This window comes from Burkholderia sp. AW33-5 (genome assembly GCF_053427615.1).
In genome coordinates this window covers 226,503-283,286 of record NZ_JBSAXA010000001.1, presented here as the reverse complement: position 1 = coordinate 283,286, position 56,784 = coordinate 226,503, and the positions used below count along the sequence as shown (strand labels likewise).

Annotated in this window: 53 protein-coding genes and 1 riboswitch (2 of these 54 running past the window's edge); of the genes, 16 read left to right on the top strand and 37 right to left on the bottom strand. The window is 67.0% G+C overall.

The genetic code is table 11. The features are described 5' to 3' along the window. Positions 1-298 carry the 3' portion of an NADP-dependent glyceraldehyde-3-phosphate dehydrogenase gene (locus tag ACV22V_RS01355; RefSeq protein WP_448012772.1) on the top strand. The gene continues 1,331 nt to the left of window position 1, outside the view, so only the last 298 of its 1,629 coding nucleotides appear in the window; the start codon falls outside the window, past its left edge; the stop codon is at positions 296-298. A 91-nt stretch (positions 299-389) separates the two neighbouring features. On the opposite strand, the gene ACV22V_RS01350 is transcribed toward ACV22V_RS01355, so the two are convergent. Further along, positions 390-1,022 (bottom strand): LysE family translocator, encoded by a 633-nt coding sequence (locus ACV22V_RS01350; protein WP_448012771.1) that lies wholly within the window; start codon positions 1,020-1,022, stop codon positions 390-392. Positions 1,023-1,642: 620 nt separating this feature from the next. On the opposite strand from ACV22V_RS01350, the gene ACV22V_RS01345 reads away from it, so the two are divergent. Next, positions 1,643-1,966 (top strand): hypothetical protein, encoded by a 324-nt coding sequence (locus tag ACV22V_RS01345; protein ID WP_059466123.1) that lies wholly within the window; start codon positions 1,643-1,645, stop codon positions 1,964-1,966. Between the two features lie 36 nt (positions 1,967-2,002). Here ACV22V_RS01345 and ACV22V_RS01340 read toward each other — a convergent pair whose 3' ends face one another. After that, positions 2,003-3,238: an NADH:flavin oxidoreductase/NADH oxidase family protein gene (locus ACV22V_RS01340; RefSeq protein WP_448012770.1), complete on the bottom strand. Its 1,236-nt coding sequence runs from the start codon at positions 3,236-3,238 to the stop codon at positions 2,003-2,005. A gap of 79 nt (positions 3,239-3,317) precedes the next feature. Between ACV22V_RS01340 and ACV22V_RS01335 the strand changes: the two genes are divergently transcribed. Continuing rightward, positions 3,318-3,785 (top strand): MerR family transcriptional regulator, encoded by a 468-nt coding sequence (locus tag ACV22V_RS01335; protein WP_448012769.1) that lies wholly within the window; start codon positions 3,318-3,320, stop codon positions 3,783-3,785. Positions 3,786-3,950: 165 nt separating this feature from the next. Further along, entirely contained in the window at positions 3,951-4,271 is a 321-nt protein-coding gene (locus tag ACV22V_RS01330) for a DUF1330 domain-containing protein (protein ID WP_059532307.1), read from the top strand. 28 nt (positions 4,272-4,299) lie between these two features. On the opposite strand, the gene ACV22V_RS01325 is transcribed toward ACV22V_RS01330, so the two are convergent. Further along, a complete protein-coding gene (locus ACV22V_RS01325; protein ID WP_448012768.1) occupies positions 4,300-5,136 on the bottom strand; it encodes an NAD-dependent epimerase/dehydratase family protein in 837 nt (278 codons plus the stop codon). Positions 5,137-5,239: 103 nt separating this feature from the next. Between ACV22V_RS01325 and ACV22V_RS01320 the strand changes: the two genes are divergently transcribed. After that, the gene (locus ACV22V_RS01320; RefSeq protein ID WP_059690394.1) at positions 5,240-6,343 is read left to right on the top strand and encodes a LacI family DNA-binding transcriptional regulator; all 1,104 of its coding nucleotides are present in this window, start codon (positions 5,240-5,242) and stop codon (positions 6,341-6,343) included. A gap of 112 nt (positions 6,344-6,455) precedes the next feature. Here the strand turns inward: ACV22V_RS01320 and ACV22V_RS01315 are convergent, their stop codons facing one another. After that, the gene (locus ACV22V_RS01315; protein ID WP_059532316.1) at positions 6,456-7,748 is read right to left on the bottom strand and encodes an MFS transporter; all 1,293 of its coding nucleotides are present in this window, start codon (positions 7,746-7,748) and stop codon (positions 6,456-6,458) included. A gap of 342 nt (positions 7,749-8,090) precedes the next feature. On the opposite strand from ACV22V_RS01315, the gene ACV22V_RS01310 reads away from it, so the two are divergent. Beyond that, positions 8,091-9,569, top strand: coding sequence for a DNA-3-methyladenine glycosylase 2 family protein (locus ACV22V_RS01310; RefSeq protein ID WP_448012767.1), 1,479 nt, complete (start codon positions 8,091-8,093; stop codon positions 9,567-9,569). Beyond that, a complete protein-coding gene (locus ACV22V_RS01305; RefSeq protein WP_448012766.1) occupies positions 9,566-10,099 on the top strand; it encodes a methylated-DNA--[protein]-cysteine S-methyltransferase in 534 nt (177 codons plus the stop codon). The genes ACV22V_RS01310 and ACV22V_RS01305 overlap by 4 nt, the downstream gene beginning before the upstream one ends. Before the next feature lie 36 nt (positions 10,100-10,135). Here ACV22V_RS01305 and ACV22V_RS01300 read toward each other — a convergent pair whose 3' ends face one another. Then, positions 10,136-10,633 carry an Lrp/AsnC family transcriptional regulator gene (locus ACV22V_RS01300; protein ID WP_059532325.1) on the bottom strand — a complete coding sequence of 166 codons (498 nt, stop codon included), beginning with the start codon at positions 10,631-10,633 and terminating at the stop codon, positions 10,136-10,138. A gap of 157 nt (positions 10,634-10,790) precedes the next feature. Here ACV22V_RS01300 and glmS point away from each other — a divergent pair, with 157 nt between their 5' ends. Then, the gene (gene glmS, locus ACV22V_RS01295; RefSeq protein WP_448012765.1) at positions 10,791-12,620 is read left to right on the top strand and encodes a glutamine--fructose-6-phosphate transaminase (isomerizing); all 1,830 of its coding nucleotides are present in this window, start codon (positions 10,791-10,793) and stop codon (positions 12,618-12,620) included. Positions 12,621-12,674: 54 nt separating this feature from the next. On the opposite strand, the gene ACV22V_RS01290 is transcribed toward glmS, so the two are convergent. Next, positions 12,675-13,487, bottom strand: coding sequence for a hypothetical protein (locus tag ACV22V_RS01290; protein WP_448013006.1), 813 nt, complete (start codon positions 13,485-13,487; stop codon positions 12,675-12,677). A 121-nt stretch (positions 13,488-13,608) separates the two neighbouring features. Next, positions 13,609-14,424 (bottom strand): AraC family transcriptional regulator, encoded by an 816-nt coding sequence (locus ACV22V_RS01285; RefSeq protein WP_448013005.1) that lies wholly within the window; start codon positions 14,422-14,424, stop codon positions 13,609-13,611. A gap of 120 nt (positions 14,425-14,544) precedes the next feature. Here ACV22V_RS01285 and ACV22V_RS01280 point away from each other — a divergent pair, with 120 nt between their 5' ends. Continuing rightward, positions 14,545-15,204, top strand: coding sequence for a glutathione S-transferase family protein (locus ACV22V_RS01280; RefSeq protein ID WP_448012764.1), 660 nt, complete (start codon positions 14,545-14,547; stop codon positions 15,202-15,204). A gap of 45 nt (positions 15,205-15,249) precedes the next feature. Here the strand turns inward: ACV22V_RS01280 and ACV22V_RS01275 are convergent, their stop codons facing one another. The 11 genes from ACV22V_RS01275 to ACV22V_RS01225 all read right to left on the bottom strand — a co-directional run bounded on the left by ACV22V_RS01275 (position 15,250) and on the right by ACV22V_RS01225 (position 25,095). Then, entirely contained in the window at positions 15,250-16,338 is a 1,089-nt protein-coding gene (locus ACV22V_RS01275) for a porin (RefSeq protein WP_448012763.1), read from the bottom strand. A 201-nt stretch (positions 16,339-16,539) separates the two neighbouring features. Continuing rightward, positions 16,540-16,878: a Rieske (2Fe-2S) protein gene (locus ACV22V_RS01270; protein WP_448012762.1), complete on the bottom strand. Its 339-nt coding sequence runs from the start codon at positions 16,876-16,878 to the stop codon at positions 16,540-16,542. A gap of 3 nt (positions 16,879-16,881) precedes the next feature. Beyond that, positions 16,882-17,193, bottom strand: coding sequence for a YciI family protein (locus tag ACV22V_RS01265; protein WP_059532344.1), 312 nt, complete (start codon positions 17,191-17,193; stop codon positions 16,882-16,884). A gap of 5 nt (positions 17,194-17,198) precedes the next feature. Further along, positions 17,199-18,074 (bottom strand): intradiol ring-cleavage dioxygenase, encoded by an 876-nt coding sequence (locus ACV22V_RS01260; protein ID WP_059702958.1) that lies wholly within the window; start codon positions 18,072-18,074, stop codon positions 17,199-17,201. A 28-nt stretch (positions 18,075-18,102) separates the two neighbouring features. After that, positions 18,103-19,170, bottom strand: coding sequence for a maleylacetate reductase (locus ACV22V_RS01255; protein ID WP_448012761.1), 1,068 nt, complete (start codon positions 19,168-19,170; stop codon positions 18,103-18,105). Between the two features lie 7 nt (positions 19,171-19,177). Next, a complete protein-coding gene (locus tag ACV22V_RS01250) occupies positions 19,178-20,644 on the bottom strand; it encodes an aldehyde dehydrogenase family protein (protein WP_448012760.1) in 1,467 nt (488 codons plus the stop codon). Between the two features lie 32 nt (positions 20,645-20,676). Beyond that, a complete protein-coding gene (locus ACV22V_RS01245) occupies positions 20,677-21,696 on the bottom strand; it encodes a hydroxyquinol 1,2-dioxygenase (RefSeq protein WP_448012759.1) in 1,020 nt (339 codons plus the stop codon). Positions 21,697-21,737: 41 nt separating this feature from the next. Further along, positions 21,738-22,232 (bottom strand): hypothetical protein, encoded by a 495-nt coding sequence (locus tag ACV22V_RS01240; RefSeq protein ID WP_059532355.1) that lies wholly within the window; start codon positions 22,230-22,232, stop codon positions 21,738-21,740. Positions 22,233-22,346: 114 nt separating this feature from the next. Further along, positions 22,347-23,276 (bottom strand): LysR family transcriptional regulator, encoded by a 930-nt coding sequence (locus tag ACV22V_RS01235; RefSeq protein WP_059532357.1) that lies wholly within the window; start codon positions 23,274-23,276, stop codon positions 22,347-22,349. A gap of 139 nt (positions 23,277-23,415) precedes the next feature. Beyond that, complete coding sequence (locus tag ACV22V_RS01230) at positions 23,416-24,666, bottom strand: MFS transporter (RefSeq protein WP_448012758.1); 1,251 nt, start codon at positions 24,664-24,666, stop codon at positions 23,416-23,418. A gap of 135 nt (positions 24,667-24,801) precedes the next feature. Next, positions 24,802-25,095 (bottom strand): hypothetical protein, encoded by a 294-nt coding sequence (locus ACV22V_RS01225; RefSeq protein WP_448012757.1) that lies wholly within the window; start codon positions 25,093-25,095, stop codon positions 24,802-24,804. A gap of 76 nt (positions 25,096-25,171) precedes the next feature. Between ACV22V_RS01225 and ACV22V_RS01220 the strand changes: the two genes are divergently transcribed. Continuing rightward, the gene (locus tag ACV22V_RS01220; RefSeq protein WP_448012756.1) at positions 25,172-26,656 is read left to right on the top strand and encodes an aminotransferase class V-fold PLP-dependent enzyme; all 1,485 of its coding nucleotides are present in this window, start codon (positions 25,172-25,174) and stop codon (positions 26,654-26,656) included. Positions 26,657-26,739: 83 nt separating this feature from the next. Here the strand turns inward: ACV22V_RS01220 and ACV22V_RS01215 are convergent, their stop codons facing one another. After that, a complete protein-coding gene (locus ACV22V_RS01215; RefSeq protein WP_448012755.1) occupies positions 26,740-27,855 on the bottom strand; it encodes a DJ-1/PfpI family protein in 1,116 nt (371 codons plus the stop codon). An 88-nt stretch (positions 27,856-27,943) separates the two neighbouring features. Here ACV22V_RS01215 and ACV22V_RS01210 point away from each other — a divergent pair, with 88 nt between their 5' ends. After that, positions 27,944-28,954, top strand: a complete 1,011-nt coding sequence (locus ACV22V_RS01210; protein WP_448012754.1) for a GlxA family transcriptional regulator — start codon at positions 27,944-27,946, stop codon at positions 28,952-28,954. A gap of 296 nt (positions 28,955-29,250) precedes the next feature. Further along, on the top strand, positions 29,251-30,783 hold the full coding sequence (locus tag ACV22V_RS01205; RefSeq protein WP_059532452.1) for an amino acid permease: 1,533 nt from the start codon (positions 29,251-29,253) through the stop codon (positions 30,781-30,783). A gap of 122 nt (positions 30,784-30,905) precedes the next feature. Here the strand turns inward: ACV22V_RS01205 and glyA are convergent, their stop codons facing one another. From glyA to ACV22V_RS01190, 3 genes are all read right to left on the bottom strand, one after another. After that, positions 30,906-32,153, bottom strand: a complete 1,248-nt coding sequence (glyA, locus tag ACV22V_RS01200) for a serine hydroxymethyltransferase (RefSeq protein WP_448012753.1) — start codon at positions 32,151-32,153, stop codon at positions 30,906-30,908. A 321-nt stretch (positions 32,154-32,474) separates the two neighbouring features. Then, positions 32,475-33,254 (bottom strand): SDR family NAD(P)-dependent oxidoreductase, encoded by a 780-nt coding sequence (locus ACV22V_RS01195; protein ID WP_448012752.1) that lies wholly within the window; start codon positions 33,252-33,254, stop codon positions 32,475-32,477. A gap of 33 nt (positions 33,255-33,287) precedes the next feature. Continuing rightward, positions 33,288-34,535, bottom strand: a complete 1,248-nt coding sequence (locus tag ACV22V_RS01190) for a D-arabinono-1,4-lactone oxidase (protein WP_448012751.1) — start codon at positions 34,533-34,535, stop codon at positions 33,288-33,290. A gap of 261 nt (positions 34,536-34,796) precedes the next feature. Here ACV22V_RS01190 and ACV22V_RS01185 point away from each other — a divergent pair, with 261 nt between their 5' ends. Continuing rightward, a complete protein-coding gene (locus tag ACV22V_RS01185) occupies positions 34,797-35,822 on the top strand; it encodes a helix-turn-helix domain-containing protein (RefSeq protein WP_448012750.1) in 1,026 nt (341 codons plus the stop codon). A 146-nt stretch (positions 35,823-35,968) separates the two neighbouring features. Here the strand turns inward: ACV22V_RS01185 and ACV22V_RS01180 are convergent, their stop codons facing one another. The 10 genes from ACV22V_RS01180 to ACV22V_RS01135 all read right to left on the bottom strand — a co-directional run bounded on the left by ACV22V_RS01180 (position 35,969) and on the right by ACV22V_RS01135 (position 46,330). Further along, positions 35,969-36,397, bottom strand: a complete 429-nt coding sequence (locus ACV22V_RS01180) for a hypothetical protein (protein ID WP_059533782.1) — start codon at positions 36,395-36,397, stop codon at positions 35,969-35,971. Positions 36,398-36,441: 44 nt separating this feature from the next. Continuing rightward, a complete protein-coding gene (locus ACV22V_RS01175) occupies positions 36,442-38,292 on the bottom strand; it encodes a S10 family serine carboxypeptidase-like protein (protein WP_223960178.1) in 1,851 nt (616 codons plus the stop codon). Between the two features lie 748 nt (positions 38,293-39,040). Further along, entirely contained in the window at positions 39,041-40,852 is a 1,812-nt protein-coding gene (locus ACV22V_RS01170) for an ExeM/NucH family extracellular endonuclease (protein ID WP_059698857.1), read from the bottom strand. A gap of 189 nt (positions 40,853-41,041) precedes the next feature. Then, complete coding sequence (locus ACV22V_RS01165) at positions 41,042-41,983, bottom strand: copper resistance D family protein (protein WP_448012749.1); 942 nt, start codon at positions 41,981-41,983, stop codon at positions 41,042-41,044. After that, positions 41,980-42,360 (bottom strand): copper homeostasis periplasmic binding protein CopC, encoded by a 381-nt coding sequence (gene copC / locus ACV22V_RS01160; protein ID WP_448012748.1) that lies wholly within the window; start codon positions 42,358-42,360, stop codon positions 41,980-41,982. Before copC ends, ACV22V_RS01165 begins: the two co-directional genes overlap by 4 nt. A gap of 14 nt (positions 42,361-42,374) precedes the next feature. Further along, entirely contained in the window at positions 42,375-42,722 is a 348-nt protein-coding gene (locus ACV22V_RS01155; RefSeq protein ID WP_059692489.1) for a copper-binding protein, read from the bottom strand. A 73-nt stretch (positions 42,723-42,795) separates the two neighbouring features. Beyond that, positions 42,796-44,091: a multicopper oxidase family protein gene (locus ACV22V_RS01150; RefSeq protein WP_059698850.1), complete on the bottom strand. Its 1,296-nt coding sequence runs from the start codon at positions 44,089-44,091 to the stop codon at positions 42,796-42,798. 1 nt (position 44,092) lies between these two features. Then, entirely contained in the window at positions 44,093-45,571 is a 1,479-nt protein-coding gene (locus ACV22V_RS01145; RefSeq protein WP_448012747.1) for a TolC family protein, read from the bottom strand. Further along, on the bottom strand, positions 45,568-45,861 hold the full coding sequence (locus ACV22V_RS01140; RefSeq protein ID WP_448012746.1) for a hypothetical protein: 294 nt from the start codon (positions 45,859-45,861) through the stop codon (positions 45,568-45,570). Before ACV22V_RS01140 ends, ACV22V_RS01145 begins: the two co-directional genes overlap by 4 nt. 88 nt (positions 45,862-45,949) lie before the next feature. Further along, positions 45,950-46,330, bottom strand: a complete 381-nt coding sequence (locus ACV22V_RS01135) for a hypothetical protein (RefSeq protein ID WP_448012745.1) — start codon at positions 46,328-46,330, stop codon at positions 45,950-45,952. Positions 46,331-46,596: 266 nt separating this feature from the next. On the opposite strand from ACV22V_RS01135, the gene ACV22V_RS01130 reads away from it, so the two are divergent. From ACV22V_RS01130 to ACV22V_RS01120, 3 genes are all read left to right on the top strand, one after another. Continuing rightward, on the top strand, positions 46,597-47,268 hold the full coding sequence (locus ACV22V_RS01130) for a heavy metal response regulator transcription factor (protein WP_059533764.1): 672 nt from the start codon (positions 46,597-46,599) through the stop codon (positions 47,266-47,268). After that, on the top strand, positions 47,265-48,680 hold the full coding sequence (locus ACV22V_RS01125) for a heavy metal sensor histidine kinase (protein WP_448012744.1): 1,416 nt from the start codon (positions 47,265-47,267) through the stop codon (positions 48,678-48,680). Before ACV22V_RS01130 ends, ACV22V_RS01125 begins: the two co-directional genes overlap by 4 nt. Positions 48,681-48,794: 114 nt before the next feature. Continuing rightward, positions 48,795-48,970, top strand: a riboswitch (yybP-ykoY riboswitch). A 91-nt stretch (positions 48,971-49,061) separates the two neighbouring features. Next, positions 49,062-50,072: a sodium:calcium antiporter gene (locus ACV22V_RS01120; protein WP_059533760.1), complete on the top strand. Its 1,011-nt coding sequence runs from the start codon at positions 49,062-49,064 to the stop codon at positions 50,070-50,072. A gap of 67 nt (positions 50,073-50,139) precedes the next feature. Here the strand turns inward: ACV22V_RS01120 and ACV22V_RS01115 are convergent, their stop codons facing one another. The 5 genes from ACV22V_RS01115 to ACV22V_RS01095 form a co-directional block, all read right to left on the bottom strand. Then, positions 50,140-50,508, bottom strand: coding sequence for a copper-binding protein (locus tag ACV22V_RS01115; protein ID WP_448012743.1), 369 nt, complete (start codon positions 50,506-50,508; stop codon positions 50,140-50,142). After that, on the bottom strand, positions 50,505-53,711 hold the full coding sequence (locus ACV22V_RS01110; protein WP_448012742.1) for an efflux RND transporter permease subunit: 3,207 nt from the start codon (positions 53,709-53,711) through the stop codon (positions 50,505-50,507). Before ACV22V_RS01110 ends, ACV22V_RS01115 begins: the two co-directional genes overlap by 4 nt. Next, the gene (locus ACV22V_RS01105; protein ID WP_448012741.1) at positions 53,708-55,228 is read right to left on the bottom strand and encodes an efflux RND transporter periplasmic adaptor subunit; all 1,521 of its coding nucleotides are present in this window, start codon (positions 55,226-55,228) and stop codon (positions 53,708-53,710) included. The genes ACV22V_RS01110 and ACV22V_RS01105 overlap by 4 nt, the downstream gene beginning before the upstream one ends. 11 nt (positions 55,229-55,239) lie before the next feature. Continuing rightward, positions 55,240-56,532: a TolC family protein gene (locus tag ACV22V_RS01100; RefSeq protein ID WP_448012740.1), complete on the bottom strand. Its 1,293-nt coding sequence runs from the start codon at positions 56,530-56,532 to the stop codon at positions 55,240-55,242. A 91-nt stretch (positions 56,533-56,623) separates the two neighbouring features. Then, positions 56,624-56,784 carry the 3' portion of a hypothetical protein gene (locus tag ACV22V_RS01095; protein WP_448012739.1) on the bottom strand. It continues 220 nt past the right edge of the window, so only the last 161 of its 381 coding nucleotides appear in the window; its start codon lies beyond the right edge, outside the window; the stop codon is at positions 56,624-56,626.

Genomic DNA, 56,784 nt, shown 5'->3' with positions numbered 1-56,784 from the left:
CCAGCAGGTCAGCATCTTCGGTTCCGATCCGGCGCAGATCGGCGCGCTCGTCGATCCGCTCGTGAACCAGGTGTGCCGCGTGAACATCAACTGCCAATGCCAGCGCGGGCCGGACGTGTTCCCGTTCGCGGGGCGCAAGGATTCTGCGGAAGGCACGCTGTCGGTGACCGACGCGCTGCGCGCGTTCTCGATCCGCTCGATGGTCGCGGCGAAGCAGACCGACGGCAGCAAGCAGCTGCTCGATTCGATCGTGTCGGATCACTACTCGAAGTTCGTCAACACGGGCTTCATTTTCTGAAGCGCCGAAGCCGATCCACCGCGTGTTCGCGCGGCGGATCGTTCGTCTGGTTGCACGCGTGCGGGCTGTCCGCTCACACGTTTCACACGATTCAAACGTTCGACGCCAGCAACCGGATCCCCGCCACGCCGAACACCACGGCGAGACACGCTTCCATCGCGCGGCGGCCGCGCACGTACAGCCGGCGTGCGCCGTCCGTCGAGAACACCAGCGCATAGCCGCCGAACACCAGGCATCCGATCGCGATGCAGCCCGGCACGACCGCGCCATGCGACGCGCCCGCGCCGTTCGACGACAACGCGACGATCGACACCCACACCAGGATCGCTTTCGGATTCGTCAGATGCAGCATCGCGCCGCGCACGTAGAAGCGCGACAGCTTCCGGTCTGCCGTCGCCTTCGGCGTGGCGGCCGCCTTGGCCGACCACGCGGTGCGGCCCGACTTGAACGCGAGCCACAGCAGGTACACGCCGCCGAACAGCTTGATCGCGACCAGCAGCTGCGACCATGCGAGCAGCGCGGCCGACACGCCCAGCGCGGCCACCGTCGCCCAGAACATCGAGCCCGAGATGACGCCGAGCGCGAACGCGAGCGCCGCCTTGCGGCCGTGGTTCGCGGCGACCGACATGATCGCGAGATTGCTCGGGCCGGGGCTGGCCGTACCGACGAAATAGGCCGTGTAGGCCAGCAGCAGATTGGTCGAGAATAAGGCGTGGACGCTCATGTCGAACCTCGCGGAGATGATGCGGTGATTGTTCGCAAACACGGCGCGGCTGCCCATGGACAGTTCTCCGGTTATTCGCTGGGCCAGTTGGGCGGCGCGCGTGACACAGGTTGCGCACGCATCCGGCATGCGGCGAACGAGACGTCTCGGATATGAAACATCCGGCGCATGCGTCGCGAGCGTTCGTCGTGCAGCGGGTGACGCCGCGGCTCGCCGCGCGAGACCGTCCCGACCTCGGGCCGACGCCCGGAGCGGCACCGGCACACGCGCGACACGACGTTCCCCCGATTCGTCGACGAAACACACGGCCCGTTTCAGCCCGGCGTTACGTTACATCGATGAAGCATTTCATTCGTCCGGCCCCTGCCGCACTGCCCCTCGCGATCGCGCACGGCGTATGGACGACCTTCTCGATTTTTCGTGAAAGCCAGTATCGGCGGGACGCGATGACCGCTGCCGCACCCCGCGTCAACATTGCTCAACACTTCGATCGCGGGGCTGGTACGGAACCTGCATTCCCATCGGATGACAATCGCGCCGCCGCTCGGCGCGGACATGAACCCGGATCGGGGCCTCCATCGGACACGCCCGAACGATCCACGCAAGTGATGAGGCTCTTCATGGATGCGCTGCCCAACTCATCCGATACGTCGTTCCAGATCTTTCTCGCGAAACTGCTCGAACAGCCGCAGCCCGAATGGACGGAAAAACAGCAGATGGAACTCGAGATGGCACGCACGCTGTCGACCCAGATGGTCAACTACGCGGAAGGCATGCGCGGCGGCAACGCGGATCTCGCGCGCTGCCTCGTGCTGTTGCGCTACGCGAAGGTCCTCGACTTCATGCTGACGTCGCTCGCCGCGCACCGCGACATTCATCCGCAGACGCTGCGCACGCTGTTCCGGCTCGCGAACCTGAAGGTCGACGATGCGTATCCGGTGTGAGCGGGCGTCGGGCAGCCCGACGCCGCGCCTTCGCGGCTAGCGCGCCGCCCGCCCCGCCATCCACTTGCGGTAACGCCGCGTCTGGCACTGCGCGGCGAGTTGCTGCGACACCAGCGCGCGCAGCGGCGACACGCCCGGGTGCGTGCGCCGCCCGACACTCAACCGCGCGAGCTGAAACTTCACGACGGCCATGTTCGCCAGCGCACCCAGCGCCTTGTTCTTCCAGCGGATCGGCTGCAGCGCCGGCGCGCTGTCCTTGCCGGCCTGCCAGTCGCGCGGCAGGTTCGGCTCGATCGACAGCGCGGTCGCGATGCCGACCATCGCCACGCCGCTGGCGACCACCTGCTCGGCCACCGCGCGGCGCCGGATCCCGCCCGTGACCATCAGCGGCATGGCCGCGACGGCCGTGATGTCCCGCGCGAATTCGAGGAAATACGCTTCGCGGGCCAGCGTGCGCCCGTCGCGCGCCTCGCCCTGCATCGCCGGCACTTCGTAGCTGCCGCCCGACAACTCGACGAGATCGACGCCGAGCGGATTCAGCAATTCGACGACGCGCTTCGCATCGTCCGCGCTGAAGCCGCCGCGCTGGAAGTCGGCCGAATTCAGCTTGACCGACACGACGAACGCCGGCGACACCGTCGCGCGCACCTCGCGCACGATGTCGAGCAGCAGCCGCGCGCGGTGCTCGATGCTGCCGCCCCACGCGTCCTGCCGGCGGTTCGTCAGCGGCGACAGGAACTGGCTCAGCAGATAACCGTGCGCCGCGTGGATCTGCACGCCGGTGAAGCCGCTCTGCTCGGCGAGCTGCGCGGTGCGCACGAAGCGCCGCCGCACGTCGACGATGTCGGCTTCCGTCATCTCCTTCGGCACCGGGAACTGCTTCGACAGCGCGCCGAGCGCGAGCGGCACGGCCGACGGCGCGAGCGTCGTCTGGCCGAGCGCCGCCTGCATCTGGCGCCCCGGGTGGTTGATCTGCATCCACGCGTGCGCGCCGCCGGAGCGCGCGACCTGCGCCCAGCGCCGGAAGCGGTCGAGATGCGCATCGCTGTCGAGCACGACGCCGTTCGGCCCCGTCATCGCGCGGCCGTCCACCATCACGTTGCCGGTCAGGATCAGGCCCGCCCGGCCGTCCGCCCACGCCTGGTACAGGCGCAGCAACGCGTCGGACGGCGCGTGGTCCGCATCGGCCATGTTCTCTTCCATCGCGGCCTTGGCGAGCCGGTTCGGGATCACCGCGCCATTGGGCAGCGTGAGGGGCGCAAACAGGTTCATGGTGGACATCCTCGATTGACGATGCCCAACCATAACTTTAAAGTCAGCTTCAAGGTCAAGCCCCCTCCGGAGCACAACGATGAAGATCGGCGAGTTGGCGCGAACCAGCGGCATCGCGGCGTCGCGCATCCGCTTCTACGAAGCGAGCGGCCTGCTCGAGCCGGCGCGCCGGCAGGCGAACGGTTATCGGGAATACGGGCCGGAAGCGCTGACGCGGCTCGCGATCATCGACCGCGCGCAGCGCGCGGGCTTCGCGCTCGACGAGATCCGCGCGGTGCTGCCGCCCGATCTCGGCGCGTGGCCGCGCGACGAACTGCTGCAGGCGTTGCGGCACAAGGTCGACGAAATCGCGCTGCTCGAACAGCGGCTCGCGCAGAACCGGCGCAACCTGCAGGCGCTGATCGACGAGATCGCGAACAAGCCCGCCGGCGAGGATTGCGCGGGCGCCGCGCAACGCATGCTCGACAAGCTGTGCAAGGAAGCGGCGGAGTCGGAATCGGAGCCGGCCGCTGTGCCGCGCCCGCGGCCGATCCGCAAGCGCGCGTGAGTCGGTCGCGCGCGCGATGTCCGTGACGTGCGGCGCGCGGTATGTGCTGCCCGCGCGCGGGCGGCATCGGGCACGGCCACATGAAGATGCTTACGTCGCAGGTAATCGACGCGCGCCGCCCGCGCTCCGATCATGGCTTCACCGATCGACGCCACGGAGCCTGCCATGACCGCCTACGCCATCGCCCACCTGCACGACGTTGAAATGTGCGACGACATCGTCGAATACCTCGAACGCATCGACGGCACGCTCGCGCCGTTCGACGGTCATTTCGTGATTCACGGCGCGCGGCCCGACGTGCGCGAAGGCGTGTGGCGCGGCGACCTGATCGCGATTGCGTTTCCCGATCTCGATACGGCGCGCACGTGGTACGAATCGGACGCGTACCGGCGGATCCAGCCGCTGCGCGCGCGGCACGCGAGCGGCCCGTTGATCCTGATCGACGGCGTGGACGAACGGCACAAGGCGACGGACATCCTGCGCTGACCGGCGACGCCGGCAACGCCCGCGATGCCTACTTCGCGTTGCGCTCCATCGGCTCGCCGACGACGAAACCGCCGCCCTGGTAGCGCTGCGCGGGATCGTCGTACTCGGCGGTCGGCGCCGTCACCGGGAACAGCCCGGCGAACTGCTCGGAGCTGTCCTGCGGCCGATAGCCGAGGAAGCCGGCCTTCGTGTTGTCCCACCATTTCACCGGGTTGTCCGACACGCCGTAGACGATCGCGTGCCCGACGCGGTTCGTCAGCAGCGAGCAGCGCACGAGCTCGATGAGGTCGCGATAGCTGAGGAACGTCACCAGCATGCGCGGATTCTTCGGCGCCTCGAACGACGAGCCGATCCGCAGGCACACCGTCTCGATCCCGAAGCGGTCGAAGTAGTAGCGCGACAGCGACTCGCCGAAGCACTTCGTCACGCCATACAGGCTGTCCGGACGCTGCGGCGAATCGGCGTCGAGCACTTCCGTGACCGGATGAAAACCGATCGCATGGTTCGAACTCGCGAACACGATGCGCTTCACGCCGTGCTTGCGCGCGGCTTCGTACAGGTTGTACGTGCCGGTGATGTTCGCATCGACGAGATCGTCGAACGGCGCGTCGACCGAAATGCCACCGAGGTGGACGATCGCGTCGACGCCGTCGACGAGCGCCATCACCGCCGGCCGGTCCGCCAGATCGACGACCCGGATTTCTTCATGCGGGGCCGCGTCGTCGAGCGCGGCGATGTCGCTCACGCGCACGACGTCGGCCCAGTTCGCCAGCGCGCCGCGCACCTGACGGCCAAGGTTGCCGGCCGCGCCGGTCAGCAGCAGGCGCCCGAACGGCTTGCGTGCGCCGGTGGATGTGGCGTTCATCGAATCTCCTTGAATCTGTTCTGAAGTGTCCTGGACGTCGCCCGAAACCGGGCTGAACCGGAAAACGTTTTCCAACTATACGCGGGACAAAAGCCGACCGTCAATGGTCGAATCCGCTCGCAGTCATCCGCACTTTCCCGATATCGGTCGGCGGCCGGACGCCGGCTTTTTCTGCCACAATCCGGTGCAATCGAACGAAAACGTTACCCTTCCGATGAAAAAAGTTTCCCCGACGATCCGCGACGTGGCGGCGGAAGCCGGTGTGTCGGTCGCGACGGTATCCAAGTACGTGAACGGCACGCAGCGCTTTTCGCCGACCGTCGAAGCGCGGCTCAAGGAAGCGATCGAGCGGCTCGGCTACCGTTCGAACCCGCTCGCGCGCTCGATGATCACCGGGCGCACGCGCACCATCGGCCTCGTGATCCTCGACATCAGCAACCCGCACTTCACGAACGTCGTCAAGGGCGCGAACCGCGTCGCGCTTCAGCACGACTACACGCTGCTGCTCGTCGATACCGAAGAGAACCAGGCGCGCGAACGCTCGCTGATCGAGGCGCTCGCGCAACGCGTCGACGGGCTGATCGTCAGCACGCGGATGCCCGACGACCAGGCCGGCTGGATGCTCGACCTGCACAAGCCGCTCGTGCTGCTGCGTCGCAGCCCCGGCCTGCCGATTCCGAGCGTCGGCATCGACAACCGGCTCGCCACCTACATGCTCGCGCGTCACCTGCTCAATCTCGGCCATACGCGCATCGCGTACCTCGGTTTCGGCACCGCGCGCGTGAACGACGAACGGATCCAGGGCGCGCGCGACTGTCTCGCCGAAGCGGGGCTCACGCTCGACGTGCACGACGCGCATGCGCCGACCGCCGAAGCCGGCGAGCGCGCATGCTCGCGCGTGATGCTCGGGCCGCACCGCCCGCAGGCCGTGATCTGCTACAACGACCTGATCGCGCTCGGCTTCATGAAGGAAGCCGCGTCGCTCGGGTTCCGGCTGCCGCAGGACGTGTCCGTCGCCGGCGTCGACAACGTGCCGTACGGCGCATACGCGGCGCCCGCGCTGACCACCATCGACATCCAGAGCGAGAACATGGGCGAACTCGCGATGCAGAAGCTGATCGACGCGCTCGCCGGGCGCACCGACGCGAGCTATTCGACGTTCGAGCCGCGGCTGATCATGCGTGCGTCGACGGCCGCGGCCGGTTGAAGCGCGCGGTCGCGTCCTCCGCCTGCCGCCTCTTCGTCGTCACGTCGCCTCCGTCCATCGCAAATGAAAACGCGCCGCCTCCGGGGCGGCGCGTTCGTTTTCCGGCATGCGATCAAGCGTCGAGCTTCGCGGGCTTCATCTTCGGTGTGAGCATGTGCATGACCGCCAGCGCGAGCAGATAGGCCAGCGCCCCGATCGCGAACAGCACCCAGTAGTGGCCCGTGCGTTGCAGCACCTGGCCGATCACTTCCGAGAACAGCACGCCGCCGATCGAACCGGCCATCCCGCCGATGCCGACCACCGACGCGACCGCGCGGCGCGGGAACAGGTCGGACGCCGTCGTGAACAGGTTCGCCGACCAGCCCTGGTGCGCGGCGGCCGCGAGGCCGACGATCAGCACCGCGATCCACAGGCTCTGCACCTGCGACACGAACGCGATCGGCAGCACGCAGCACGCGCAGATCAGCATCGCCGTCTTGCGCGCGCCGTTCACACTCCAGCCCGCGCGCAACAGCATCGACGACAGCCAGCCGCCGCCGATGCTGCCGACCGTCGTCAGCGCATAGATGCACACGAGCGGCAGGCCGATATGCTGCATGTCCATCCCGCGCGACTCGTTGAGCCACTTCGGCAGCCAGAACAGGTAGAACCACCACACCGGGTCGGTCAGGAACTTGCCGATCAGGAACGCCCACGTCTCGCGCTTGCGGATCAGTTCGCCCCAGCGCGGCGCACCGGCATCCGCGTTCGCCGCGTCGAGCGCTTCGGCTTCGTCGCGCGGCTCGTCGTATTCGGCGGCCAGCGCGCGCGTGTCGGCCGTGCGATACATCACCAGCCAGACCGCGAGCCACACGATGCCGATCGCGCCGACGATCACGAACGCCGCGCGCCATCCGTAGGCCACCGCGATCGCCGGGATGATCGCCGGCGCGAACACCGCGCCGATGTTCGCGCCCGAGTTGAAGATGCCGGTGGCGAGCGCGCGCTCGCGACGCGGAAACCATTCGGCCGTCGTCTTGATCGCGGCCGGGAAGTTGCCGCCCTCGCCGATCCCGAGCAGCGCGCGCACGGCCGCGAAGCCCATCACGGAGCCGACCGCCGCGTGCAGCATCGCCGCGATGCTCCACACCAGCATCGCGACCGCATACGAGATGCGCGTGCCGAGCCAGTCGACGATGCGCCCGAAGCCGAGCAGGCCGATCGCGTAGAACGCGGAAAACGCCATCACGATGCGGCCGTACTGCACCTGGCTCCAGCCGATGTCGTGCTGGAGCATCGGCGCGAGCAGGCCGAGGATCTGTCGATCCATGTAGTTGATGACGGTCGCGAAGAACAGCAGCGCACAGACGGTCCAGCGGTAGCGGCTGGCGGCCGCGCGCACCGCGCCGACGACGGCAGATTGCATGAGTGTCTCCGATGCGCGGCCGCGCCCGTCGCGCCGCTGGATGGTGTCTGTCCGTGACCGGCGACGGGCGCCGGGGTGGACGGCGGCCCGCCTTTTGCGTGGCCCGGCCGCTCGTCCGTCGAGTTCTGGAAAACGTTTTTCAAAGAATAGGGCTTGGCCCGGTGCCGTGTCAGTCGGGGATTTCGATGAGTCATCTCAAATCCGGCCGCACAAAAAGAGATGACTGTTCCGCAAAGTGGCATTAACCGTTTTTTCGGGACTTTCCTGCGTTCGAAACGGGGGCATGACGCGAGCCGGCGCGTCGAGACACATGTCCGATTCCAGCCAGAATCGTCGGCGCGGATGGTTTACAGTCGTCTCATGCACCTCGATCCGGACACCTGCTACGACGCCCTGCTTTCGCGGAACCGCCGCTTCGACGGCTGGTTCTTCGTCGGTGTGTCGACGACGGGCGTGTATTGCCGCCCCGTTTGCCCGGTGAAGCCGCCGAAGGCGCGGAACTGCAGCTATTACCCGACCGCCGCCGCCGCGGAGAAAGCCGGCTTTCGGCCGTGCATGCGGTGCCGGCCCGAGCTCGCGCCGGGCCACGGGCTGCTCGACCTGTCCGGCAATCTCGCCGACGCGGGCGCGTCGCTGATCGAGGACGGTTTCCTGAACGAACACTCCGTCGACGCGCTCGCGCGGCGCGTCGGCGTGACCGAGCGCCATCTGCGCCGAATCTTCGCCGCGCAGTTCGGCGTGTCGCCGGTCGAATTCGCGCAGACGCACCGTCTGCTTATGGCCAAGCGCCTCCTGACCGATACCGCGCTGCCCGTGGCCGTGGTTGCGTCGACTGCCGGGTTCGGCAGCGTGCGACGCTTCAACGATCTGTTCCGCCAGCGCTACGGTCTCAATCCGCTGCGCCTGCGCAAGGGCGCCGGCGCATCCGCCAATGGCGACATGACCTTCCCGCTACCGTATCGGCCGCCGTTCGCATGGCCCGAGTTGATGCGCTTTCTCGCGCAGCGGCAGATCGACGGCGTCGAGTGCATCGATGCGCACGGCTATGCGCGTGTCGTCGCGCTGCCGAACGGGCACGGCAACGCTCAGGTGACGGGCTGGCTGTCCGTCACGCACGTGCCGCAGCGGTTCGCGCTCGCGGTGACCGTGTCGCCCGCGCTCACGCCCGTCGTCCCGGCCGTGCTCGCGCGCGTGCGGCGGCTGTTCGATCTCGACAGCCGCCCGGACGTGATCGACGCGCATCTGGGCGAACTCGCGGACGGCTCGCCCGGCCTGCGCGTGCCCGGCGCGTTCGACGGGCTCGAGATCGCGATGCGTGCGATCGCGGGCGAGCGATTGGCGCAGACACAGGCAGGCGCGGTGCTGGCGCGCGTGGCCGAACGCTTCGGCACGCCGGTGGACCACGCGCCGCCGGGGCTCACGCATGCGCTGCCTTCCGCCGCGACGCTGGCGACGGCGCCGCCGGCGGCGCTCGAAGCCATCGGCGTGACACGTGACGCGGCGCGGGCGATCGTGTCGCTGGCGCGTGCAGTCGCCGACGGCACGCTCGCGCTCGAACCGATGGCGCCGCTCGACGCGACGCTCGATGCGTTGCGCGCGCTGCCCGGCTTCGACGAACGCGCGGTGCAGTATGTCGCGATGCGTGCGATGGCGTGGCCGAACGCGTTCCCCGCGGACGACGCATGGCTTGCACCGCGCGCCGCCGCCGCCGAGCGTCCGCGCAGCATCGCATCATCCGCGCCGCATGCGTCGCGCTGGGCGCCGTGGCGCGCATATGCCGCACTGCATGTGTGGCGCCTTCATGGAGACGCTTCGCGATGACTCCCGCTCATCTGATTCCGAGCCCGCTGGGCGACATCGCCATCCGTATCGAGGACGATGCCCTGACGGGCCTCTTCTTCGTCGGCCAGAAATACTATCCGTCGCTGGCGGTCGCACCGGATGCGGATGCACGCAACGCGTCGCCGCTCGCGCGCAAGGTTGCCGACGAAGTCGCGGAATATTTCACCGGCACGCGCGAAACCTTCTCGGTGCCGATTCATCTGCGCGGCACCGCGTTTCAGCGCAGCGTGTGGAAGGAATTGCTCGCGATTCCGTTCGGCGAACTCGTGTCGTACGGCGACATCACCGAACGCGTCGGGCTGCCGATGAGTGCCGCGCGCGCCGTCGGCGGCGCGGTCGGCCGCAATCCCGTGTCGATCATGGTGCCGTGCCATCGCGTGATCGGCGCTTCCGGCAGCCTGACCGGGTATGCAGGCGGCATCGAACGGAAACGCGCGTTGCTGGCGCTCGAAGGCGCCGGGCTCGTGCGCGGCGAGCGCCATCCGATGCAGCAGACGTTCGCGTTCTGACATCGCGCATGCACCGTTCGACGCGTGTCGTGCGGTCTAGTCGTCGCCGCGCTTGCGCATCGCATGCGTGACCCGCGCGTTCGCCTCGAACTTCGCGCGATGCGTCGAGAAGAACGTCCGCACGTTGCGGACGTTCGATGCGCCGGTGAACAGCCGCCGCGCGAACGCGTCGTATTCGGCGACGTCCGCCAGATCGGCCACCACCACGAAATCCGGCCCCGGCGACACGCGATAGCACTGCGTGACCGCCGGCTCCGCGCACACGTAAGCCTCGAACGCGTCGTAGTCTTCCGCCGTCTGCCGGTCGAGGCTGATCTCGATCAAGGCCGTGACGGCCGTGCCGATCGCGACCGGGTCGAGCACCGCGACCTGGCGACGAATCACGCCCGCTTCCGTCAGCCGCCGCACGCGGCGCATGCACGTCGGCGGCGACGACAGCGCGCGCTCGGCGAGTTGCAGGTTCGACACCGATGCGTCGTCCTGCAGGATCGCGAGAATGCGCAGGTCGAGATCGTCGAGCGTGATGCCGGCCATCGGCGGCTCCTTCCGGTCAAGGTTGTGAAATTTAATTTCAACACGATATCAGATCCATTTCCCGTTTCAATTTTTGTCGTATTTTGAAATTTAATTCCATTCAACCGCTTCTACCATCGCTGTCACGGGTCCAGACAGGACATTTACGGAGCGCGATATGTGTGGAATTGTCGGGGCGGTTGCCCAGCGGGACATCCTGCCGAACCTCGTCGACGGGCTGAAGCGGCTCGAATACCGCGGTTACGACTCGTGCGGTGTCGTGGTCTATCGCGACCGTGCGCTGGCGCGGGCGCGCAGCGTCGACCGCGTCGCCAACCTGCAGCGCGAGATCGCCGCGCACGCGCTGTCCGGCTACACCGGCATCGCGCATACGCGCTGGGCAACGCATGGCGCGCCCGTCACGCTCAACGCGCACCCGCACTTCTCGCCGAGCGACGACAACGCGCGCATCGCGCTGTCGCACAACGGGATCATCGAGAACTGCGATCAACTGCGCGCGCAATTGCAGGCGCACGGTTACGTGTTCGCGAGCCAGACCGACAGCGAAGCGATCGCGCATCTGATCGACCATCTGTATGACGGCGACCTGTTCGACGCGGTGCGCCGCGCGGTCGCGCGGCTGCGCGGCAGCTATGCGATCGCGGTGATGTGCCGCGACGAACCGCACCGGATCGTCGGCGCGCGCGACGGGATGCCGCTCGTCGTCGGTGTCGGCGATGGCGAGAATTTCCTGGCATCGGATGCGATCGCGTTGTCGGGCATCACCGATCGCATCGCTTACCTCGAGAATGGTGACGTCGCCGATATTCAGCTGCACCGCTACTGGATCGTCGATGCGGCCGGACAGCGCGTCGAGCGCGCGGTGCAGCGCGTGGCCGCGCACAGCGGCGCGGCGGACCTCGGCGCGTATCGCTACTACATGCAGAAGGAAATCTTCGAGCAGCCGCAGGCGGTGGCCGATACGTTGCTCGATGTCGGATCGATCATGCCCGAGCTGTTCGGCGACGGCGCGTGGCGCGTGTTCAACGACGTCGATTCGGTGTTGCTGCTCGCGTGCGGCGGCAGCTATCACGCGGCGCTGACCGCGAAATACTGGATCGAGAGCATCGCGAAGCTGCCGGCGAGCGTCGAGATCGCGAGCGAGTTTCGCTATCGCGACAGCGTCCCGCATCCGCGCACGCTGGTCGTCGCGGTCTCGCAGAGCGGCGAGACGGCCGACGTGCTCGGCGCCGTGCATGTCGCGAAGCAGCGCGGGATGATGCATACGCTCGCGATCTGCAACGTCGCGACGAGTGCGCTGATGCGCGAATGCGCGCTGCAGTTCGTCACGCGTGCGGGAATCGAGATCGGCGTGGCTTCGACGAAGGCTTTCACGACGCAGCTCGTGGCGCTGTTCCTGCTGACTTTGTCACTGGCGCAGGTGCACGGGCGGTTGAGCGATGACGACGAGAAGGCGCATCTGCGTGCGCTGCGGCATCTGCCCGATGCGATGTCGAAGGTGCTCGCGCTGGAACCGCAGATCATGGGCTGGTCGGAGCTGCTCGCGCGACGCGACAACATGCTGTTTCTCGGACGCGGGATGCATTATCCGATCGCGCTCGAAGGCGCGCTGAAGATGAAGGAGATTTCGTATATCCACGCGGAGGCTTATCCTGCCGGGGAGTTGAAGCATGGGCCGCTGGCGTTGGTCAGTAATGAAATGCCGGTGATTGCGGTGGCGCCGAATGACGTGTTGCTCGAAAAGCTCCGGTCGAACATGCACGAGGTCAGTGCGCGGAACGGCAGGCTTTTCGTGTTCGCGGATGTCGATTGCGGGTTGGTGCCGAGTGAAGGGATCGAGGTGATTCGGCTCAACGAGTACTACGGGCCGCTTTCGCCGATTCTGCATACGGTGCCGATGCAGTTGCTGGCTTATCACGCGGCGTTGGCAAGGGGGACGGATATCGATAAGCCGAGGAATCTTGCTAAATCGGTGACGGTGGAGTGAGGGTCCGGTCACCCCCGCATCCGATCGGCATCACCGCCCCGCCCAAGAAAATCGCTACTTCGACAAACTCAGCTTCTTCGACAGCACGACACCGCTCGACGGGCTCACCAGCGAGATGGATTGGAGATCCATGTGCAACCTGGAGATCCGCGTCGTAATGTCCGTCGGCTCCTCGATGCTCGGATCGGCATGCTCGGTTTGTTCGGTCAGGTAAGGCCGAACCAGGCGCCCCGATAAAACGAGCGCGAAGTCGCCATGCGCCTGGGCGTACACGGCAGGCGAAATTCGCATGCGGCTGCGAACCGTGCTCTTCTTCCCTTGCCCGGACTCGAGCTCGATGATGTCGACCTGCTGGATATATCCTTTTGCCTTCGCTTCGGGTGCGATCACGAGCCCTCGCCCTCGTGGCCCCGTCGTGACCTTTCTGAGCAGGATGCGCGTCCGGTCGTCGCGCTCCGCGTCGAACAGGTCGACGTCCAGCGTCAACAGGTGCCGCTGCGACTGATACCTCAGCCCATACCGCACCGGCACCACGAATGTCACGTCACGATCGAGATTGATGGGCGCCAGGTCGGGATTCGGGCCGTGCCGGTCGGTCGCGTTGGAGACGAGGCCGCGAACCCGTGCAGTCAAGGAAGGTGCGGCGGCGCTGAAATGCTGCTTCTTCAGCGCATCCCGGATGGCAACGGGATCGTCGCCGACAATCGGCCGTACGCGCGACGAGTCTTGATCGACGGCGGGCGCGTTGCGCGTCGAGCCGTCGACGGACGCCGCCTGTGCATGCGCCGCCACTGGCGCCAGCATCACCGCCAAGGCGACGGCCCACGCGAATTTCGAGCGACCCAACTTGGATTTCCTGTGCGGCACGACGAACTCCTGATTTTCTGGCAGATCGGTCAACGACGAGCACTATAGGGCGGAATGACCGGCAACGCATCCACGGTGTGAAATGACCCATGGTGCGGTCGCCGATCGGGAGCCGGCACCCTCATCCCCGACCATCCTCCCGCCGATATTCCGCCGGCGCCTTCCCCACCAGCTTCCGAAAATCGCGCGTGAAATGCGCCTGGTCGAAATACCCCAACGAATGAGCCAGTTCCGCGAGATCGACCGGCTCGCCGCTGGCGAGCTTGTCCGCGGCCTCATGCAGGCGATAACGGCAGATCACCCACTTCGGCGTCACGCCCACATGGTTGGAGAAGAGCTGCTGCAGCGTGCGCTCGCTCAACCCTGCGCGCTCGGCCAGATCGCGCACCTGCGTCAGCCCGAGGTCCTGCTGCAGCATCTGCAAGATGCCATGAATGCGCTCGACCTGCGGATCGGCCGGCGGCAGCACCCGCAACAGCAACGCCTCCGCGGCCGCCACCATCCCGGCATCATCCTCGGCACCGAGCACGGCGTCCTCGGCTTCCGCATCGCCGCAATCGAGCAGCGTCGACACCGGCAGCACCTTGTCGGTCGACAAATGCACCGGCTTGCCGAAGAACGCCCGGAACGCCCCGGGCCGAAACCGCAAGCCGATCACTCTTCCGGCGCCGGCCAGCGTCGTCTCGAACGCCCCCGACACCACACCGAAGATGCCCGTCCGCCGCCGGTCGAAGACCAGATTCACGCACGGATACGGCAGCGTGCGCTGCACATACGGCGGCTGGTCGCGCAGATCCCATTCGACGATCCAGTGATGATCCAGCACCCCGGCCAGTTCGGCACAGGGGTAATAGCGATTCAGGCGGAAGCGCTGATTGAAGGCTTTCGGACCGACGACGCCTTTGGGCGTCTCGGTCACGTTACGCAAGTCGGCCATGGTGACGAACCGTTGAGGTGACTGCATGATGATGCACCGCCGCAGCGGATTTTTCCAAGACGAAGCCGCGCGGCCGTCCTACATTTCCATATTTGTCCCGAACGCATACCGGAGCCCGCGATGCCGCAAGACCGTCACCTGACCCTGTACCACTCCCCGCGCAGCCGATCGGCCGGCGCGCGGATGCTGCTCGAGGAACTGAGCGCCGACTACGAACTGCACGCGTTCGACCTCTCCGCGGGCAAACATCACGAAGCCGAATATCTCCGACTCAACCCGATGGGCAAGGTGCCCGCGCTGCGTCACGGCGACGTGATCGTGACCGAGCAGCCCGCCGTCTACATGTACGCGGCGGAACTGTATCCGGAAGCCGGCCTGTCGCCGGCGCCCGGCGATTCACTGCGCGGCCCGTACCTGCGCTGGATGACGTTCTATGGCTCGTGCTTCGAGCCGGCCATCGTCGACCGCTCGATGAATCGTCCGCCCGCGGCCTATTCGACGTCGCCGTACGGCGACTTCGATACCGTCATCAACGCGATCGATGCACAACTGGCAAAGGGGCCCTGGCTGCTGGGCGAGCGCTTCACGGCCGCGGATGTGCTGTGGGGCTCCGCGCTGAACTGGACCACGATGTTCAAGCTCGTGCCCGAGACGCCGCGCATTCGCGCCTATATCGATCGCGTGCTGGCGCGCCCGGCCATCCAGCGCGCGCAGGCGGCAGATGCGGCACTCGCGGCGGAGCAGGACAAGGCCAGGGAGGCAGCGTCCGCCGCGAGGTAGTTCGGTGCGGGGCGGACCTTGACGCACGTTCCGCCCGGCGCCCCGTCAAAACATCGTATGCACCCCGACGCGCGCGACGGCCTGACTCGCCGAGCTGGACGCCCCGTTCGGATCGAGCACGCCGTTGATCTGCGCGTTCGCGCCGCTGTTCGCGCGTTGATAATCCGCGGACACGTAAACCATCGTCCGTTTCGACAACAGGTACTGAAACGCGACGCTGACCTGATGCGCATGGTTGTCGTTCACGGCTTCGTTGCCCTTCATGTACATGTACTTCGCGCCGAGAAAGACGTCCGGTCTGATGCGCCACACGCCGCCTGCTTCGGCCATCCACACGCCTGCGTCGTTGAACGAATTGCGCACGGTCGTCAGCAGCGCCTTTGCACTGATCGCGCCGAAATCGTAGTGCATCCCGACGCCCCAGTTGCGCACACTGGTCGATGGCGTACCCGGCGCCGGACCATACTTCTCGTTCGTATAGGCCGCACCGATACCGAACGCCCCGACTTCGTAGTTCAGCCCGGCGCTCACGGTATTGTCCGCGCCGACGGAACCGGCCACGCCGCCGAACGCATACATCACGCCTCCGGAAAACCCGGCAATCGTCGGCGAGCTGTATTTGACCGCATTCGCGACCGGCTTGCTGCCTGCCGTGCGGTCCCAGTCGAATGCGCCGGTCGGATTGCCCGGCAGCGCGAGACGCTGGAACGGGCCATTCCTGAACCCGTACAGCCCCGTGAGATCCATCGAGATCGCGTTCCCCTTCGCAAACAGGGAATCCACCATGAAGTCGTACTGATTTCCCAGCCTGATGCCGCCGAACCGGTCGCTCTCGATGCCCACGTATGCGTTGCGCCCGAAGATTCCGGTCCCGATGATGCTGCCGTTCGCCATCGAGAACTGGTTCACGAGCGCGAACGTCGCGTGATATCCGCCACCGAGATCTTCCGTGCCGCGCAAGCCGAACAGGTTCGGCGTGAAGATGCCGTCGTCGAACTTGACGTTCTTTCCACCACCCTCGTTGCTGACATACGAGATGCCGCTGTCGATCAAACCGAACAGCGTCACGCTGCTCTGCGCGTACGCACCCTGCGCGATGACAAGCATCGCGACTGCTCCAAACCTCAGTTTCATTGTGTCTCCGTCTTTTTTCTGTCAATGCGAACCGGTCGCCCGCTGTCTCGCGGGTCTCGCCCGATGCTTCGTGAAACAACGACTCCCCCGTCCCGGCTTCGCATTCATCCGGGTCGGAAAAACTCGTATTTGATTAGCTTTACTGATTTAACAGAACGAATGAAATCCCGCTCATTCCCGATTTCATCCCGCGCAATGCGATTACCGCGCGTCCCGACAAATCACCCAAGCCGCCGAATCGACCTCGACAGCCACGGCTTCCAGCCCGGCACCCGAACACGGGCCGTCGATGCACACGCCATCGTCGAACCTGAACAGCGCGCTGTGATGCGCACACATCAGCACCTGGGACCGGTAGCAGGAAACGTTGCCCGGCACGAAATCGAGCGGAACCGAGAAATGCGGGCAACGATTCACATACGCCCACACCTGCTCCCCACGCCGCACGACGATGACGGGACGCCCGATGCGCGCTTCGTCGACGACCCGCGCCCCACCGTCCGGCACATCGGAGAAGCGGCAGAGTTGCGCGGCACCCATGACTCACGCTCTCCGCTCGGGATTGCCGAGGCTCCAGTCCCACGGTCGAACCTCCACCCGCGAGAACAGCCCCTCCTTCACGTACGGATCGTTGCCGACGAACTGCATCACCGCATCGATGTCGTCCGCCTCGACGACGAGCAGCGTGCCGTTCATCGCATCGCCCTGCGGATCGAGCGTCGGTCCGCCGAGCCGCACATACACACCGTGCTGCGCGGCGGAGCGCAGGTAGGTCCGATGCGTGGACCGCACGCGGTCGCGCACGTCGCGCATCCCGGGCTGGTCCGTCGCAAACACTGCAAAGAATCGCGCCATGTCGGTCAACTCCGGTCGAGCACGAAGTCGTACGTCGCTTCGCGATATGCGCCCGTCAAACCAACGCGGCGCGCGAGTTCATCGCCCGCCGCACGCGGACGATAGGCAACCATCAGCGACGGCTTCACGCCGAAGACGGCATCCGACTTCAGATACGCATCCTCCTCGTCGAACAGATGCGTGACGAGCTTGCGATAGCCCGGCGCGTCGATCATGAAGTGCAGATGCGCGGGCCGCCACGGATGACGGCCGGTCGCGTCGAGCATCTTCCCGACCGGCCCGTCGGTCGGAATCGGGTAGCTGACCGGCAGGATCGTCGTGATCGCATAACGGCCTTCGGCGTCGGTCCGGTAGCGGCCGCGCAGATTGCCGTGCGGCTGCGCCTTGTCCTGCCCGGAATACATGCCGTTTTCCGCGGTCTGCCACACGTCGAGCACGGCGTCGCGCACCGGCGCGCCATCGGTGGCGAGCACGCGGCCATGCACGACGACGGGCGTGCCGGGCGTGAAGGCCATGTTCTCGCCATACGCGCGCTCGGGCATGCCTTCGATGTAGAACGGGCCGAATACGGTCGTTTCCGTCGCGCCGGTGGCGAAGCGATGGTTGATCGCGTCGACCAGCATCGACACGCCCAGCGTGTCCGACAGCAGGATGAATTCCTGGCGCACGACGTCGTCGCACATCTGCCCGGTTTCGGTCAGGAAGCGAATCGCGGCCATCCACTCGGCCTCGGTCAGCTCCGTCTCGCGAACGAACGCATGCAGATGCCGCACGAGGCTCTGCATCAGCACGCGCAAGCGCGGGTTCGGCGTATCGTCGAAGCTGGCGACGACCTGCTCGGTCAGCCGCGTGTCGCCGTCGTCATGAAGATCGTTCGTCACGTTCGTCTCCTGTGATGCGGCCGGCCGCTCAATGCGGCTCGCGCCCTTCCCACGCATGCTGAAGCAATTCGCGAATCGGCGCACGTTCGATCGGCCGCGGATTCGCATACGGATTCCGGCAGGCGAGGTCGGCGGCTTCGTCGAGGCCCGCTTCCGGCATCCCGATATCGGCAAGCGCCGGCGACAGGCCCAGTTGCCGATTCAGCCGGAACAACAGCGGGCCGGCGTCGGCCGCCTCGGCGCCGCCCAGCGCACGCGCGACACGGCGCAGCGCGTCGGGCGCCGCGGCATGGTTGTAGTGCGCGGTATGCGGCAACATCGCGGCGTGCGTCTGCGCATGCGGCAGGTTGAAGGTGCCGCCGAGCGTATGACACAGCTTGTGGTGCAACGCCATGCCGACCGCGCCGAGGCACGTGCCGGCGAGCCACGCGCCATACAACGCGCGGCTACGCATCTCACGATCGTCCGGATCACGAACGATCGCCGGCAGCGCCTCGCCGAGCGCACGAATCGACTCCTCGGCCATCAGGCTGATCACCGGGTTCGCATCTTCCGCGTAGAGCGCTTCGACCGCGTGCGCCATCGCATTGACGCCCGACGCCGCCGAAATCCCCGGCGGCAGCGACAGCGTCAGGGACGGGTCGTAGAGCACGGTTCGCGGCAGCACGCGCGCGTCGCGCCCGGTGCGCTTCAGCCGGCCTTCCGTGAGCCCGAAGATCGGCGTCATTTCCGAGCCCGCGTAAGTCGTCGGCACGGCGAGGATCGGCAGCGACGACTCGAGCGCGATCGCCTTGCCGAGCCCGATCGTCGAGCCGCCGCCGATCGCGATGCAGCAGTCCGCGCCCAGCTCGGCCGCCATCTCGCGCGCGGCACGCGCGACTTCGACCGGCACGTGCATCACGGCCTGCGCGCATACGCCGGCCGCTCGCGCACCGAGCACGCGCCTGCCCCGTTCGGCGAGGGGCTGCTGTTCCGGCGTCGACAGAATCAGCGCCCGCTGCGCGCCGAGCGCGGACAGCTCGTCCGGCAGCCGTTCGAGCGCGCCCCATTCGAACACGACGCGCGACGGCGTTCCCTGATAGACGAAGCGCTCCATTTCAGCCTCAACGCTTGAAGTGCGGCGGCACCTTGCCGTCGACGTTGACCCACACCGAGCGCGCTTCCGTGTAGTCGTGCATCGCCTCGAAGCCCATCTCGCGGCCGTAGCCCGACTTGCCGACGCCGCCGAACGGGCTGCCCGGATTCACGCGCTTGTAGCAGTTGATCCAGCACATGCCCGCGTCGATCCGCGACGCCATCTTGTGCGCGCGGGACAGATCGTTGGTCCACAGTCCGCTGCCGAGCCCGTATTCGGTCGCGTTGGCGATCGACAGCGCTTCCTCGTCGCTGCCGAAGCGCAGCACGGTGACGAACGGGCCGAACACTTCCTCCTGCGCGACGCGATCGGCGGCGCTCTTCGCTTCGATGACGGTCGGGCGCACGTAGTAGCCGTCGGCGAGCGCGGCGTCCTGCGGCGCACTGCCGCCCGCGAGCACGCGGCCGCCCTGCTCGCGCGCGACATCGACGAACGACAGCACGCGATCGAGGTGCTGCTTCGACGTCAGCGGGCCCATCTCGGTGTCCGGGTCCAGCGGGTTGCCGACGCGGATCGACGAAGCCAGCGACACGAAGCGCTCGAGGAATGCGTCGGCGATGCGTTCATGCAGCACGAGACGCGAACCCGCGATGCACGCCTGCCCCTGGTTGTGAAAGATCGCCCACGCGGCGCCGTTGATGGCGGCATCGAGGTTCGCATCGTCGAACACGATGTTCGCGCCCTTGCCGCCCAGTTCCAGTTGCACGCGCTTCAGGTTGCCCTGCGAGGCCGCGACGATCCGGCGGCCCGTCGCCGTCGAACCGGTGAACGCGATCTTCCCGACACCGGGGTGTTCGGCGAGCCGCTGGCCTGCCGTGTGACCGTAGCCGGGGACGATATTGACGACGCCCGCGGGGAACCCGACCTCGGCCATCAGCTCGACGATGCGCAGCGTCGACAGCGGCGTGATCTCCGACGGCTTGAGCACGACCGTGTTGCCGGCCGCCAGCGCCGGGCCCATCTTCCAGCTCGTGAACATCAGCGGGAAATTCCACGGCACGATCTGGCCGACGACGCCGATCGGCGCGCGCTGCACATAGTTCAGGAAGCCGGTTTCGACGGGAATCACCGAGCCCTGCAGTTTGTCGGCCATGCCGCCGAAGTAGCGGAAGCATGCTGCCGTGCGCGGCACATCGAGCGCGCGCGAATCGCGAATCGGATGACCGGTGTCCAGCGATTCCAGTTGCGCGAGTTCCTCGGCGTTGGCTTCGATCGCGTCGGCGAGGCGCAGCAGCAGACGGCCGCGTTCCGCCGCCGCCATTGCCGACCACTTCGGGAACGCGCGGCTGGCGGCTTCGACCGCCAGGTCCACGTCCGCCGACGTGGCCGCGGCGATCTTCGTGATCAGCGAGCCGTCGTGCGGATTGAGCACGTCGATGGTGCCGCGCTCGACGGCATCGACGAAGCGCCCGTCGATGAAGAGTTGGGTTTGCATGAATCGTCCTCGATTTGTTGCTGAAGTGCTGCTCAGAACGCGATCGGATACGGCGCCAGCTCGCCGCTCTCGTATCGCTGCGGCAGGTCCGGCGTCGCGTTTTCCCAGACCAGCAGCATCGAGCGCTTCGTCGAGTAGCCCTGGTGCCGGATGTCGGCGGGCATCGCGCAGATGTCGCCGGCCCGCATCGTGATGCGCGCGCGCGGCGCGCCGGTGTTCTTGTCGCCGATGTCCCACACGATTTCGTCGGACAGTTGCAGGAACCATTCGACGCGGTCGTTGCCGTGGAACACCGGCAGGATGAATTCCTCGGTCGTCGGGCAGAACAGGCTGCGCCCGCACACGGACGTGACCGATGGATTCCACGTCACGTCCGAACGCGACAGGTACTTGAACAGGTTGAACGCGTGCAGTTCGCCTTCGAAGCCCGGCTTCACGTGCACTTCCGGCTCGTCCTGGCCGACGTCGAGGAACGCGCGGTTGACCGGCAGCGCGTCGCGCAGCGGCGAGTCGCCTTCGAGGCCCGGCATGCGGCGCGTCGCGATGCGCGTGCGGTCGATCGCCGCGCCGTTCTCGCCGTGCTTGCGCCCGAACGCCGTGCCGGTTTCCTCGGGTGCGGCGAACGGATCGAAGCCTTCGTTGGTCCAGTCGTGCAGCATGGCCTTGAAGGTCGCCATGATCGTCGGCGTTTCGAACGTCTCGGTGTAGTCGACGCCGGCTTCCTTCAGGATTCCGTTGAACGTGCCCGCGTAGACGTCGACCTTGCCGTAGTGATTGCGCGTGCCGAACACGTGATCGAAGTTCACCCAGCCGTAGAAGAAGCCCCATGCGACGTCGCGCATCATCGCGCGCAGGAACGCGTCCGCGGGCATCGCATGCGTGCGCGTCCGGCCTTTCGCCGGCCAGCTGATTTTCACGAAGTATTCGTCGCGCTGGAACGCGAACTCGCCGAGCTTGAAGCGGCGGTAGCCGGTGACGGCATCGGCTTCCGTGGCCTGCACCAGATCGGCGGCGAAGCCCGCGGAAGGATCGAGGGTCTCGAGGGTGGCCATAACGTGTCTCCTGGAATATTTGAACGGGGCAGTCGGATGTGTCAGTGCAGGCAGATGTCGGCCCACTTCTCGACGGACAGCTCGCCGAGCACGGTCTGCACGAGCGCGACGCCCGGCTTGCCGGCTGCGAAGCGATACGCGCAGCCGGCCGGCAGCAGTGCCTGATGCCCCTTGCGCAGGACGACGTAGCCCATCTCGCGGCCCGCCGGCTGCGTGCCGGCGCTCACGGTGCCGCGGCCGGTGGTCGGCGGGTTGTCGAGCTTGATGAATTCGATGCGGACTTCGCCATCCATCTGGATCGCGAACTCGTCGTGCGCGCACGCGAACCAGGGCGACTGGCCTTCGGTCCGCAGCACTTCGATCACGTATTCGAGGTTCTTGCCGGCGACGACCTTTTCGTAAGGCGCCGACTTCGATGCGATCTCGAAGACGTTCGAGAAGGCGTAATGTTTTGCGCTGCCGCTGGTGATTTCGATCTCGCCTTTGGTATGACTGTCGAGCGAGCCAAAGACGGTGTGGAATGCCGTGTCGGTCATTGCTGTCTCCTGAGTTGAACCGCTTGTTGGATTCAACTCTAGGGGCAAGGGCGCCCCTCAACAAGGCAACGGACCGCGACTACGGCATTTGCGATTCGCGAATAATCGCTTCGTTCAGCGAACCCAGCCGCGCTCCAGCAGCGGACGGTCCCACGGCGACTCGTCGCCGATGTATTCGACGAGGAATTCGACCAGCGCCTTCACCTTCAACGCCTGTCGCTGCGTTGCGGGATAAACGGCGGCGAAGCTCAGCGGCGCGATCTGGAAATCGGTGAGGATGGGCACCAGCCGGCCCGCGACCAGCGCGTCGCTCGCAACCAGCGTGGGCAGGCACACGACACCGCCGCCCGTCAGCGCATACTCGCGCAGCAGGTGCACGGAGTTCGAGCGGATCATGCCGGGCAACTCCATTTCGACGACCTCGTCGCCGCGCGTCAGGGTCCAGCGGTTGCGCGACGGATAGCCGGAATACAGCGCCGTGGTGTGCTGCAGCAATTCGCGTGGATGTTGTGGCGCACCATGCGCTTCGAGGTAGGCCGGCGCCGCGCAGAAGAGGCGTCGGACCACGAACAGTCGCCGCTCGATCAGCGACTCGGATATCGGCGGGAAGATCTGGAACGCGATGTCGAACCCTTCTTCGACGGGGTCCACGACACGGTCATTGACGATGATGTCGAGCTGAATGCCCGGGTAGCGGCGATTGAACTCGGCGAGCGGCACGCCGAAGTGATCGAGCGCGAAACCGGGCAGCATCTGGATACGCAGCCGTCCGGTCGGCGTCGCGCGCAGTTCGCGCATCTGGTCGGTCAGCTCGTTGACGCGCCCGACCACCTCGGCGCATTCGCGGTAGAAGGTCTCGCCCACTTCGGACAGGCGCACGTGGCGCGTGCTGCGATGGAACAGCGGCGCGTTGACGAACTTCTCCAGCTGCTGGATGCGGTTCGTCACGACCGAACTGGTGACCCCAAGCTGTCGCGCCGCTTCCGCGAAACTGCTCGCCTCCGCGACCCTGACGAACGCCTCGATGCTCAGAAACCGGTCCATGCTGCGCCCTTTCCGAAAGCGAAACCGGCAGTCTAACCGCACCGGCCGGCCGGGTGGGTCAAGCCGAACGCGTCACACTGTCAACGGGCGGGTGTCAATCTCGCCGGCGCCCCGGGCGCGGGTAACGCCGCGCGATACGTTACGGCTGCTTGCCCGCCGACAGCTCCGGCTGCAAGCCCACGCGACGCTGCAGCACGGCCGGCGCGGTTTCCCGCAGCAGCAGGCTGACCACGATGCCGAGCAGCACTGCGCCCATCGGCAGCCACAGAATGTTCTGGATCCCGAAGTGTGCGGCGACGTAGCCGCCCATCGCCGGTGCGATGCCGCCGCCGAAGATCTCGCCGCAACCGACCACCACGCCGATCGACGTCGACACGAGGCCGACGGGCGCGGCTTCGGTCGCCACCGGGCCCGAGAGCAGCGACACCAGCCCGAGCGTGAAGAACGACGCGACGAACAGCACCGCGAACAACACGAGCGGCTGCGGGCCCAGCCCGCGGAAAACGTAGAGCATCACCGCCGTGCCGGCGAAACCGACGATGCTCGCGAGGCGCCGGCCCACCAGGTCGGACAGGCCCGGCAGCCCGAACTGCCCGAGAAAGCCGCCGAAGCCGATCGCCGACACCACGAGGCCCATCTTCTGCGTGCCGAGCGCAAGGTAGTCCGTCAGGTACAGCGGCAACAGCGCGCCGAGCACGAACACGCCGGTCATCGCGCAGCACAGCGCGGCCATCGCGACGAGGATGTTGCGGCTCTTCAGCACATGGCCGAGCGACGCCGGCGCGTGTTCCGACACCACCTCCTTCGCGCGCTTCGGTTCGCGGATCACGAAGAACATGATCGCGCCGAGGATCAGCCCGGGAATCGCCACGAGCGCGAACACCCAGCGCCACGACACGACGTTGAGCAGTTGCGTCGCGATGATCGGCGACAGCGCGAGCCCGAACAGCGCGAAGCCGCTTTGCTGCAGCCCGAGGTTCAGGCCGCGCCGCCGCGGATGCGACGCGTCGGCGGTGGCCGCGAAGCTGGTCGGGCAGAACGAGCCTTCGGCGACGCCCATCAGCCCGCGGATCGCGATCAGGCCGAGCAGCCCGCCCGCGAGCCCCGAGAAGCCGGACAGCAGCGAGAACGCGATGATCGCCGGGATCAGGACCTTGCGGCGGCCGATCTTGTCGGAAATGCCGCCCATCAGCGCCGCGAAGATGCCCCATGACAGGCCGAGCACGCCGATGCAGTTGCCGACATCCTGCGCGGTCAGGTGCAGATCCTTCATGATCGAAGGGAACAGCGGCGCGATGAGCCAGCGGTCGAGGCCGACCAGCCCGAAACCGAGCGCCAGCAGCGTCACCGCCTTCCACTCATAGGAGGTATCCCACTCGTTTGCTTTCATGTCCGTCTCCGAGGACCGGTCCGCCTGCACGCGCCGGGGGCGTCCGTGCATGGGCCGGGTCCGTTGTCTTGTGTGTGCGATGCGACGTGAGTCGCGAGGAAGTGGCGGCCGCCTGTCCGGTTGCAGGCGTCGAATTCAATCAGCCGACGCCCGAACGATAGGTGCGCGCACGCAGATCGGGTATGGAACAACCGGCGAACGCGCCATTCGCGAAACGCAAATAATCGGCGGATCGCTGCGGGAGACGTCGGCGGACAGCGCGGAACGCGCGGCGCGCACCGGCGAAATGGCGCGGATGCGTGCGTCACCGGGGGAATCCCTCATGGACATCGGCGGATCGTTGCCGGGTGCCCCCAGGCGGCGGCAGGATCCGATTCCATCCAGATCGGATTCGATGGAATATTTTTCTTCAAATTGGCGAACATCCAACCGTTTTTGGATCCTTTTTCCCCGCTCCTCCTCGTATCATTTCTCCCGTTACGAAAAGAACGAGCCAGAGAAGGACATGAGCGACACCACCCCGCTGCACTACCTCGACTACGCGGCCACCACCCCCGCGGATCCCCGCGTGATCGAAGCGATGACGGCCTGCCTCGGTGCCGACGGCATCTTCGGCAATCCCGCGTCGAGCTCGCACGCCGCCGGCCGGCTGGCGAAGGAAAAAGTCGAGCATGCGCGCGCGCAAGTCGCCGCGCTGATCGGCGCGGATGCCGACGAGATCGTCTGGACGTCGGGCGCCACCGAATCGAACAACCTCGCGCTGAAAGGCTATGCGGAGACCGCGACCGACAAGCGCCACCTGATCACGAGCCGCATCGAACACAAGGCCATCCTCGACACGATGGCGAACCTGTCGAAGCGCGGCATGACCGCGACCTGCCTGTCGCCCACCGCCGACGGCGAAATCACCGTCGACGCCGTGGCCGCGGCGATCGGCCCCGACACGGGCCTGGTGTCGCTGATGCTCGTCAACAACGAACTCGGCACGCTGACCGACATCGGCGCGATCTCGCGCATCGTGCATGCGGCCGGCGCGCTGCTGCACGTCGACGCCGCGCAAGCGCTCGGCAAGACGCCGATCGACGTGCGCGCGCTCGGCATCGATCTGCTGTCGATGTCCGCGCACAAGGTGTATGGCCCCAAGGGCATCGGCGCGCTGTTCGTCCGCCGCGAGATCGCCGACCGCATCGCGCCGCAGATCCACGGCGGCGGACACGAGCGCGGCCTGCGCTCGGGCACGCTCGCGACGCACCAGATCGTCGGAATGGGCACCGCCTGCGAGCTGGCCGCCGAAAAACTCGAGCGCGAAGCCGTGCGGATCGCGGCGCTCAGCGCACGCCTGAAGGACGCGCTGCTCGCGCTCGGCGGCATCACGCACAACGCGGCGGCGGCACGCCGTATCCCGCACACGTTGAGCCTCACGGTGAACGTGCCGGGCTTCTTCCCGTTCATGCTCGGCGATGCGCTCGCCGTGTCGTCAACCTCCGCGTGCAATTCGATGAGCGGCGCGCCGTCCCATGTGTTGACCGCGATCGGCCTCGACGCCGAAGCCGCGGGCCGCACGGTGCGCGTCAGCTTCGGCCGCTTCACGACGGAGCAGGACGTCGATTTCGCGATCGCGTGTTTCGCGCGCGCGCTCGAGCAATGCCGTGCCGCGACGGCGACCGGGTTCGCCGCATCGCGACAGATCTCGCCGGCGGACCTGAAGGCGATCCGCAACGCGGGCTTTCGCGCGGTGATCTGCAACCGGCCGGACGGCGAAAGCGCCGATCAGCCGGCCTTCGAGGAAATCGCCGCCGCCGCGCGCGAACTCGGCCTCGACGCGCGCTATCTGCCGGTCGAACGCGACCGGATCGGCGACGCGGAAGTCGATGCGTTCGGCGCGCTCGTCGATGCGCTGCCGAAGCCGGTGCTCGCGTATTGCGGAAGCGGGAGCCGCGCCGGAATGCTGTGGGATCGGCTGACGGAGCGGCGAACGGCAACGGTCTGAACGCAATCCGTTCGTCACGTCGAGCGGAACATCATTCCGCTCGGGCGTTGTTTGCTTCGGGGGGGCCATCAGCGCCGCAGCCGCTACCGCGCATACTCGAGTTGCAGGGCCACCCAGTCCGACGTCGCGTCGCCGTAGCGCGCCGCGACGTCTCCGAGCACACCGGGCAGCACACCGTCACCCCGCCGTCCCGCGGGAATCGTGACGCGCGGGTGGCCGGTATCGGCCGGCTGCGTCAGGAGGCGCAGCCCGTGCTTCGATTCGATCACGCGCGCATCCGCCGTTGCGACGACGTCGCTGCGCCACGTCCGCGCCCATGCGTCGGCGCTGAGCGCAACCGAGAGTTCATCGAATCCGCTCGCGACCGGCAGGTCGAACGTCCGATGCCGCCAGAACGCGACGCGATTCGTCAGCGCGGTCGCCACGGCACGCGCGGTCAAACCGAACCGGCTGCCGTCGTGAACGTCGCTCCATCCCTCCGCGCCGATGTTGCGTGCCGCTTCGCGCGCCACCACCGGCCCCGCCAGTGCATTCACCAACGCAAGCGACGCGGGAATCGACGCCGACACGCCGGCCGTCGTCATCACGTTGCCATCCATCACGTAGCGTCGATCGTCGAGCCACGCGGTATCGGCAAAACGGCGACGCAGCCCGGCACGCGAGTACCAGTGCGCGGTCGCCATACGGTCCCGCAACAGCCCGGCGTTCGCGAGCACCTCCGCGCCATCGCAGATCGCCACCATCGTGGCGCCGGCCGCCGCTTGCTTGCGCAGCCATGCCAGCACGGCTGGCCGGTCGGCTCGATGCAGCGCAGGCACGATCACGATGTCGGCCCCCGACGGCACGGCCGCGTCGAATCGGTCGAGCGTCGTATCGGCCAGCATCCGCAGTGCGGGCATCAGTTCGACCGCGCTGGCGTCGACCGACACAGCCACGACATCGGCAGCGCCCGACGTCTTCAGAATCGCGTACGGGACCATGAAATCGGTCGTCTCCGTTCCTGCGTTGTCCGCGACGATCGCAACGAGCGGCCGCGTGCGACCCGCTTTCGGTGCGTTCACGGTCAGCGTTTGCGTGACCGTTCGGGCGCCGTGCGCGACCGACGGCCCGGGCTGCCCCGACATGCACGCGCCCAGCACCGCGCACACGATCAGCACCATTGCCACGCGTGCCGCCCCGTTTCTGTTCCGTTCCCGCATCGCCCACCCGAGTCAATCGATTGCATGTCCGGAAAATTACAAGGATCATGCTCGCGGTCACAAGGACAACTCCACCGCACTTTCCGCCATGTCCCAGTCAACCGGTTCGGCGCGCGACATCGTCGTCGTCGGCTTCGAAGGCGTCCAGTCACTCGACATCACGGGCCCGATGGAAGTGTTCGCTGTCGCGAACCGTCACCTTCCCGGCCATGTCCCGCGCTATCGGCTCACGCTCGCGTCACAGCATGGTCGCGACATCGTCACGCATGCGGGCCTGCGTCTTGCCGGCCCGACCGCGCTTGCGGCCTTGCCCGAACGCATCGACACGATCGTCGTCGCGGGCGGCAGCGAAGCGGCGCTGCGACACGCGGCGTCGAACGCCGGTCTGCTGCCGTGGCTGCGCCCCCGGATCGCGAGCACGCGGCGCATCGCGAGCATCTGCACGGGCGCGTTCGTGCTCGCCGCGGGCGGATGGCTGGACGGCAGGCGCGCAACCACGCACTGGAATCAGTGTGCGACGCTGCAGGCGCTATGCCCTGACGTGCGGGTCGAGCCGGATGCGATCTACGTGAGCGATCCGCCGTTTCATACGTCGGCCGGCGTGACGGCAGGCATCGACCTGTGTCTCGCGCTCGTCGAAGCCGACTGCGGCGCGCCGACCGCGCTCGCGGTCGCACGCGAGCTCGTGCTCTTCATGCACCGCCCCGGCGGACAGGCGCAATTCAGCGTCGGCCTCGACCTCCAGGCCAACGCGACACCGCCGATGCGCGCGCTGCTCACGTCGATCGCCGACGACCCGACCGGCGACCTCGGCGTCGCCGCGCTGGCCGCGCGCCTGCACATGAGCGAGCGGACGTTTGCGCGCAATTTCCTCAAGGAGACGGGGCTTCCGCCCGCGCAATTCGTGCTGGCCGCGCGCGTCGAGCGCGCGAAGGTGCTGCTGGAGCGGGCGGACTGGCCGCTCGAACGGGTCGCGCAACGTTCGGGGTTCGGCAGCGTGGATGCACTGCAACGTGCGTTCGCGAAGCGGGTCGGGATAACGCCGCGCGACTACCGCGCGCGCTTCGGACCGAAACACGGCCGGCAGCAAATCGAGTAGGCCGTCCCGGGTATTCCCCGGCCGACTCACGCCCCGATCCGTACGGATTTCTTACAAAACTTCACCCCGCCATGCGATGCCCCCGAACGGTGCACGCATCCGGAGTTTCACCGCATTGCCGAAATCCGATATCGCCGCGAGATTTGGCTTCATACCGTTCCCGTATCGGACCGGCACGCGACCGTCGTCACCGCATGACGTCGCGCGCCGCCGACGAATTCCAGGAGCGGGCCGCCGTGCCGGGCCCGGGCAGCGATGACGGTCCTGCCTCGCAGGACATTCGTGACGGAGCGAACATGGACGCGAAAATCCAGCCTGATACAGGCACCGACAGTGACGTAAGCCTTCTCCACAAGATGGGATACGCGCAGGAGCTGTCGAGACGCATGAACGGCTTCTCGAACTTCGCCGTGTCGTTTTCGGTGATCTGTATTCTGTCGGGCGGCATCACGGCGTTTCAGCTCGCGTTTTCCGCGGCCGGCGGCGCATCGATCGGCCTCGGCTGGCCGCTCGGCTCGCTGTTCGCGCTGATCGTCGCGGTGTCGATGTCGCAGATCGCATCCGCGTTTCCGACCGCCGGCGGCCTCTATCACTGGGGCGCGATCCTCGGCGGGAAGAAATGGGGGTGGATGACGGCATGGCTCAACCTGATCGGCCTGATCTTCGTGATCGCGGCGATCAACTTCGGCACCTACGATCCGTTCTTCAAGACGCTGATCGCGCCGATGTTCGGCGTCAGTCCGGACAGCCTGACATGGTGGCATCAGACCGCGTTCATCGCGATCATCACCCTTTCGCAGGCAGTCCTGAACGCACGCGGCATCAGGATCGCGAGCAAGATCACCGACCTGTCCGGCTATCTGATCTTCGTCGTGACGATCGCGCTGGTCGTGTCGCTGCTGGCCTACTCGCCGGTCGCGTTCGACCTGCATCGGCTCGTCACCTTCACCAACTACACGGGCGTCGACGGCGGCGCCTGGCCGAAACAGGCCACGCCGCTCGCGTTCCTGTCCGGCCTGCTGCTGGTGACCTACACGATCACGGGCTTCGACGCATCCGCGCACACGTCTGAAGAAACGCACGACGCGGCGAAGAACGTGCCGCGCGGCATTATCGGCTCGGTGTTCTGGTCCGCCGCGTTCGGCTACGTGATGGTGTGCGCGTTCGTGCTCGTCATGCCGGACCTGACCGCCGCGATGAAACAGGGCACCGGCTTCTTCGAAGCCATCCTCGCGCCGATTCCGAAGACGTTGCGCGTGTGCCTCGAGCTCGCGATGTTCTTCATCAACTACGTGTGCGGGCTCGCGGCGATCATGTCGACCTCGCGCATGATGTACGCGTTCGCGCGCGACGGCGGGCTGCCGGCGTCGAAGCTGCTGCGCAGCGTGAATCACAACCACCGAACGCCCGGGCCCGCGATCTGGACCTGCGCGGTGCTTGCCATCGTCGTCACGCTGTACGGCGATGCGTTCTCGGTGTTGAGCGCGGGCAGCGCCGTGTTCCTGTTCATCTCGTATGCGATGCCGCTCGGCTCGGGGATGCTCGCCGAAGGCCGCACGTGGACCGAAAAGGGCCCGTTCCAGCTGGGCATCTGGTCGAAGCCGTGCGCGCTGCTCGCGCTGGTGGGCGCCTGCGTGCTCGCATACGTCGGCATCCAGCCGCCGAACGAGAAAGTGCTCTACGTGCTCGTCGCGTTCGTGGCGGCGCTGATGGTCATCTGGTACGGCTTCGGTGTGCGCAAGACCTTCGCCGGGCCGCCGATGCTCAAGGACACGCGCAATGACGAGCGCATTCGCGAACTCGAGGCGAACGTCGATCCGACGGTGTGACGCGACACCAGTTCGCGCACAGCGCAAAAATCCGGCTCGCGATTTGCGAGCCGGATTTTTTTACGTCGTTTCGGTGCGGACGAGGTTCAACCGCGTTGGCGGTTGAACCCGATTGCCGCGACTTAGCCGTAGACCGGGAAACGCTTGGTCAGCTCCGCGACCACACCGCGCACACGCTCGATCGTCGCCGCATCTTCCGGCGCTTCCAGGACGTCGGCGATCAGGTTACCGACCGTCTCGGCTTCCGCCGCGCCGAAGCCGCGCGTCGTCATCGCCGGCGAACCCAGACGGATCCCGCTCGTCACGAACGGCTTTTCCGGATCGTTCGGGATCGCGTTCTTGTTCACCGTGATGTGTGCCGCGCCCAGCGCCGCTTCCGCCGCCTTGCCCGTGATGTTCTTCGCGCGCAGGTCCACCAGCATCACGTGGCTTTCCGTACGGCCCGACACGATCCGCAGCCCGCGCTTGACCAGCGTTTCAGCCAGCACGCGCGCGTTCTCGACCACCTTCTCCTGGTAGGCCTTGAATTCCGGCGACAGCGCTTCCTTGAACGCCACCGCCTTCGCCGCGATCACGTGCATCAGCGGGCCGCCCTGGATGCCCGGGAAGATCGCCGAGTTGATCTGCTTCTCGTACTCGGCCTTCATCAGGATCACGCCGCCGCGCGGGCCGCGCAGGCTCTTGTGCGTCGTCGTCGTCACGAAGTCCGCGTGCGGCACCGGGTTCGGATACACGCCCGCCGCGATCAGGCCGGCGTAGTGCGCCATGTCGACCATCAGGTACGCGCCGACCGACTTCGCGATCTTCGCCAGACGCTCGAAGTCGATCTTCAGCGCGAATGCCGACGCGCCCGCGACGATCAGCTTCGGCTTGTGTTCGTTCGCCAGCTTCTCGGCGGCGTCGTAGTCGATGTCTTCGTTTTCGTTCAGGCCGTAGCTCACGACGTTGAACCACTTGCCCGACATGTTCACCGGCGAGCCGTGCGTCAGGTGGCCGCCGTGCGCGAGGCTCATGCCCATGATCGTGTCGCCCGGCTTGAGCATCGCGAAGAACACGCCCTGGTTCGCCTGCGAACCCGAGTTCGGCTGCACGTTCGCGGCTTCCGCGCCGAACAGCTGCTTCACGCGGTCGATCGCCAGCTGCTCGACGACGTCGACGTATTCACAGCCGCCGTAGTAACGCTTGCCCGGATACCCTTCCGCGTACTTGTTCGTGAGCTGCGAGCCCTGGGCGGCCATCACGGCCGGGCTCGTGTAGTTTTCCGACGCGATCAGCTCGATGTGCTCTTCCTGGCGGCGGTTTTCGTCCTGAATGGCAGTCCAGAGTTCCGGATCGACGTTGGCGACGGTGCTGGTAGTGCGATTGAACATGATGATTGATCAAAAGAAAGTGATGGATTGACCCTGGTATGCCGGACTTGCCCGGACCCGCGAAGCCGGGCGCCTGACCGGCGCCCGATGACGTCATCGCCCATGCCGCCCTGCGATGCCGGCTGAACGGTGATTCGGCATTGCCATTCCAGCAGACGCAAATCGGTTCAGATAGAAGGATTACGACAATCCGCTAGGACGCATCGCGCGACGACCCGGCAAAAAAAATCGAAGGTCCGCATCGCTGCGGAACCTTCGACGGAACCTGCCGCTCCTTGGAGAACGCGTGCCTGCCCTTCGGCCTCCTGCGAATATCGGGGCCTAAACGGCGGAAAAACAGTTGTCGACGAACAGGTGCGTGCCGTTGACGAAGCTCGATTCGTCCGACGCCAGGAACAGCGCGGCCGCGGCCACTTCCGACGGCTCGCACAGCCGGCCTTGCTGCACCGCGATGGCCGCTTCGGTCGCGTCCACGCCCATCGCCTGCAGATCCTTCAACTCGCGCATCCCGTGCGGCGTGCGGATGAACCCGGGCGCCAGCGCGTTGCAGCGGATGCCGCGGTCGCGGTACTCGACGGCGATCGCCCGCGCGAACATGTGGCACGCGCCCTTGGTCGCGTCATACAGCACCTCGCCGGGCGTCGCGCACACGGCCGAGATCGACGACGTGCAGACGATGCTGCCGCGCCCCTTGTCCAGCATCTGCGGGAGGACCGCCTTCGTCATCAGGAACATGCTCTTCACGTTCACGCCCATCAGCCAGTCCCATTCCGACTCCTCGATGTCGAGGAACGGTTTGACGATCAACGTGCCCGCGTGATTGAACAGGATGTCCGCGTTGCCATACTGCCCGCGCGCCGCGTCGACCGCCGCCTGCACGTCCGACTGCCTCGACACGTCGGCGCCGAGGCCGATCGCCTGCAAGCCGGCATCGCGCAGCCGCGACGCAAGTGTTTCGGCCGCGTCGCCGTCGCGGTCGACGATCGCCACCTTCGCGCCCTGCGCGGCGAACAGTTCGGACGCGGCGGCGCCGCATCCGCCCGCGCCGCCGCTCACGATGGCGACCTTGCCGGCCAGGCGCCCGTCAATCTTGGCATTCATTCGTCGTTCTCCAGTCTGGTTCGTTCGGATTGCTCAGCTGAACAGCGTCCGAAGATGATCGTTGAGGAAACGGCCTTCCGGGTCCACGCTGCGGCGCAGTTCGCGGAACGCTTCGGCTTTCGGGAACCAGCGATCCACGTCGTCGCGGTTCGTGAAGTGCAGCTTGCCCCAGTGCGGACGCGACCCGTAATCGCGCAGGATGTCGTCGACGTCCTTCAGGAACGGCCAATAGTCGACGCCGTTCGGCCCGCCCGAGCACGAGATGGTTACGCTGTCCTGATCGTTGAACGGGCTGATCCACGCCGGATCGCCCTTCGTGAAGCGGTACTCGACCGGGAAGATGCAGTCGCGATGCTTCGTGAGGATCAGGTCGCGCACGCGGCGCAGCGCTTCCTTGCCGTGTTCGGCAGGCACTGCGTATTCGAGTTCGTGGAAGTTCGCGACGTAGTGAATCGCATAGACCTCGGCGCTGTACGCGATCTTCTCGTGCTCGCCTTCGAAGAACGTGCGTTCGTCGGTGAGGTCCATCACTTTGATTTCGCACACGTCGTAGTCCTTCTTCGAGTTCGACACCTTCGCGGTATCGGGCAGGCAGTACAGGTGGCGGCTTTCGGACGTCGGGCACCAGAAGAAACCGAAATGCCGGTGCGTGGCCGCAAGCTCGTCGTACTTTTCCATCAGCGCCTCGAAGTCCTCGCGCCACACGCGGTCGTGCAGCCAGAACGCGTCGGTCACCTGCAGCGTCAGCTCCGACACCACGCCGAACAGGCCGAGGTTCACCTGCGTCGCATGCAGCAGGTCGAGGTCCTGCCCGTCGCTCACTTCCGTGATCGAGCCGTCGGGGCGAACGATCCGCATCCCGACGACCTGCGACGACAGGTTGCTCAGCGTCGTCCCCGTGCCGTGCGTGCCGGTTGCGAGCGCACCGGCAATGGCCTGCGAATCGATGTCGCCCTGGTTGACGAGCGAGAAGCCGATGTCCTTCAGACGACGCGTCACCGCGTTGATCCGCGTGCCGGCCTTCACCGTGACGCGCTTTCGTTGCGCGTCGACCGCGACGATGCCCTGGTAATCCTTCAGCGACAGCAGCAGGCCGCTCGTCGCGACGACCGGCGTGAACGAATGCCCCGATCCCGAGCATCGGACGTTCTTGCCCTGGCTCGTCGCGGCATGCACCAGCTCGGCGATCTCCGCCTCGCTGGTCGGCGACGCCATGTGCGCGGCAACGCACGACTGATTGCCTACCCAATTGCGCCAGAATCCGCCACGTGGAAGCTCCATCGACGTCTCTCCAGAGGTGTGCTGCCGGGACCACGCCGGCAGCCGTGTTCGGTTCGTCCGGCAACGAAGCGGGAGGCTCCAGGCGCCGGCGCGATGCGATACGTTGTGTTCCGTTCGTGCCAAAGGTATTGCGCCGGCCGGCTTTTCACTATCGGATTTCGGCAAGCGAGGGTTTCTTCGGGGAATCGCGCCATCGGGTTTTTTGACCGGCTCGGGCAGCAGCTACAATGCATCGATCCGGCCCGCCCCTTCCCGACTCCGATGACGCCGTCCGCCGATCCGAGCGATTTTTCTGGCGCCCCGCCGCTCGCACGAACGGTGGCGTTCTGCGCGTTCACCGACGTGGAGGAGCAGGCGCGAATCTTCGACGGCTGGGATCTCAACTACACGCAAATCTCGGGCGGCCGGTTTCATGGCTCGTCGTCCATCGTGTCGCTCGGCGGCATCCGGCTCCTGGTCGAGGACCTCGACAAGGTGATCCTGCAGCAGGGCGCGGTGCCGTCCGACCGCATCGCGGTGGCCGTGCCGCTGGAGCTCGAAGGCCATGCGCGCATGTGCGGCGAGAAGAGCGGGCGCGACAGCCTGCACGTGTTCTCGAGCCAGCCCGTGTTCGAGTTCTATTCGCCCGACCGGCACGTGCTCGTGAACGTCGAGATCGAGCCCGACAAGCTGTCGACGGAGGCGATGCGCACGCTCGCCGCGTCGCTGCGCGCGCGCACCTTCGCGCCGCTGATCCCGATGACGCCCCAGGTCGCGGACCGCTTGCGCGACCTGCTGCGCCACACGATGGCCGCGGCCGCGAAAAGCACGCCGATCGACGACGTGACGACGCAGGAGCGGATCGAGCTGCTCGAGCGGACCGTGCTGTATGCGATTGCCGAAGCGATGACGACGCCCGCGCCGGACGCGAACGCCCTCGCGACGCGGCCGACTAAGTACTGGTCGCTCGTGAACGCGGTGCAGGAGCGGCTGCAGGACGCGTCGACGTGTCCGCTGTCGATCGCCGAACTGTGCGTGCAGCTCGGCATCAGCCGGCGTACCGCGCAATACGCGTTCAACGACACGCTCAACCTGAATCCGATCGCGTATCTGCGCGCCGTCCGGCTGAATCACGTTCGTCGCGAACTGCGGCTCGGCGGGTCCGTGACGTCGGCCGCGACGAAGTGGGGCTTCTGGCATCTGAGCAGCTTTGCTCAGGACTACCGCGCGATGTTCGGCGAGCTGCCGTCGGCGACGGCGCGGCGTTACGCGCACCGGGAAGCCGAATCTCGATTACGCGATGCGTGACGCGGCTTCGCGCTGCCCGCGCATGAACTGAACCTCCATGTAGAAAGCCGCGGCCGAACGTGCGCCGCGGCGGGTTCAAAACAGACCGTCGGTGCAGGGAGACGGCCCGCATCGGCCATCACCCCGCGCACGACCTCGCTACTCCGTCACTCCTGCTGTTCCTGCTCCGCCTGCACCTGCCGCTGCTGGATGAACTGCCGCACATCGCTCATCGTCACGCGACCGGTGTGTTTCGCATCGATCTCGTCGAAGTGCTTCGCGACGAAGCCCAGCCCGCTGCTTTGCGCCTGCGCTTTCGTCACCGCCGCGCCGTTGCTCAGCACCGTGTTGCCGCCGAGCCGGGCGTCGACGCGCTTCTGCGCCTGCTGTTGCAGCGTCGCGCCGGTCGACGGCAATACCGGCGCCACGCGGGTCGCAGGAAAGAACGGACCGTCGACGCCGTGCCCGCCGCGCGGCAGCTTCACCGGCGCCACCGCCTGCGGCGGCAGTGCGTGGGCGCTGCTCATCACGGCACCGAGGACGATCAACGGAGACATACGCCGCATCAAGTTGATTAGGGACATGATCACTCGCATTCAATGGATGAATTGAGGGTTCCTTTTCGCAAGGAGTCCGTCGTTTACGGTGCGGCCGCCAGCGTCGTCGCGGCCGTCGCGCCCGGCACGCTGCCGGTCGGCGTGCCGGCCGGGTTCTCGTCCGGCCACGGCGGCGGCAGTGTGCGCAGCGTCAGCGCGGTCGGAATCCGCCTGCCCTGATAGAAGATCGTCAGGTCGCGCTTCATCTGCGGACGGGCCACGTCATCCAGATACGTCATGTGCCCGCCCTGGAAGAAATTCACCTGCAGCTTCGGGTTCAGGCCCTTCACCGTCTGCAGCCGCGCGAGCTGCTTCTCGGTGTTGAAGAACGGCGTCGCCAGGTCGTGGAGGCCGTTCTCCGCGAGCACCCGGAGCTTTGGATTGAGCTGCAGCGCGCCGAGCAGATCGGGGATCGAGTCGGGCATCGGCTGGCCGTCATGCGAGAAGTCCCACACCTGGATGATGTTGTCGTTCAGCGGCAGGTAGGTCGCGTTCGGCGCGGTGTAGCCGAGGTAGTCGGGCATCTGCGTCGCGAGCGCGTTCGTGAACGGCTGCGAGATCAGGATGTCCGACGGATCGCCGTCCGTTTGCAGCCGCGGATCCGAATTCGGCAACGACACGCGTCCGTCGTAGCGGCCGATCGTCGTGCCGGGCAGCAGGCTCGTGCCGAACGGATTCGCGTTGAAGTAGCCGCGCAGCGCCTGCTGCGTGAGGCTCGACGGCAGCGACCACAGCTTCAGCGTCGCATCGCTCGGGAACACCGGCGTGCCGAGCGCATCCGGAATGCCGAGCTGGCTCAGCACCCACGACTGCGAGTACTGCTGCAACTGGTTGTAGATCAGCGTCGTGAACAACTCGGTCTGCAGTGCATACAGATACGGGTTGACCGGCGCCGGCGACACCTGGTTGAAGTACGCCGCGACCGCCGCATAGCCGGGCAGGTAGCCGGCCACGGTATCGGTCTCGAGCAGCAGCCCTTCGGTCGACTGCGTGATCGCCACCGCTTCCACCGCATCGGCGAAGTAGTTCAGGATCGACGATTGCAGCACGATCCCCGTCAGGTGCACGCCGGCCGATTCGAGCGCCAGCGCGAGCATGTCGGTACGCGGCGTGCCGTACGATTCGCCGTACAGGTAGATCGGCGACGTGCCGCGGCTGTTGACGTTCAGGTAGCGCTGGATGAAGTCGCGCATGATGTTGACGTCCGCGTCCGAACCCCAGTACTTCTGATTGGTGTTCGGCAGCACGGCTTCCGACAGCCCGGTTCCCGGCGGATCGATGAACACGAGGTCGGTCGTGTCGATCAGGCTGTCCGCGTTGTCGACGAGCGGATAGTTCGGCCAGTTGTTGCCGAACAACGGATCGGGCGTGGCGACGCGCGTCGGCGCGAAGGAGCCGAGGCGCAGCCAGATCGACGACGAGCCGGGGCCGCCGTTATAGACGAACGTGACGGGGCGCGGCTTGCCGTTCGTGCTCGGCGCGGTGTACGCGACGTACGACATCGACGCTTCGGCGTTGCCGTTCGCGTCCTGCGCGGTCAGGTGGCCCGTGGTCGTCGTGTAGCTGACCGTCGTGCCGCCGGATTTCCACTGGTAATGCATCACCGCCGCCTTCTCCGAGACCTGCGCGGCCGCGAGGCCGTCGGTCGCGTTCATCGAATACGCGACGGGGTCGACGTAAGGCTGGTTTGCCGCCGGCGACTGGCTGCCGGCCGCCGCTTGCGCGCTGGCCTGCTGGCTGGCGGTGGCCTGCGCGAGGCTCGACGCGCCGACCGACGACGAATCGTCGCCGCCGCAGCCCGCGAGCACGAGCGTCACGATGGTCAATGCGCCTAGCCCGGCCAGCCGGCCGCGACGCTCGCGGCGGCTGCCGGTACTGCTCCTGTCTGGTTTCATGCCTCGATCCTTGTGTTGAGTCGGATACCGCTTCACACAGGCCGCCATCGCCGGCGAAAAACGCGCAGGCATACCCGCCACTCGCGTTGCACGGTCGGCAGACGGCGGTTGGGGATTGGACTTCTTCGAGAGACTGAACTTGATACAGACACAGCAAACTGCTGGCGGAGAATGATGCGGGAACGCCGCCCCCTGGCAGTTTCGACGACTTATCGTATTACCTGAATTTACGACACCACAAAAATAGGCGGTGCTGCGCCGCGTTGTCAAAGATCATTCCGATATTAAAAAATCTCTTATGATGCGAACGGCGATCAGTGTCTGGCATTTGAAAGAAAACACGATTGTTCGCGTTCAGGTCGTTATACGAGGCATTTTTATCGGAATGCGACGGCGTTTTCGCATGTCGCACCGCCCTTGCCGGGATTCGAAAGTGCGCGTTGACCCCCTTCAAATCGACAGGATTTTTCTTTCATTTTAATTATCCCGGATCAATTAGTGAGATTCATTGAATAAAAATCGGCATCGTCCATAAAATACCGATGCCGATTATTTCGCGGAAATACAACGGAATTATTTACCCGATACCGGAATGAAACTATGGAGTGCGCCAAACGGCATTGATGCGTCATGCGCAGGCATTCGCGATGAAGAAGCCGTCATTCGCGCCGCTCATTCCGGATCGCATGACAGCGCGAGCGGCGCAACCGCCGCCCGCGCGCCGTACTTCAGATACTCGATTCAGCGATCAGCGCCCGCCGCCCGGCAACGCGATATCGATCAGCACCGGATCGTGGTCCGACGAACGATACGCATCCGGCGCGTAGAAGGTTTTCTGCTGCTCGGCCGACTTGTACGCGAGCGTGTACTGCAGCGCGAGGGGCTCGTCCGCGTTGATGTGCCATTCGTGCACGGCCTTCACGTGCGACGCGAGCGGCAGCGACGCAAGCGCGTGATCGAGGTAGCCGGCTTCGCCGTTATACACGTAGCTGTATGCATTGGCGCCGATCCAGCGCGACACCAGGTTGCGGTAGCCGCGCGATTCGAGCAGGCGGATCGGGTCTTCATACGTGTAGCTGTTGAAGTCGCCGATCAGCAGCGTGCCCTGCCCCGCGATGCCCGTCGGCGTGCCGGCGAGCCAGTCGGCCAGCTTCGCGGCCGCGCGCGTGCGCGTCGGATTCCAGCAGCCCTGGCCGTCGCCCTGGTCGCGGTCGTCGTTCGCCGCGTCCGGGCAGTTCTTCGACTTCAGGTGGTTGACCGCGATCGTCAGCGCCTGCTTGCCGCCGATCCGGCGGAACGACTGCGCGAGCGGCTGGCGGTTCTTGTCGTCGATCGCGAGCGTCGACGCGCGGCCGACGGGTTCGACCGCGCGGCTGTCGTAGATCATCGCGACCGCGATCGCGTCGCCGCCGAGGCGCGACGTGCCCGGATCGACGACGCGCCAGTGGCTGCCGAGCTTCGCCGCGAGCTGGCGCACCGCGCTCAGTTCGCCGTAGCCGTTGTTCTGGATTTCCATCAGGCCGATCACGTCGGCGTCGAGCGCCTTCAGCGCGCTGACGATCTTCGCTTCCTGGCGCTGGAATTCCTGATAGGTCTTCGCGCCGCGGTTGTTCGGATCGTCGAAGCCGCCGCCGAGACCGTTGCCGTTGAAATAGTTGAGGACGTTGAACGACGCGACGCGCAGGTTCGATTTCGGATCGCGCGCCGGCGCGTTGGTGCGCGGGTTCGAACGCGTGTCGAACGTCGGCGCGGCCGCGCCGGGCAGCGGCTGCACGCGCCATGCGCCGTAGCGCACCTCGAGCACGCCTTCGACGTCGCGCACGGTGTAGCCCGAGCGCAGCGGGTTCGCGGCCGACAGTTCCGGCGCCGGATACGGCACGGTCGCCGGGTTCTGCTTGTTCGAGCCGTCGTCGAGGATCAGCCGGTTGCGTGCGTTCGCATCGATCTGCGTCTGCGCCTGCGACGGCGGCACCACGCTCGTCGGCGTGCGCAGGCGGCCGTTGCTCAGCATCACGCTGCCGTAGCGGCCGAGTTCGTAGTTGTCGGTGACGGTGAGCGTCTGCGGCAGGCGCACGCGCATGCCTTCATATGCGGCGAACGCGTTCGGGTTGTCGACCGGCAACGTGAGCGTGGCCGGCGTGACCGTCTGGCCGTTCGCGCACACCGCGATCGCGCCCGACAGCGTGAGCTGCGTCTGCCCGTATTTTTCCTCGACCTTGCCGGTCACGTGCACGAGATCGCCGGCCTTCGCGCGCACTTTCGGCGCATAGACGAACAGGCCTTCGGAGACGCCCGGCTGGTTGCGGCGCTGCGCGTCGGCCTGCTGGACGAAGAAGCCGCCGAAGCCGTCCGTGCCGCCGAAATCGGCGGTAACGACCGCTTCGATCGACACGTTCTGGCCGGCGAGCGGCGACGGCGCGCCCGGCCCCTGGATGTCGGCGATCGGCGTCGTGCTGCCGCCGCAGTTCGGACTGACGGGCGCGGCGGTGGCGGCGAAGACCGGCGCGGCAAGCGTGGGCAGCAGCAATAGCGGGGCAAACAGGCGGATTGTCGAGCGCATGACGGGGAATCCCGGTTGTGAGGGTGGCGAAAGCTTAGCGGCGCTCGGTGACAGTTTTTAGTAACCAAACGACAGATGGATGTAATCATCCGGCTGCGCTACCCCGGTCGGAAAGCGGGAAATCGTCTGATCGAAACCGCCGCTGTTCCGACGATTTCCCGTTACCGGCCTCGCCTGCCGACCGTGGCGCTAAACCGTCCCCGGCAACGCGCTCGACACGAGCACCGCGGCCACCATCAGCACGCCGGCCAGCACGACCGCCTCGATCCGCAACACCGCGCCGAACCGTCGCAACAGGCCGGCCGGCGTCGCGGCCGCCGGATCCTTCAGCGCGGCCAGCAGCTTCGGCATCTCGAAGAAGCGGTTGTGTCCGCCGAGCGCCGCCGCGATCAGCACGAGCGCGAGCTTGAACAGCAGGATCTGCCCGTACGTCGACCCGAGCAGGTTCGCGGGCGTATCGACACCGCGCCAGCCGTTGTAAGCGCCGGTCGCGAACAGCACGATCAACGCATACGTTGACGCATCGGACAGCGACTGCACGAACGATGCGCCAGTCGCGCGTTCGCTCGCGGGCATGCCGGCAAGACGCGGCATCACGCCGAACGCCGTCACGAACACGAGCCCGACCCACGCGCTGATCGCCAGCAGATGCAGCCAGTCGACCCATACCGGCACGCTGAACAGGCCCGCGTCGACCGGATGCCCGCCGTTGCTGCGCGCGAGTGCGACGCCCGCGAGCGCGGCCCAGATCGCGAACGGAAAGCGCGTATCGTTCGCACACCGGAACAACGACAGCAGCACGACGACCGCCGTGAACACCGCGCCGGCCAGCCACGCATGGCCGAAGCCGGTGCCGGCGAGCATCGCGCGGACGGCCGGCCCGGCGTCCAGCATCGACACGTCGCTCATCAGCGCGCAATGCGCCCAGAACGCGGTGACGCTCGCGAGCAGCGACACGCTGGACGCGATGCGCAGCGTCGCGACGAGACGCCGCGCGATGCCGCGCTGCCACGCCGACTCGCCACGCGCGAGCCAGTGGCTGCCGAGCAGCGCGCCGACGACGACGGCGAACCCGGTGTTCTGGATCGCCACGGACACGAGCCTCAAAAGGCCGACGAAGCCCTCGTTCACCCCTTCACCCTGAACGAATAGGCGCCCTTGGTGCGATGCGCGTCGGCCGTCATCGCCACCCACTGCACCGTGTACGCGCCGGGCGCGAGCTTCGGTACCGCGACGGTCATCACGCGCGGGTTCGACGCATCGACTTTCGCCTTTTCGTGCGCGACGGCATTGCCGTTCGCGTCCGATACCTTCACCGAGCTGAACGCCGGTTCGAGGTCTTCGTTGAACGTCAGCCGCAACGTGTCGGGCGCGGTGTCGACCGCGCTGCCCGTCGCCGGTGCGGCGCTTTCCAGCTTGCCGTGCGCGAATGCCGCGGCCGGCACGGCGGCGGCGATCGCGCCGGCCGCGGCGAGGGCGGCCAGCCGCCCGAGGGGGGTGATCTTCATGGTCACGCCCGGCGTCACGGCTTCTTCAGCTCGACGACGGTCAACGCGCCGCCCACGTCCTCGGCGACGAAGTCGACCTTGTCGCCCACCTTCACCTGCGACAGCATCGCCGGGTCCTTCACCTTGAACGCCATCGTCATCGCGTCCATCCCGAGGTTGTCCAGCGGGCCATGCTTGATCGTCAGCTTGCCGGCGCCCGTGTCGATCTTGCGGATCTCGCCGTGCGACATCTCGTGCTTCGCGGCGGCGCCCTGCATCGCGCCGCCGCTCATGTCCATGCCGGCCATGTCGCCGGCCGCGTACGACGCGGCGGAAAACGCCAGCATGCAACCCGTTGCAATCGAAACCAGTTCCTTCTTCATCGTGCGTGCTCCTGAGTGAATGAAACGAAAACCGGCGGCCGCGTCATCACGGCCGCCGCGTGCTGCCCGCGGCTCAACCGTCCGGCAATTCGCCGGTGTATTCGTACGCGACGGTGCCCTTCGGATGCCGGAACCAGCCCGGATCGCGATAATCGTTGCGGCCGAGGCCCTGCCGGACCTTCAGCACCGTGAACATGCCGCCCATCTCCAGCGGCCCGAACGGGCCGGTGCCCGTCATCATCGGCAGCGTGTTGTCGGGCAGCGGCATTTCCATGCCGCCCATCGCGCCGCCCGTGCTGCCCATCGCCATGTAGTCGGGCACGAGCTTGCCGATCTTCTTCGCGAGATCCTTCTGCGGCACGCCGATCAGGTTCGGCACCTGATGACCCATCGCATTCATCGTGTGATGCGACTTGTGGCAATGGAACGCCCAGTCGCCCGGACGATCGGCGGTGAACTCGATCGCGCGCATCTGGCCGACCGCGACATCGGCCGTCACCTCCGGCCAGCGCGCCGCCGGCGGAATCCAGCCGCCGTCGGTGCCGGCCACCTCGAAGCTGTAGCCGTGCAGGTGGATCGGATGATTCGTCATCGTCAGGTTTCCGAAACGAATCCGCACGCGGTCGCCCGCCCGCACCGGCAGCGGGTCGATGCCCGGGAACACGCGCGAGTTGAACGTCCACATGTTGAAGTCGGTCATCTCGTTCACGCGCGGCGTGTAGCTGCCCGGATCGATGTCGTACGCGGCGAGCAGAAAGACGAAGTCGCGATCGACCGGCATCGTCGCGCGATCCTTCGGATGCACGATGAACATGCCCATCATCCCCATCGCCATCTGCACCATCTCGTCGGCGTGCGGGTGATACATGAACGTGCCGTGCGCCTCCAGCTGGAACTCGTAGACGAAGGTCTTGCCGGGCGGAATGTGCGGCTGCGTGAGGCCGCCGACGCCGTCCATCCCGTTGGGCAGCCGCAGCCCGTGCCAATGGATCGTCGTGTGCTCGGGCAGCCGGTTCGTCACGAAGATCCGGACCTTGTCGCCTTCGACGGCCTCGATCGTCGGGCCTGGCGACTGGCCGTTGTAGCCCCACAGGTTCGCGTTCATCCCGGGCGCCATCTCGCGCACGACGGGCTCGGCGGTCAGGTGGAATTCCTTCCAGCCGTTCTTCATTCGCCACGGCAGCGTCCAGCCGTTCAGCGTCGCGACGGGCGTGTACGGACGGCCGTTGGGCGGCACGAGCGGCGGCTGCGTGCCGGCCTTCGCCATCGTGGGCGCGTCGGGCAGCGACGCCGCGCCAGCCTTGCTGACCATCGCCGCACCGAGCAGCGCGGCGCCCGAACCGCTGAGAAATTGTCGACGGGACACCATGTCAATGACCTTCCGGATGCGTTGCGGGCGCCGGTTGCGCCACGGGTGAAGAAGCCGGCTGCGGCGCAGCGTCGGTCGTGGGTGCGGCGGGCGTGTCCGCGCGCTGCGTCGGCTGCGCGTTCGGCAGACGGCCGCCGACGGCCGCCTGCAGATCGGTTTCGGCGAGCCAGTAATCCTTCAGCGCGTCGATGTAGCCGTTGACCGCGCCGACCTGTTCGCGCGCATCGCTCAGCAACTCGAACACGCTCGCGAGCATCCCGTTGTAGCGCAGCAGCAGTTCGTCCGAGATCGTCTTGCGCAGCGGCACGACTTCGTCGCGATAGTGCTTCGCGACGTCGTAGCTCGTCGTGTATGCCGCGTACGATTCGCGCACGTCCGAGCGCGCGTCGATCGCCGTCTGCGCGAGCCGGTTCGCCGACTGCATGTAGACGGCCTCGGCCCGTGCGACCTTCGCGCCGCCCCAGTCGAACAGCGGAATCTCGACGCTGATCTCGTAGCCGTGCTCGTGCCCCTTGCCGGTCTCGTAGTTGTTCACGTAGCCGAGATCGACCGCGTTGACGAAGCGCGTCGCCTTGCTGAGCCCGAGCGACGACGCGACGCCCTGCGTCTGCAGCTTCGCGGCCTGGATGTCGAGGCGGTTGTTCATCGCATAGCGTTCGAGATCGGGCAGATCGGGGCGTGCCTTCGGCAGGTCGGGCAAGCGCTCGGGCAGCGCGTACCGCGTGCGCTCGCCCCACAGCCCCATCGCGCGCGTGAGCTTCTCGCGCGCGGCCACGGCCTGCTGCTGCGCCTTCGCCTGCTGCGCGACGGCATCCGCGTGGAACGCCTGTTCGCGTGCGTAGTCGAGCCGGCTGAAGTTGCCGGCCTGGCGCATGCGCTGCGCGAGCTCGGCGCCGGCGCTCGCGGCGTCGCGGACCTGTCGCGCATAATTCGCGGCCTGCTCGGCGGCGACGGCTTCGACATACGCGCGGCGCGCGTCGGCCGCGACCTTCAGCATCGCGTCGGCGGTTTCGAGCCGGGTCTGCTCGAAACGGCGGCGTTCGATGTTCGTCGCGAGCGGCAGCGTCAGCAGCGCGAACACGTTGGCCGAGAACGTGCGGCCGAGGCTCAGTTCGCCGTCGCCGGCCCGCGTGCGGCTGAACGAGAAGCGCGGGTTCGGCAGCCGGCCGGCCTGCACGAGATCGGCCTCCGACAGCCCGAGTTCCGCGTACGACGCCTGCAGGCCACGGTTGTTCAGCAGTGCGAGCTGCACCGCGTCGTCCATCGACAGCGGCTTCTCGAGCAGTTCCTTCGTCCGCTTGTCGACGGCCGCGCGGTCGGCGTCGGTCCTGACGATGACGGCGTCCTTCCCGATGCGCTCCGATGCGACGGACGACACGGCGTCGAAGCCGCCGTCCTTCGAGAACGTCGTGCAGCCGGCGAGGAAGGCCAGCACGAGCACGGTCGCGCCGATTCGCGGTGAAATCGCAAGTCTCGTCATTGCGCGGCCCCTCCGTGCATCGAATGGGACGCGCCGGCTGCCGCATTGCCGGGTTTCGCGTGTCCGGCGGTGTTTCCCTTCGCGGGCCGCGCCATCACGTCCCGGTTCAGTTGCTTCCAGCCCGGGCCTGCGTCGTCCCGATACGGCACGTAGCCGTCGAACGCGGACGTCACCGTGACGTCCGGCACCGACGCGGCCGCGTCGGCCGGATCGGGAAAGGCGGTTTGCGCGGGCGCGAGCGACGGCACGAGCGCCGCCGCGCCAAGCAGCGCCGCAGTAATCAATCGCATGGATGTTTCTCGTCGTGAGTCGTGCGGCGGACGTCGCGCGTTCGCCGGCACGGTTTGCGGATCGCGGCCGTTTGGCCGCGGGCACGAATTAGACGGGAATCCGGCGTGGCGGCCGGTCGATGCCGCCGGTCAAAAACGACACGACGACCGTCGACGGTGCGGACGAGACGATCGCGAGCCCGACGTCCGACGTAACGGACACGGCGGGCGCCTCCGCCATACCCGAGCCGAAACAGCAGGACCCGCAGGCGGAACAAGGCGTCGCATGGCGTGCGTGGTCGTCGTGCTCATGCCGCTCGCCGTGCGCGCCCGGCATCGCATGCGACGCGGCCTGGGCATCGGCGCCGGCCCCCGCGTGCGGTGCGGCAGCGGCAGCGCCCGCGCACGGCGTCGACACGGTCGCGAACGACTGGATCGGCACGCACAGCGCCAGCAGCACGACGAGGATGAATTTGCGCCAGTACGACATGGATGCGGAATCACGCAGACAATGACCGGATGAACGGGAGCAGCGTCGCGACGACGCGCTCCGGATACAAGACGGCCGCAGCTTATCGCCGCCGGCGTGACGACGACATGGCCGAAACATGACCGAATTTTCATGAAGTGCGGCGACGCATCGCACGCATGCTTCATGACAATTCCGTCATCCGGCGGTCATCTTTCGCGCACGCGCTGCGCCGTAAGCTCACGCGTTACACTGACCGGCTGGAATCACGAACGGCCTGCTCCACCATGCGGATACTGATAGTCGAAGACGAACCCAAGATGGCGTCGTACCTCCGCAAGGGGCTGACGGAGGCGAGCTACACGGTCGACGTGGCCGAGAACGGCCAGGACGGGCTGTTCCTCGCGCTGCACGAGGATTTCGATCTCGTCGTGCTCGACGTGATGCTGCCGGAACTGGACGGCTTCGAGGTGCTCCGCCGGCTGCGCGCGCAGAAGCAGACGCCGGTGCTGCTGCTGACGGCCCGGGAGGCGGTCGAGGACAAGGTCACGGGGCTCGAACTGGGCGCCGACGACTACCTGCTGAAACCGTTCGCGTACGCAGAGTTCCTCGCCCGCATCCGTTCGCTGCTGCGGCGCGTGCCGCGCAATTCCCGCGAAATCCTGCAAATCGCCGATCTCGAAGTCGACCTGATCAAGCGCCGCGTGCGGCGCGCCGACGCCCGCATCGACCTGACCGCGCAGGAGTTCGCGCTGCTGCAGCTGCTCGCGGAACGCGAGGGCGAGGTGCTGACGCGCACCTTCATCACGTCGCAGATCTGGGACATGAATTTCGACAGCGACACGAACGTCGTCGATGCGGCGATCAAGCGCCTGCGCGCGAAGATCGACAACGCATACGAGAAGAAACTGATCCACACGATCCGCGGGATGGGCTACGTGCTCGAGGATCGCGCGTGACAAGCGGCCCCGCACCCTATTCGCTGGTCCGGCGCCTGACGCTCGCGTTCGCGGTCGTGGCCGCGCTCGTGTTCGCGCTGACCGGCGCGTATCTGTATCGCTCGCTGTCCGCCGAGTTGACCCGGCGCGACGACATCGAGATCGCCGGCAAGCTCAACCAGTTCCTGCAGCTCGCGCGGGCGAGCGGCTCGACCGCCGCGTTGCGCGCCGATCCGGCCGTCTTCCACGAAGTGCTGCTGTCGCATCCGGGCGTCTATCTCGGCATCTACGACGGCGCGAACCATCCGCTCGTCGAACACACCGACGAAGCCGGCCACACGCTCGCGTCGGTGATCGCGCGGCCGCAGCCGGCCGGCGCAGCGGGCGCGGCGGCCAGCCCGTTCACGTGCTCGCCGCCCGGCATCGGCACGTCGCGCTGCGTCCGTGCCCGCGCCACGCTGCCGTCGGGCGAAACCGTTCAGATCGCGCTGGCGCGCACGGCGGCGGATCGCCAGTCGCTGCTGGAAAGCTATCGCGTCGACATCTGGCTCGCGGCCGCGCTCGGCGCGCTGCTGGTCGGCGCGCTCGGCTACGCGGTCGCGTCGCGCGGCCTGCGTCCGGTCGAGAGCCTCGGCCGGCAGACGTCGCGCATCGAGGCGCACAACCTGACCGCGCGCCTCGATGCGCGCGGCGGCCCGATCGAGCTGCGCGAACTCGCCACGTCGGTCAACCGGATGCTCGACCGGCTCGAGCGCGCGTTCGTGCGGCTGTCGCAGTTTTCGTCCGATCTCGCGCACGACATGCGCACGCCGCTCGCGAACGTGATCAGCTCGTCGCAGGTCACGCTGTCGCGTGCCCGCACCACCGAGGAATACGAAGCGCTGATCGATTCGAATATCGAGGAATGCGAACGGCTTCAGCGGATGATCGAGAACATGCTGTTTCTTGCACGCACGGACAATGCGCAACAGCACCTGAAGACGGTCGAACTCGACGCGGGCAACGAATTGCGCCGGCTCGCGTCGTATTTCCAGGCGCTGTCCGACGAGACCGGCGTGCGCCTCGACGTGCACGGCGCAGCGCCGGTCGTCGCGGACGCGACGCTGTTCCGGCGCGCCGTCAGCAACCTCGTCTCGAACGCGCTCGAACACGCGGAAGCCGGATCGACGATCGAGCTGGCCGTATCGACCCGGCCCGGCTACGCGGTCGTCGAAGTCACGAACCGCGGCGTCGCGATTCCACCCGAACAGATCGAGCGGATCTTCGAGCGCTTCTACCGGATCGATTCGTCGCGGCACGGCGCGGCGCGCAACACCGGGCTTGGGCTCGCGATCGTCAAGTCGATCGTCGAGCTGCATCGCGGCAAGGTCGAGGTCGCGAGCCGCGACGGACGGACGACCTTCGCGCTGCACTTCCCGGCCCGCGTTTCGTGACATGCGGACGATGCCGCCGCGCGCGCATGCCGATTGCTTCCCGACACGGCATGGCATCCGTCACGGCGCGGCTTGACCGCGCGCTTGCCGAAAGCGGCCGGCTCGGCTAGACTGGCCCTCGTCTTTGGGGAGTAGCCTGCTTTCCATCCCCGGAAAGCGAACGCGTCAACACACTCGGCCTGCGGCCGTGGCGCATTCGGCCGAATCGGTCTGGCGAGACCATCGACGCATCGCGTCGTTCCTGGTCGGACGTCGGCAGATGCGTCATGGTTCGTCCACGTCCGACCACGGAGTCCCCATGTTCCTTCCAGCCTTCCCCCAGCGTTTCGTTCGCTGCATCCGTTCCGCCCCTGCCGGCGTGCCTGCCTGCGGAGGTGCCGCATGACGTTGATGCTCGTCGAACTGGCGTTCATGCTGATCGTCATCCTGATCGCTGCCGAACTCTTCACGAATGCGCTCGAACATCTCGGCGAGCGGCTGAAGATTTCGGAAGGCGTGACCGGTTCGCTGTTCGCCGCCGTCGGCACCGCGCTGCCCGAAACGATGGTGCCGTTGCTCGCGCTCGCGGGCGGCACGTCGAACGCGGCCGTGAACGAGGAAATCGGCGTCGGCGCGATTCTCGGCGCGCCGCTGATGCTCGCGACGCTGACGACCTTCCTGATGACGCTCGCCGTGATCCGCTCACGCGGGCTGACCGGCACGATCGCGCCCGAGCGCACCGGCTTCGTGCGCGACCTGAACTACTTCATCGCCGCCTTCACGCTCGCCACCATCGCGATGTTCGTCCCGCATCACGTGTGGGCGGTCCGCGCGCTGCTCGCCGCGATGCTGGTCGGCATCTACGTGATGTACGTCTTGATGACGTTCCGCGCGTCGACGCAACTCGTCGACGCCGGGCACGGCACCGAGGCGCCGCATGCGATGTTCCTGTCGCGCGTCGGGCTGCCGACCAACCTGGCGACCATCGCGCTGCAACTCGCGCTCGGCGTCGCGTTGCTGGTCGGCGGTGCGAAGGGCTTCATTCACGGCGTCGAGGGCGTGTCGCACCTGCTCGGGATCTCCGCGCTGCTGCTGTCGCTGATCATCGTGCCGATCGCGACGGAATTGCCGGAAAAGGTCAACAGCGTGCTGTGGATCCGCCGCAAGAAGGACACGCTCGCGTTCGGCAACATCACCGGCGCGATGGTGTTCCAGGGCACGCTGCTGCCGGCGATCGGCATCATGCTGACGCCGTGGGAACCGCGCCCCGAAGTGCTGACCGGCGTGGTCATCACGCTCGCGGCGGCGGTGTGGCTGCGCGTGAATGCCCGCGCGCGCGGGCTCGCGATCTGGGCGTTGCTGGCGAACGGCGCCGGGTACGTCGGCTATCTGTTCGTGACGCTGACGCGCTGAAGGCGCGGATCGGGCGGTCGCCCGACGACGCTCGACGCGGGCGGCCATGCCGCCCGCCTTCCCGCGCTTACGACACCTTCACGAGCTTGACGATCGTCAGCGTGCCGTTGACGTTCTCGACGCGGACCTTCACCTTGTCGCCCGCGTGAACCTCGGCGAGCATGGCCGCATCCTTCGCCTTGAACGCCATCGTCATCGGCGGCATCCCGACGTTCTCGAGCGCGCCGTGCTTCAGCGTGATCTTGCCGCTCGCGAGGTCGATCTTCTTCACCTCGGCATCGGTCAGCACGGCATTCGATTCGGCCGCGGCACCCGACGACATCTTCATGCCGGACATGTCCATGCCCGACATGTCGCCCGCGGCCAACGCGGGTACGGCGAACGCGCCGGCGGCGAAAACCGCGGCGGCGGTGGCGATCAATTGATTCATCTTCATCGAGATTCTCCGGTTGGGGTGGATGGCACGTTCATGCCGTGAGGAACTGCATCGGACTGCCGCTGACGGCTCGCGCCTCGCGCGCGACGGCGCTGAAGCAGAAGCCATGCGGCGGGAATGACGAACATCGACAGCAAAGGCGCGGTGACCATGCCGCCGACCATCGGCGCAGCGATACGCTGCATCACTTCGGAGCCGGCGCCGTGTCCGACCATGATCGGCACGAGGCCGGCCAGCACGACGGCGACCGTCATCGCTTTCGGCCGCACGCGCAGCACCGCGCCTTCGCGAATCGCGTCGAGCAGCACCGCATCGGTCAGCGGCGCGCCGGCATCCAGGCGGCGCTGCAGCGCGCCCTTCAGGTACAGCAGCATCACGACGCCGAACTCGGCGGCCACGCCCGCCAGCGCGATGAAGCCCACCGATGTCGCGACCGACACCGCATGCCCCAACGCCCAGACGAGCCAGAAGCCGCCGACCAGCGCGAACGGCACCGTCGACATCAGCAGCAGCGCATCGGCCGCCGAGCGGAACGTGACGAACAGCAGCACGAAGATCACGACGAGCGTCAGCGGCACCACGGTGCGCAGCGTCGCCGCCGCGCGTTCGAGATACTCGAACTGCCCCGACCACGCGATCGAATAGCCGGGTGGCAACGCGACCCGTTGCGCGACCGCCTGCTGCATCGCGCGAACCGCCGTGCGCAGGTCGGTGCCGCGCAGGTCGACGTACACGTAGCCGGACAGCCGCGCGTTCTCGCTGCGGATCATCGGCGGCCCGTCGGCGATCGCGACGCGCGCGACGTCGCCGAGGCGGATCTGCGCGCCGCGCGCGGTGACGACCGGCAGTTGCCGCAGGTTCTCGAGCGAATCGCGGATCTCGCGCGGATAGCGGATGTTGATCGGGAAGCGCTCTCGCCCCGCGATCACTTCGCCGACATCCTCGCCGCCCACCGCCGACGACACGACCGCCTGGACGTCGGCCACCGACAGCCCGTAGCGCGCGGCGGCGAGCCGGTCGACGTCGACGTCGATGTAGCGGCCGCCGTTCAGCCGTTCCGCGAGCGCGGACGTGACGCCCGGCACGCGCTTCACTGCCGCCTCGACCTGCGTCGCGATCGCGTCGATTCCCGTCAGGTCCGGCCCGGAAATCTTCACGCCGACCGGCGTCTTGATGCCGGTGGACAACATGTCGAGCCGGTTGCGGATCGGCGGCACCCACACGTTCGACAGGCCCGGCACCTTCACCGTCCGGTCGAGTTCGTCGACGAGCTTCTCCGGCGTCATCCCCGGCCGCCATGCGCTGCGCGGCTTGAAGCGGATCGTGGTTTCGAACATCTCGAGCGGTGCGGGATCCGTCGCCGTATCCGCGCGCCCCGACTTGCCGAACACCGTGTCGACCTCGGGCACGGTCTTGATCAACCGGTCGGTCTGCTGCAGCAGTTCACCCGCCTTGTCGGCCGAGATGCCCGGCAGCGCGGTCGGCATGTACAGCAGGTCGCCTTCGTCGAGCGGCGGCATGAACTCGCCGCCGAGCCGCGACAACGGCACGACGGTCAGCAACAGCGCGACGATCGCGACGCCGATCGCGAACCACGGGCGCCGCAGCGTCGCTTCGAGCAGCGGCCGGTACACGCTGACGAGCACGCGGTTGATCGGATTCGCGTGCTCGGGCGGAATGCGGCCGCGCACGAGATACCCCATCAGCACGGGCACCAGCGTCACCGACAACCCGGCCGCGGCGGCGATCGTGTAGGTCTTCGTGAACGCGAGCGGCGCGAACAGCTTGCCTTCCTGCCCTTCGAGCGAAAACACCGGAATGAACGACAGCGTGATGATCAGCAGCGAGAAGAACAGCGCCGGCCCGACCTCCGCGGCCGATGTCGCGACAAGCTCCCAGCGGCGCGCGGCCGTGATCGGCTCGCCGGGATGCGCATGGTCGTAAGCCTCGAGATGCTTGTGCGCGTTCTCGATCATCACGATCGCCGCATCGATCATCGCGCCGATCGCGATCGCGATGCCGCCCAGCGACATCAGGTTCGCGTTCACGCCCTGATGACGCATCACGATGAACGCGGCGAGCACGCCGAGCGGCAGCGACAGGATCGCGACGAACGCGCTGCGCAGGTGGAACAGGAACACCGCGCAGACGATCCCGACGATCACGAACTCCTCGATCAGCTTGTCCCTGAGGTTGTCCACCGCGCGCTCGATCAGTTGCGAGCGGTCGTAGGTCGTGACGACGTCGACGCCGGGCGGCAGCGAACGCTTCAGATCGGCAAGCTTCGCCTTCACCGCATCGATCGTCGTCAGCGCGTTCTTGCCCGACCGCATCACGACGACGCCGCCCGCCACCTCGCCCTGCCCGTTCAGCTCCGCGATCCCGCGCCGCATCGCCGGGCCGACCTGGATGCGCGCGACGTCGCCGAGCAGCACCGGCGTGCCCGCGTCGTCGGTGCGCAGCACCACGTGCCGGAAGTCGTCGAGCGTGCGCAGGTAGCCGGACGAACGCACCATGTACTCCGACTCGGCCAGCTCGACGACCGATCCGCCCGATGCCTGGTTCGCCTTGCCGAGCGCGTCCGCGACCGCCGCCTGCGTGATCCCGTACGCGCGCAGCCTGTCCGGGTCGAGCACGACCTGGTACTGGCGCACCATGCCGCCGATGCTCGCCACTTCCGATACGTCCGGCACGGCTTTCAGCTCGAACTTCAGGAACCAGTCGTTGAGCGCGCGCAGTTGCCCGAGGTCGTGACGGCCGGTGCGGTCGACCAGCGCGTACTCGTACACCCAGCCGACACCGGTCGCATCCGGCCCGAGCGACACGGTCGCGCCGGCGGGCAGGCGGCTCTGCACCTGGCTCAGGTATTCGAGCACGCGCGAACGCGCCCAGTACGGGTCGGTATGGTCGTCGAACAGCACATAGACGAACGCGTCGCCGAACGACGAGTACGCGCGAACGGTTTTCGCGCCCGGCACGCCGAGCAGCGTCGTCGTCAGCGGATAGGTGACCTGATCCTCGACGACCTGCGGCGCCTTGCCCGGATACGACGCCTTCACGATCACCTGCGTGTCCGACAGGTCGGGCAGCGCGTCGAGCGGCGTCTGTCGCAGCGAATGAACGCCCCATGCCGCGATCAGCACGGTGGCGAGCAGCACCAGGAAGCGGTTGCGGACGGACCAGCGAATCACGTGCGCGATCATCGTGCGCCTCCCTGCGGCTCGACCTTCGTCAGTCGATAACCGTCATCGGTCTGCTCGAACGCGAAACGCACGGTCTGGCCGGCCTTCACGTCCGCGAATGCGTGCGCCGACGGCTTGCCGAACGCCATCGTCATCGCGCCCCAGCCGAGCGCCGGCACCGGCTGATGCGAGAACGTGATGTCGTCGTCGGTGACCTTCTCGACCTTGCCGATCGTTTCGTACACCGGAGGGGTCGCGGCGGCGGACGCGGCGGACGCGGCGGACGCGGCGGACGCGCTGGCGCCGGCCGCGCGCGCCAGCCGCGGCAACACGCTTTTCAGGCTCGCTTCCGAATCGATCAGGAACTGCCCTGATGCCACCACCGTTTCGCCTTCGTGCAATCCGTCGAGCACTTCCGTGTCGCCGCCGATGTCGTTGCCCACCGTCACCGACACCGGCTGCAGACGGCCGTCGCCGCTCTTCACGATGACGATCGAGCGCGTGCCGGTCGCGATCACCGATTCGGACGGCACCAGCAGGCGCGACACCGACTTGCGCGCCGCGACGCGCACGCGCATCAGCATGCCGGGCGTCAGCTCGAGCGCCGCGTTGTCGATCGCCACGCGTGCCTGCAGCGTGCGGCTGCCCGTGCTGATACCTGGCAGCACTTCGCGGATGCGGCCGGTGAAGTGCCGTGCCGGGTCGCCCGCGAAGGTTGCGTCGACCGACATTCCCGGCTGCACGTTCAGCGCGAGCGCTTCCGGCACCTCGACGACGAGCCAGAGCGTCGCCAGCCCGGCGATCTTCGCGAGCGTCTGCCCCGGCGCGACCATCGCGCCGTCCCGCACGTTCAGTTCGCTGACGACGCCGGTTTCCGGCGCGCTCAGCACGACGTGCGTCTGCGCGCGGCCGGTGCGATCGAGCGCGGCGATCATCGCGTCGGGTATCGACAGCGCACGCATCCGTGCGCGGGACGCATCGAGCAGCGTGCCGTCCATCCCGCCCCGCTTGAGCGCGAGATATTCCTCCTGCGGCGCAAGCCATTCCGGCACGAACAGCGATGCGATCGGCGCGCCCTTCTCGATGCGCTGCATCGGTGTCCGTGCGTAAAGCCGGTCGATGTAGCCGGTGACGCGCGACTGCACGACGTCCGCGCGCGATTCGTCGAATTGCGTCGTGCCCACCGCATCGAAGCCGTCCGCCGTCTGCTGGCGGCGCACGACTGCATAGCGGATGCCGAGGTTCTGCTGCAGGCCCGGATCGATCCGGATGCCCGGTGCGCCACCGGCTTCATCCGTATAGACGGGCTGCAGCTGCATGTCCATGAACGGCGATTTCCCCGGCTTGTCGAAATGCTGGTTCGGCACCATCGGGTCGTGCCAGTACAGCACCTTGCGTCCCGCCTGCGGATCGGGCATGGCCGCCGTCGTTCCCGCGCCGCCCGCTGCATGGCGCATGCCCGCGACATACCCCGCGCCGAGCAGCGCCGCGCCGGCAACGGCCAGCGTCGCCACGCGCGCCAGTGATTGCTTCGTCATGAGGTTCTCCTTCACTGCGCGGCGACCATCGCCGACGGCACGACCTGATATTCGAGCTGCGCCCAGATTCGCGACACGTCGCGATCGAGATCGAGCACCTGCAACCGCGCGTCCAGTTGCGCGCGCCGGGCAGCGAACGTATCGGCGAGCGAACCGGTGCCGGCACGGTAGGCGGCCGTGGCGAGCTGCACGCGCTGCTCGGCGGCGGGCAACAGCGCTTCGCGCAGATTCGCGATGCGTTCGCGGCCGCTGGCCAGCGTTTCGGATTGCGTGCGGATATCGGCCTGCACCTGGCGTAGCGTGTCCTCGTACATCAGGCGCGCCTTCGTCGCGAGCGCGGCCTTTTCGGCGACGTCGCGGTTCTGCCGGTTCTTGCGGTTGAGCGGCAACGGGATCGTGACGCCGACGGACACCATGTTCGAATACGCGCCGCCGCGCTGCTGGTACGCAATCTCCCACGTCCAGTTCGGGCTGCGCTCGCTGTTCGCCACCGCGGTTTCGGCCTCGGCGACCGCGATGTCGTCCGCCGCGGCGACGAGCGCCGGTTGCGACACGCGCAGTTCGTCCGGCGGCAGCGACGACACGAAGGATTCGGGCGCGGGTGGCGTGCCCGTCACGTCCGCGACGGGCACGGCCGTCCAGCGGCCGAGCGCGATGAGCGCGGTGCGATACGCCTGCCGCGCGTCGAGCACCTGATCCTGCGTCTGCGCCAGCATCGCGCGAGCCTGGACGACCTCGCCCGCACTCGCCTTCGCGCCGCGATACGATGCCTGCGTCGCATCGAGTTCATGCCGCATGTGATCGAGCAGCGCCTGTCGAAGCGCGAGCGCCTGCTTCGCGTAGACGGCATCGAGCCAGGCCGCCGCGGTCCGCTGGCGCACCGTCGCAAGCTGCGCGAGATAGTCCGCGCGTTCGCGGCCGACCTGCTCGTCGGCCAGCGCCGAGCGCAGTCGCCGCTTGTCGGCGGACACCCATTCCTGCTCGATGCCGATGCGGCGCATCGTCATGAAGTCCTGGCCGACGGTGAAGCGCTGCCCGCCGTTGACCGGCAGGTTGTCGATGCCGGCCTTGAGCATCGGGTCCGGCAACTGGCCGGCCCGGGCGGCCGCTTCGAGCCGCGCGTGTACCGACGCCTGCGCGGCCTGCATCGACGCGGAATGATCGGTCGCGGACTGCAGCGCGGCGTCCAGCGTGACGGGCGGCTGCTGCGCCTGGACGGCACCCGCCGCCAGCAGCGCGGCCCACAATACGGGCGCGCGCCGATACGCACGCCGCATGCGCGGCGTGCAGAAATCGAATGACATGGTGTAACCCCAGATCGGAATCCGAATGGATTCCACGTCCTGAGCACAGGACGAACCTCACCGCCTCGGCGGTGAACCGGTCAAATCGGGATCAGCTGATGCGGGGTGGACGCCACAACCCGTTCGGGTCGCGGATCGGGACGGACCGCGTGTAGTGGAAGACGATCGTGCTGGCGAGTGCAGCGGGACGGCTGACGTCGGCGCGGGCGGCCGGGTGATAGAGACTGCCGAACTGGCACTGGGCGGTCACCT

Excerpts from the sequence above, each read along its gene's own strand:
- ACV22V_RS01275 (WP_448012763.1), bottom strand. The coding sequence starts at position 16,338 with ATGAAACTGAGGTTTGGAGCAGTCGCGATGCTTGTCATCGCGCAGGGT.
- copC (WP_448012748.1), bottom strand. The coding sequence starts at position 42,360 with ATGAAGATCACCCCCCTCGGGCGGCTGGCCGCCCTCGCCGCGGCCGGC.
- ACV22V_RS01280 (WP_448012764.1), top strand. The coding sequence starts at position 14,545 with ATGCCGCAAGACCGTCACCTGACCCTGTACCACTCCCCGCGCAGCCGA.
- ACV22V_RS01115 (WP_448012743.1), bottom strand. The coding sequence starts at position 50,508 with ATGAAGATGAATCAATTGATCGCCACCGCCGCCGCGGTTTTCGCCGCC.
- ACV22V_RS01340 (WP_448012770.1), bottom strand. The coding sequence starts at position 3,238 with ATGAACCTGTTTGCGCCCCTCACGCTGCCCAATGGCGCGGTGATCCCG.
- ACV22V_RS01150 (WP_059698850.1), bottom strand. The coding sequence starts at position 44,091 with ATGGTGTCCCGTCGACAATTTCTCAGCGGTTCGGGCGCCGCGCTGCTC.
- ACV22V_RS01240 (WP_059532355.1), bottom strand. The coding sequence starts at position 22,232 with ATGACCGACACGGCATTCCACACCGTCTTTGGCTCGCTCGACAGTCAT.
- ACV22V_RS01285 (WP_448013005.1), bottom strand. The coding sequence starts at position 14,424 with ATGGCCGACTTGCGTAACGTGACCGAGACGCCCAAAGGCGTCGTCGGT.
- ACV22V_RS01155 (WP_059692489.1), bottom strand. The coding sequence starts at position 42,722 with ATGAAGAAGGAACTGGTTTCGATTGCAACGGGTTGCATGCTGGCGTTT.
- ACV22V_RS01250 (WP_448012760.1), bottom strand. The coding sequence starts at position 20,644 with ATGCAAACCCAACTCTTCATCGACGGGCGCTTCGTCGATGCCGTCGAG.
- glyA (WP_448012753.1), bottom strand. The coding sequence starts at position 32,153 with ATGTTCAATCGCACTACCAGCACCGTCGCCAACGTCGATCCGGAACTC.
- ACV22V_RS01350 (WP_448012771.1), bottom strand. The coding sequence starts at position 1,022 with ATGAGCGTCCACGCCTTATTCTCGACCAATCTGCTGCTGGCCTACACG.
- ACV22V_RS01170 (WP_059698857.1), bottom strand. The coding sequence starts at position 40,852 with ATGCGCTCGACAATCCGCCTGTTTGCCCCGCTATTGCTGCTGCCCACG.
- ACV22V_RS01215 (WP_448012755.1), bottom strand. The coding sequence starts at position 27,855 with ATGCGGGAACGGAACAGAAACGGGGCGGCACGCGTGGCAATGGTGCTG.
- ACV22V_RS01265 (WP_059532344.1), bottom strand. The coding sequence starts at position 17,193 with ATGGCGCGATTCTTTGCAGTGTTTGCGACGGACCAGCCCGGGATGCGC.
- ACV22V_RS01235 (WP_059532357.1), bottom strand. The coding sequence starts at position 23,276 with ATGGACCGGTTTCTGAGCATCGAGGCGTTCGTCAGGGTCGCGGAGGCG.
- ACV22V_RS01300 (WP_059532325.1), bottom strand. The coding sequence starts at position 10,633 with ATGGCCGGCATCACGCTCGACGATCTCGACCTGCGCATTCTCGCGATC.
- ACV22V_RS01145 (WP_448012747.1), bottom strand. The coding sequence starts at position 45,571 with ATGACGAGACTTGCGATTTCACCGCGAATCGGCGCGACCGTGCTCGTG.
- ACV22V_RS01325 (WP_448012768.1), bottom strand. The coding sequence starts at position 5,136 with ATGAACGCCACATCCACCGGCGCACGCAAGCCGTTCGGGCGCCTGCTG.
- ACV22V_RS01135 (WP_448012745.1), bottom strand. The coding sequence starts at position 46,330 with ATGTCGTACTGGCGCAAATTCATCCTCGTCGTGCTGCTGGCGCTGTGC.
- glmS (WP_448012765.1), top strand. The coding sequence starts at position 10,791 with ATGTGTGGAATTGTCGGGGCGGTTGCCCAGCGGGACATCCTGCCGAAC.
- ACV22V_RS01175 (WP_223960178.1), bottom strand. The coding sequence starts at position 38,292 with ATGAAACCAGACAGGAGCAGTACCGGCAGCCGCCGCGAGCGTCGCGGC.
- ACV22V_RS01220 (WP_448012756.1), top strand. The coding sequence starts at position 25,172 with ATGAGCGACACCACCCCGCTGCACTACCTCGACTACGCGGCCACCACC.
- ACV22V_RS01255 (WP_448012761.1), bottom strand. The coding sequence starts at position 19,170 with ATGGAGCGCTTCGTCTATCAGGGAACGCCGTCGCGCGTCGTGTTCGAA.
- ACV22V_RS01140 (WP_448012746.1), bottom strand. The coding sequence starts at position 45,861 with ATGCGATTGATTACTGCGGCGCTGCTTGGCGCGGCGGCGCTCGTGCCG.
- ACV22V_RS01105 (WP_448012741.1), bottom strand. The coding sequence starts at position 55,228 with ATGACGAAGCAATCACTGGCGCGCGTGGCGACGCTGGCCGTTGCCGGC.
- ACV22V_RS01305 (WP_448012766.1), top strand. The coding sequence starts at position 9,566 with ATGACTCCCGCTCATCTGATTCCGAGCCCGCTGGGCGACATCGCCATC.
- ACV22V_RS01120 (WP_059533760.1), top strand. The coding sequence starts at position 49,062 with ATGACGTTGATGCTCGTCGAACTGGCGTTCATGCTGATCGTCATCCTG.
- ACV22V_RS01330 (WP_059532307.1), top strand. The coding sequence starts at position 3,951 with ATGACCGCCTACGCCATCGCCCACCTGCACGACGTTGAAATGTGCGAC.
- ACV22V_RS01270 (WP_448012762.1), bottom strand. The coding sequence starts at position 16,878 with ATGGGTGCCGCGCAACTCTGCCGCTTCTCCGATGTGCCGGACGGTGGG.
- ACV22V_RS01245 (WP_448012759.1), bottom strand. The coding sequence starts at position 21,696 with ATGGCCACCCTCGAGACCCTCGATCCTTCCGCGGGCTTCGCCGCCGAT.
- ACV22V_RS01320 (WP_059690394.1), top strand. The coding sequence starts at position 5,240 with ATGGTCGAATCCGCTCGCAGTCATCCGCACTTTCCCGATATCGGTCGG.
- ACV22V_RS01210 (WP_448012754.1), top strand. The coding sequence starts at position 27,944 with ATGTCCCAGTCAACCGGTTCGGCGCGCGACATCGTCGTCGTCGGCTTC.
- ACV22V_RS01205 (WP_059532452.1), top strand. The coding sequence starts at position 29,251 with ATGGACGCGAAAATCCAGCCTGATACAGGCACCGACAGTGACGTAAGC.
- ACV22V_RS01185 (WP_448012750.1), top strand. The coding sequence starts at position 34,797 with ATGACGCCGTCCGCCGATCCGAGCGATTTTTCTGGCGCCCCGCCGCTC.
- ACV22V_RS01130 (WP_059533764.1), top strand. The coding sequence starts at position 46,597 with ATGCGGATACTGATAGTCGAAGACGAACCCAAGATGGCGTCGTACCTC.
- ACV22V_RS01180 (WP_059533782.1), bottom strand. The coding sequence starts at position 36,397 with ATGCGAGTGATCATGTCCCTAATCAACTTGATGCGGCGTATGTCTCCG.
- ACV22V_RS01230 (WP_448012758.1), bottom strand. The coding sequence starts at position 24,666 with ATGAAAGCAAACGAGTGGGATACCTCCTATGAGTGGAAGGCGGTGACG.
- ACV22V_RS01110 (WP_448012742.1), bottom strand. The coding sequence starts at position 53,711 with ATGATCGCGCACGTGATTCGCTGGTCCGTCCGCAACCGCTTCCTGGTG.
- ACV22V_RS01190 (WP_448012751.1), bottom strand. The coding sequence starts at position 34,535 with ATGGAGCTTCCACGTGGCGGATTCTGGCGCAATTGGGTAGGCAATCAG.
- ACV22V_RS01100 (WP_448012740.1), bottom strand. The coding sequence starts at position 56,532 with ATGTCATTCGATTTCTGCACGCCGCGCATGCGGCGTGCGTATCGGCGC.
- ACV22V_RS01310 (WP_448012767.1), top strand. The coding sequence starts at position 8,091 with ATGGTTTACAGTCGTCTCATGCACCTCGATCCGGACACCTGCTACGAC.
- ACV22V_RS01315 (WP_059532316.1), bottom strand. The coding sequence starts at position 7,748 with ATGCAATCTGCCGTCGTCGGCGCGGTGCGCGCGGCCGCCAGCCGCTAC.
- ACV22V_RS01195 (WP_448012752.1), bottom strand. The coding sequence starts at position 33,254 with ATGAATGCCAAGATTGACGGGCGCCTGGCCGGCAAGGTCGCCATCGTG.
- ACV22V_RS01335 (WP_448012769.1), top strand. The coding sequence starts at position 3,318 with ATGAAGATCGGCGAGTTGGCGCGAACCAGCGGCATCGCGGCGTCGCGC.
- ACV22V_RS01345 (WP_059466123.1), top strand. The coding sequence starts at position 1,643 with ATGGATGCGCTGCCCAACTCATCCGATACGTCGTTCCAGATCTTTCTC.